We start from the raw sequence: 56,226 nt of genomic DNA on the forward strand, positions 1-56,226 counted from the left end.
CGCACCTCTACGCCATCAACAGCGACTACCAGCCCTCCATGCGCTCCACCGATGCCTGGATGACCATGTGCTGGACGAACGACGGCGCGCAGCTCAACCGCGACATGCCGGAAATCCAGTTCACGCTCGGCACCGACGGCGGCGAGATCTGGTCGGACTTCTACGCCGTGCCGACCAGCGCCACCAACAAGCCGGCCGGCTATGCCCTGCTCAACTTCCTGATGGACCCGCAGAATGCGGTGAAGGAGCACATCGCCAACGGCGCGCCGACCACCGACAGCCGCGTCTTCGCCCTGCTGCCGGCCGAGATCACCAGCAACAGGATCGTCTATCCGGAAGAAGCCGCGCTGACGCCGCTGGAATTCGGCGCAGCGGTGACGCTGACCGACCCGGCTCGCGCGGAACTGATGGCGCGCTTCAAGTCGGCCTGACGGTCAACGCCCCTCATCCGGCTGCCGCCACCTTCTCCCCGCAAGCGGGGAGAAGGGACCCGGAGTATCGTCATCTTTCCCTTTCCAATGGGGCAAGGCGCAGCCACGCATATCCTTCTCCCCGCTTGCGGGGAGAAGGTGGCCGGCAGGCCGGATGAGGGGCGACCCTCACAGTATTCGCAACAGGACCAACGCAATGCCCCTGACGACGACGGCAAAGAAACGGCTGGTGACGGCGGCGCTGCTTGCGCCGGCCTCCGTATGGCTGTTCGTCTTCCTCGTGCTGCCCTTCATCGCCATGATGGTCTTCTCCGTCGGCGAGCGCGGACCGGCGGGCGGCTATCAGGCGGCCTTCACCTTCGCGCAATACGCCAACCTGCCGGCCCGCGCCGCCGCCTACTGGAACACGCTGATGCTCGCGCCGGCCGGCGCCTTCCTCTGCCTGCTGGTGGCCTATCCCACGGCCTATTACCTCGCCGTCAAGGCCGCGCCGCGCCACCGGCTGCTGCTGGTCTCGCTGGTCGTCGTGCCGTTCTGGACGAGCCTTCTCGTGCGTACCTATGCCTGGATGTTCATCCTCGGCTCGCGCGGCATCCCGAGCCTCCTCGACATGATCGGCATCGAAGACGTGCGCCTGCTCAACACGCCGGGCGCGGTTCTGCTCGGCATCGTCTACGGCTATCTGCCGCTGATGATCATGCCGATCTATGTCAGCCTCGAAAAGCTCGACCGCCGCCTGCTGGAAGCCTCGGCCGACCTCGGCGCGAAGCCGGCCTCCACCTTCTTCTCCGTCACCCTGCCGCTCTCCCTGCCGGGGGTCATGACGGGCGTCGCGCTCGTCACGATCCTGCTGCTCGGCGAATATCTCATTCCGCAGCTTCTCGGCGGCGGCAAGGTCTTCTTCATCGGCAACGCGCTGGTCGACCTCTTCCTGCAATCGCGCAACTGGCCCTTCGGCTCGGCCATCGCCGTCACGCTGGTCGCCATCGTCGTCGTGGTGCTGACGGTCGCCATGCGCATCGCCTGGAAAGTCTCCGGCACGAGACAGGTGGACCTCGTCTGATGCGCGCGCTGATAACCTCCGTCTACCTGTTCCTCTATGCGCCCATCGCGCTGGTCGTGCTGTTCTCGTTCAATGCGGGGCGCAGCGCCAGCGAGTTCACCGGCTTCTCGACGCAATGGTACGGCAAGGCGCTCGCCAATCCGTTCCTCGTCACGGCGCTGCAGAACAGCCTGATCATCGCCCTGACCAGCGCCACGCTCGCCGCCGTCTTCGGCACCATGGCCGCCCTCGGCCTCGAACGGCTCGGCAGCCGCGCCCGCCTCCTCTTCGACGGCCTGCTTGCCGCCGCCATCGTCGTGCCGGGCGTCGTCATCGGCATCGCGACGCTGGTGGCGCTGGTCGCCGTCTTCGGTGCGGTCAATCCCGCCATCGCCGCCCTCTGGCCGGGCGACAAGCCGCCGCAGCTCGGCCTCGGCTACGGCTCGATCATCGCCGCGCACGGCCTCTTCACGATGGCGCTCGTGACGATGATCGTGAAGGCGCGCATCGCCACGCTCGGGCGCGATATCGTCGAGGCCTCGGCAGACCTCTACGCCACGCCCCTCACCACCTTCCGCGATATCGTGCTGCCGCAGATATTGCCCTCGGTGCTGGCCGGCTTCCTGCTCGCCTTCACCTTCTCCTTCGACGATTTCATCGTCGCCTTCTTCGTCGCCGGCTCCAAGACGACGCTGCCGATCTACGTCTTCGCCTCGATCCGCCGCGGCGTGACGCCGGAGGTCAACGCCATCGCCACCATGGTTCTGGTCGCCTCGCTCTTCCTCATCCTCGTCGCCCGCATCCTCATGCGGGAAAAGACGAAAAAATCGCCTGCCGGAGAATGAAATGATCCTGAAGAACCGTGTCGCCATCGTCACAGGGGCAGGCTCCGGCATCGGCCGGGCCGGTGCGCGCATCATGGCCCGCGAGGGCGCGACCGTCTGCGTCGCCGACCGCGACGAGGCCCGGGCCGGTGAGACGGTCGATCTCATCCGCGCCGATGGCGGCACCGCCGAGGCAGTCGTCCTCGACGTCACCGACGACGTGGAGCTGAAGGTGGCGATTGCTGGCGTGCTTTCCCGCCACGGCCGCATCGACATCCTGCACAATCATGCGGGCGCGCAGGTCGCCGGCGATCTCGAAGACGTATCCCTCGACGGCCTCGACCTTTCCTGGAACCTCAATGTGCGCGCCCACCTCATGGCCGCACGCCTCGTCATGCCCGCCATGAAGGCGCAGGGAAAAGGCGTCATCCTCAACACCTCCTCCTCCTCCGGCGTGCTCTACGACCGCGAGATGATCGCCTATACGACCACCAAGCACGCCGTCATCGCCATGACGAAGCAGATCGCCGGCGACTACGCCCGCCACGGCATCCGCGTCAACGCACTCTGCCCCGGCTGGGTCGACACGCCCTTCAACGCCCCCTTCATCGACCAGATGGGCGGGCGCGGGGCCATCGAGGGCTATATAAGGGAAAAGGTGCCCATGGGCCGCTGGGCGGATGTGGAGGAGATCGCCGAGCCGATCCTCTTCCTCGTTTCCGACCGGTCAAGCTACATGACCGGCCAGATTCTCGTGGTCGACGGCGGCGAAACCGTCGTCTAGTTCTGCTCAGCGCAATTCCGGCCGCAAAACCGCATTACACTTTTGCTAGAATTGCTCAGACCGACTCCAGCCCGCCCTGATGCACGACGATGCGCGCGTGATAGGGCACGCGCTTGTAGAGATCGAGCACATCCTGGTTGATGAGGCGGACGCAGCCCGACGACGTCGCCTTGCCGATGGACTTCCAGTCCGGCGAGCCGTGCAGGCGATAAAGCGTATCCTTGCCGCCCTGGTGGATATATAGAGCGCGCGCGCCGAGCGGGTTCTTGATGCCCGGCTCCATGCCGCCGTTCTCGACCGAGTATTTCGCAAGGCTCGGCTGGCGCTTGATCATGTCGGCCGGCACCTTCCAGCGCGGCCAGGGCTGACGCCACTGGATCACGCCCTCGCCTTCCCAGGCAAAGCCGTCGCGGCCGATGCCGACGCCGTAGCGCATCGCCGTGCCGCCCGGCTCCACCACATAGAGGAAGCGCGAGGCCGTATCGACGACCACCGTGCCCGCCGGCTCGCCGGTCGGGTCCGTCACGCGCTGGCGGTAATATTTCGGGTCGATCTCCTGATAGGGGATAGCCGGGATGACATGGCCGCCATCCTCGACGGCGGCGTAGCGCGCCGCCAGCTCCTCGACCGTCGCCGGCACGATGGGATAGCTGACCTTCTGAGGGATGGGGGCATTCTTGACCGACGTTTCCGTGGTTGCGCATCCCGCAAGCGTCGCGGCAGCACCGAGGAGGAAAGCTCTGCGCGACAATGTGCACACCGTAGGCATTCTCGAAACATACTCCAGTGAAAGAACGGATTGAGGCCGATGGCTAGCCAAAGCCGGAAGGGGCTGGCAAGAAGCGAGGGCATCACATCTTCGGCATCCACCGCTCGTTCCTTGCGAGCGATGCAAAGCGGCCACGCCCGAACCACATCGAGGAAGGAACACGATGGCGCCTGTGGAAATCGACCTCACCCATGTCCGTGAATTCCCCGATCAGCAAAGCTTCCATCGCTGGCTCTCGGAAAACCACGCCGTGGCGCCGGAGGTCTGGATCAAGGTGCACAAGCGCAGCTCCGGTCTCAAGTCCATCAATCCCGAAGAAGCGATAGAGGTCGTGCTGTGCTGGGGCTGGATCGACGGCATCCGCAAGGGGCTGGACGAGAAGAGCTTTTTCCAGCGCTACAGCCCGCGTGGGCGAAAAAGCGTCTGGAGCAAGAAGAACGTCGAGACGGTCGGCCGGCTGATCGCCGATGGCCGCATGACGGAGCACGGCCTGAAACAGGTGGAGGCCGCAAAGGCGGACGGCCGCTGGGACAAGGCCTATGGCAGCGGCAAGGACCTTAAGATACCGCCGGACCTGCAAGCCGCCATAGACGCGGAGCCGGCCGCCGCCGAAATGCTCGGCAGGCTGACGGAGCAGAACCGCTTCGCCCTCGCCTTCCGCATCCACAATCTGAAGACGGACGCGGCGCGCAGGCGGAAGATCGAGACCTTCGTGGAAATGTTGAAAAAGGGCGAGACGATCTACCCGCAGAAGCGGAAATAGACCGTCTCCCGCCCAATCAGGACTGGCCGTTCAGCCAGTTGTGCCAGTCGTTCACGCTGCCGGAGAAGACGTTGAGGTCGATCCTGCCCTCGACGCCATGCGACAGGCCCGAGCCGGAATACTGCCAGAACAGCCAGCGGCGGTTCGGATAGCGCTTGGAGGGATGCGCGGCGACCGAGCGCAACCAGAAGGGATATTCCTTCAGCTCGCCGGAGAGGTTGTCCTCATAGAAGTCCGGTGCGGTATAGATGATCGGCCGCTTGCCGTAGTGCCGTTCCAGCATCTCGGCGAAGACGCGGATCTTCTCGACGTATTTTTCACGCGACAGGCGCTTCTTGCAGGCGGAATCGCCATTGTATTCGGCATCGATGACCGGCGGCAGCGCGTCGGGATCGCGCGGCACGTTGCGAATGAACCATTCGGCCTGCGAGCTTGCGACGCGGCACCAGTAGAAGAAGTGGTAGGCGCCCCGCTTGATGCCCGCCTCCTTGGCCCGGCGCCAGTTCTTCTGGAACATCGGGTCGAGATGGTCGCCGCCATCGGTGGCCTTGATGAAGGCGAAGTTGGCGCCCTGCGTGCGCAGCTTCATCCAGTCGATATCGCCCTGCCAGCGCGAAACGTCGACGCCATGCACCTGATAGTGCTTCGGCGCGCGCTTGCCGAAATTGATCGGATGGGCATCGCGGAACTGCTGGCTGTAGACGCGCGAGCGCTTGCCGAGGCGCTGGGTCGGCATCTCGGCCATTGTCGCGGCATCGGCGGGACGCTCGGAAGGAACCGCGGACTGCTTCGTCACCGTCTCGAAGACATGACTATCGGGCACCGGCCCGGCCCAGGCGAGCATTTCCTGCGCGCCCTCCGTCCTGACCTGCCCTTCGCCGACCGCCACCTCGGGAACAGGCCCGCCGCCCTTGGCGACGGAACTCGTGGTCTCGCGCGAAGGCTTGACCGCCAACACCGTTTCCGGGGTCGCACTCGACGCGCAGCCAGCCAGGCAGGCGCAGCCGAGAAGGATCGCTGTAAGGACCGAAAGACGCATAGGCACTCGCACGCAAAACAAACCGAAGCCCCGCCCTTTCGACACACGGACGGAATTACTAACGGAAGATTACCGCGAAATGTTAAATACAATCTTTACGGCCGACCGCGACATTTCAGGTACTTAGCCGGAGACCTTCAAGCGTCGCCCGTCCTGACATGGCCAATGCCCTTCTTTGCAATCTCCTCGAAGGACTCCTCGTAGCCCGCATCCGCATAGCGGATCACGCCAAGCGAGGTATCGTTGGTGAGCGCATGTTCCAGCCGCTCCGCCCCCGCTGCCGTGCCATCGGCCACCAGCGTCACGCCGCAACTCGTCATATAGCCCGCATAGCCGCCGCCGCCGGAATGGACGACGACGAGGTCGGCCATCGAGGAGCAAAGCAGCATGGCGTCGAGCAGCGGCCAGTCGGCGATGGCGTCCGAACCGTCCTTCATGCGCTCCGTCATGATGTTGGGATGCGCCATGGCCCCGGCATCGAGATGATCGCGCGAGAAGGCGATCGGCCCTTTCAGCTCGCCCGCCGCGACCAGCGTGTTGACGGCAAGCGCCAGCTCCGTGCGCTCGCCATGGCCGAGCCAGGCGATGCGCGCCGGCAGCCCCTCGAAGGGAATGTTTTCACGTGCGAGGCGGATCCAGTTGGTGACGATCCTATTGTCCGGGAACATCTCCAGCACGAGGTCGTCGATGCGGGCGATATCGCTCTCCTCGCCGGACAGCGCCATCCAGCGGAACGGGCCGATGGCCCGCGAGAAGAGCGGGCGCAGATAGGCCTCGGTGAAGATCGGGATATCGAAGGCATTGCCAACGCCGCCTTCCCGCGCCTGCGTGCGGATGAGGTTGCCGTTGTCGAAGACCTCGGAACCCATCTTCTGGAAGTCCAGCATGGCCGAGACATGCTCGACGATGGAAGCACGGCTTGCCGCCATCAACTGCCCCTGCCCGTCGTCGCGCAGACCCTTCACCTGATCGAGGCTCATGCCCTTCGGCACATAGCCGTAAACGAGGTCGTGCGCCGAGGTCTGGTCGGTGACGATATCCGGCACGATGCCGCGCCGGGCGATCTCCGGGTAGATTTCCGCCGCATTGCCGACGAGGCCGATAGAGGTTGCGCGCTTCTCCTTCACCGCTTCATCGATCATCGCCAGCGCCGTATCGAGGTCAGGCGCGACATGCTCCAGATAGCCGACAGCCTTGCGCTTGGCGGCCCGTTCGGGATCGATATCGACGCAGAGGATCGCCGCGCCCGCCATGCGGCCGGCCAGCGGCTGCGCGCCGCCCATGCCGCCGAGGCCGGCGGTCAGGATGAAGCGGCCCGCAAGGCTGCCGCCGAAGCGCTTTTCCGCGATGCGCATGAAGATTTCATAGGTGCCCTGAATGACCCCCTGGCTGCCGATATACTGCCATGCGCCCGCCGTCAGCCCGCCCCAGCAGATCAGCCCCTTGCGCTGAAGCTCATAAAACACCTCGGACTTCGCCCATTGCCCGACGATATTGCAGTTCGCCATGATAACGAGCGGAGCCTTGGCGTGAGTCTTCAGCAGGCCCACCGGCTTGCCGGACTGGATGACCAGCGTCTGGTCCTCCTCCATTTCCGTCAGCGCCTTGACGATGGCCCTATGCGCCGCCCAGTTGCGCGCCGCCTTCCCGAGCGCGGCATAGACGATCAGGTTGTCCGGGTCCTCGCCGACAGACAGAACGTTCTCCAGAAGACGCAGCAGCGCCTCTTGCCGCCAGCCCTTGGCGCGCAGCACGTCGCCGCTCGGGATCGGATAGTTCGGGTGGCGCGGATTGGGCTTCGGCATGGGGTATCCCTCTTGCAAAAAATCGTTTTACTTCGGCGGCAGCGTATCGACGAAAGCGATGGCCTCGGAAATCAGGCGGCGGCGCAGGGCCTCGTCGGCGCAGGCCTCAGGCGAGGCGCGCACCCAGCCCTCCATGGCCCGCTCGCCCATCACCATCGGCGCGATGCCGTCAATGGCGAGCGCCCAGGCATCGTTGCCCTTGCCGAGGCGCGCCAGCATGCCCTCCCTGCGCGCACCGCAGAGAAGGTGCCCGTCGAGCAGCCAGGCCAACCCGCCGAACATCGGCTTTTCCGAAAGCCCCGCGCGAAGGCCGAGATCGGCGCGGACGATGTCTTCCAGTTCCCTGTCCCGTGCCATCGCCCGCCTCCGGTCATCTGGCCAGGGCGTAGCTGGCGAGATCGATCCCCATCGCCTTCTCCACCGAGGGATAGACGGTCGGATCGAGCACGCTCGACGCCAGCGGAATAATCGTCTTCGGCACATGCAGCACGAAGATCTTCATGCCGACTTCGAGCTGCCCGACGCTGAGCGGCTCGCCCTCGGGCGAGAGCGTGGTGATGACATCCGGGAAGGTGGCGAGACGTTTGCCCTCGGCCGATTCCACCGCCATATATTCATTCATGACGTGCAGCACCGACGCGCCGCCGCCCGTGCCGAGCGTCACCGTGCCGATATCGAAGGCCTCTTTGGTATAAACCACGGACTTGTCCGTGATCGTGCCCTCGGAAAGGATCGCACCGCCCGTCGTCTTGACGATGGCGTCGATGATCGCCGAACCGCCCTTACCCTCCGCCGCGATGATCGCCTCGCCGAGCGTCAAGGCCAGCGAGATGCCACCGAGCGCCGCGTTCCGGCGCACATAGGACGCGCGCAACGGGTTGCGGCAGGAGGCGATGAAGCCGCCGGACATATCCGAAGCCGTGCGCAGGATCGGCGAGACCTTCGCCGTCGCGCCGCGCACGACGAGTTCTATGTAACGGTTCTCGTCACGATTGCCGCCGACCGCCGTCTGGATCATCTGTTCCGGCGAGCCGGCCATGCCGATGGAACCCATGTCGCCGGTCGGGTGCGCGCGCATGTCGCCGACCGCGTCCAGCACCTTCGTGCCGAGGATGGCGGAGGGCAGCCAGCCGTTCAGCGTCGAGGATTTGCCGTTCTGCCCCACCATCAGCGCGGCGACTTTCTCGCCCAGCGCCTCCTGCAGAAGCTCCACCGCCTTCACGTAGTCCACGCCGCGCATCTCCCAGGGCGTGGTCGAGGCCGGCGCGCCGATGGCCGCCGCCGTCGCCACCCAGTCGTCATCGGAAAGCTCGTCGATGGAGACCAGTTCCGGCTTGCCGATGGAGACCGCCGCATAGCCGAGCATGCGCCCGTGATCGGCCCATCCGCCGCCGCCGGCCGCATAGACCGAGCCGCCCTTGACCGCCGCCTCGACGTCTTTTTCCTTTAAAATCCGGCCCATCACGCGCCCTCCTGAATCACATCCTGAAGTTTTTCGTCCAGTTGAATCACTGCATTAAGAAGCACAGCCGCGCCGAGCGCGATATCGTCGATCTCGGCGAATTCCTTCGGCGCATGGCTGCGCCCGCCAAGGCACGGCACAAAGATCATCGCCGCCCGAGTCACCTTGGCCATGAAGGCCGTGTCGTGCCCCGCGCCCGACGCCATGCGCCGATGGCTCGCGCCGGCCGCATCGCAGGCGGCGTCCAGCACGTCCAGCACCAGCGGGTCGCCCGGCGTCGGCATGTTGTCGGAGATGCGGCGCGGCGCGGCGATGTTCGTACCGGTCTCGCGCGAAATTTCCGCCGCAAGCCGCTCGACGGAGGCGGCGAAGACATCCATCGCCGTGCGCTCTTCCGCCCGCGCATCGATCAGCAGGCGCGCCCGCGACGGCACGACATTGGCTGCATTCGGCTCGATGGAGAACTCGCCCACCGTCGCCGTGAAGTGTGCCGGCCCCGCCGAAAGCGATTTCGCCAAAGCCTCGATGCCGCTCACCAGCCGCACGGCGGCGGCGAGCGCATCGGCGCGGCTGCCCATCGGGGTCGTCCCGGCATGGTCCGCCCGGCCCTCGACGATGATCTCGATGCGCGTGATCCCGGCAATCGCCGTCACCACGCCGATATCCAGCCTCTCCGTCTCCAGCACCGGCCCCTGCTCGATATGCAGTTCGAGGAAGGCCGCAATGTCTCTGCGCGCCTCGGCCACGATCCGCGCCGGATCGCCGCCCACATCGCGGATGCCCTGCTCCAGCGTCAGCCCGCCGCTCTGCCGCGACAGCCAGTCCTCCGGCAGCACGCCCGCCATGCCGCGGCTGCCGATGCAGGAGACGCCGAAGATCGAGACTTCCTCGGCGAGGAAGTCCACCACCTCAAGATCATGGTCGAGTTCGATGCCCCGGTCGGCCAGCGCCCGCGCCACTTCCAGCGCCACCGCGACGCCGGCGATGCCGTCATAGCGCCCGCCGTCCGGCACCGTATCGGAATGCGAACCGAGCATGATCGTGCCGAGGCCCGGCTTCCTGCCCGGCCGCCGCGCGACGAGATTGCCGGCGGCGTCCACGCGCGTTTCCAGCCCCGCCGCCTTGAATTTTTCATCGAGAAACGTCCGCCCTGCCGGAAACAAAGCGGTGAAGGCCCGCCGCGTATAGGGCCGGCCGGGTTCGGTGATCCGGGCGAGGCCGTCGATCACATCCGCGATGCGGGCCGGATCGACCGGCAGGTTGGTCTGGCTGCTCATCGGACGGCGCTTCCGGCCACGAGCGTCGGCAGGGGCCGCACGAAAGCGCCGGTGCCCGGCTCGGCAAGCACCGCCCTGCCATCGAAGACGAGCCGGCCGCGCAGATACGTGGCCGAGACACGCCATGGCAGGCGAATGCCGTTATAGGGGGACCAGCCGACGACGTTATGGCCGCTCGCCGTCGCGTCATAGGTATAGGGTTCGGGCGTCAGCACGATGATGTCGGCATCCTTGCCGGCCTCCAGCGCGCCCTTCGCGTGATCCAGCCGGAAATGCCGTGCCGGGTTCAGCGTCATCAGCTCGGCCGCGCGCGTCAGCGGAATGCCGCGCTCCAGCGCGCCCTTGACGAAAAGCGGCACCATGACCTCCAGCCCCGGCACGCCGGAGGCATTGGCCAGCATGTCCGCATTGGTCTTGCGATCCTCCGACCAACTCACATGGTCGGTGGAAACCAGCGTGACATTACCCGCCGCGACATGCCGCCAGAGCTTTTCCACCTCGGCGCGCGGGCGGATCGGCGGGTTGATCTTCGCCTTGCCGCCGAGCCGGGCGACATCGTTCTCCTCGTCCAGCGTCAGGTAATGGATGCAGCACTCGATGGTCGCGCGGTGCCCCTGCGCCCGGTAGGCGGCGGCGATCTCGTAGCCACGGCCGAGCGAGCAATGCACCACATGCGCCGGGCACCCCGTCTCAGCGCCCGTCTCGTAAATCTGGTTGGAGGCCAGCAGCTCCGTCAGCGGCGGCCGCGACAGGCCGTGCGCGCGATAGTCGGTGATACCCGCCGCCTTCACCTTGGCGATGGCAGCCCGCACCGCCTCGTCGTCCTCGTTGTGCGCGCCGGCCGTCAGCCCCGTCGGGGCGATGGCGCGGAAGCAATCTTCCAACAGCGCGGCCGGAATGCGCGGAAAGCGCTTCGGGTCCGTGCCGAAGGTGGAAAACTTGAAGGCCGCGACGCCCGCCTCCACCATCTCGCCGATGCGCGCCGGCCCCTCCTCGGGATCGACGGTGCCATAGAGCGCGAAATCCACCCGCGCCTGCGGCGAGGCGTGATCGACCTTGATTTTCACCGCCTCGGCCGAGCAGACGAGGTTGCCCTCGTCATAGGGCATGTCGACGATGGTCGTGACGCCGCCGGCCGCCGCCGAGCGCGTCGACCAGATGAAATCCTCCTGATTCTTCTGCGAGAGCGAATGGACCTGCGCATCGATGGCGCCGGGCAGGATCAGCGCGCCGGAGAGGTCGTGCCGCTCCTTGGCCGCGGGCATCGCGCCCTGGCCGACATGCGCCACCTTGCCGTCACGCACCGCCACATGCCCGCCCTCCACGATGCGGTCGGCAAGCACCACGGTGCCTTTCAGAACGAGATCGAAATCGGCCATTGCGGCTCTCCGTCAGGGCTTGAGGGCGAAGAAGGCGTCGAAATCCGCCATGGGCGCGGCCTCGACGAAGGCGGCGAGCGCCTCGGGGCTGGCAAGATCGCGGTCGAGCGCCTCGATCTCGGCGGAAAGCGGCCGGTCCTTGCGGTAGAACGGGCTGATCGCCCGCGTGCGCTGATAGGCGATGGCCGCCACGCCCTCGACATTATCGCCGGCAAGGTCGACGGCCTGGGCGGACAGCATGGCCTCCAGCGCGGCCATCTGGCGAAGGTCGCGCACCTGGCTTTCCATGCGCTCGACGATAAGCGGCAGGAAGGTCGCCTCCTCCTCCAGTCCGCCGGCAACGACGATGGACTGCGCCGAGATCGGCACCGCGAGCGACTGGATGCGCATGTAGAGTTCGACGGCAAGCTTCAGCAGCGGTCCGAAACCCGTCGCCGCCTCGCCGGGCGCGACGAGATTGACCGGCAGGTTGCGCCTGACCCCATTGGACAGTAGCACGCAGCGGTTCAGCACATTGCGGGCAAGATGCGCAAACCCCGTCTGCGCCGCCTCCACATAGAGCGTGGTGGAGAGCGGCAGCGACCCGCCCGAAGCCATCACGTGATCGTCCATCACGACCGGATTGTCATCCGACTGCGCCGTCGCCTCGACGATGCGCTCGGCCGCGTTCATCAGCGTATCGAGGCAGGCGCCGAAGACCTGCGCGGTCATGCGCAGGCTCAGCGGATCGTGGATCGCCGAGGGTGTCGGCCAATGGCCGGATTCCGCCTGCGCCTCGAACCAGCGGCCGGCCATCGCCTCGCCATGGGCCGACAGGCGGGAGGCCACTCGCCACGGATCGGCGGACGCGCCGAGCGCCAGCGAGGAGAGAACGCCCGTCACCATCAGGTTGCGGATTGCCTTTGCCGCCTCGCGCACCACATTGGCCGCCGCCGCATGGGAGATGGCGTTGACGCTGAGCGCGGCCAGCGCATCGCGCGGCTGCATCCGGTAGGGCGTCAGGCCGGCGCGCTTCAGCGCCTCCGTCGCCGGCAGGCGCTCGCCGCCGTACCAGGCCTCGCCCTCGCCCGTCAGCACCGCCGCGACCTGTCCCATCAGGCCGATATCGGCGCAGCCCATGGAACCGTGCCGCCGCACGACCGGCACGACGTCCCGCTCCAGCAGCGAAAGGAGGGCGTCGATCAGCTCCGGGCTGCAACCGGAATACCCGCCGAGCGCCGTGTTGACGCGGATCGCGATCGCCTTGCGCACGATGGGCAGCGTGAAGGGTTCGCCGGTGCCGAAGTGATGCGCCCTGACGAGGCTGTTGTTGAACTCGACGAGATCGTCCGCCGTCCAGAGCTTGTCCTTCATCGAACCGACGCCGGTATTGGCGCCGTAGATCGGCAGGCCCGTCGCCAGCCGGTCGGTGACGATACGGCGCGCCGTGCCGACCCGGCCCATGCCCATCTCGCAGGCCACCGGCCGCCGCGCACCGCTGCCGATGGCCTCCAGCGTGGCGAAATCCAGCGGTTGGCCGGTGAGATAGAGCGTATCGGCGGTAGCGAGCATGTTTCGAAAAGCCTGTCTGAAAGCCGTTCCAGGAAAGACGAACGGTCCCGTTCGCATTTGCAGGAAAACCGAGGGCGGATGTTATGCGGAACACGGCGCGAACGTATATCCCAAAATCCATACGGATTATGCTATAAGCCGAACAGACGCCGAAAACCGAAAGCCCCGCCCGTGGATCTATCCACCCTTTGCCTTGTGCATGGCATTCTCGAAGAACGCGGCATCCGCAGGGCGGCAGCGCTGGCGAACCGCCCCGCCTCCAGTGCCAGCGCCGCGCTGCGCCGGGTCGAAGCCGCTCTCTCCGTGCCTCTGGTGCGCCGCGACGGACAGGCGCTCGTCCCCACGCTGGAGGCGGAAGCCCGCCTGCCGCAGCTTGGCGAGATCGCCCGCGCCACCTCCGCTCTCGCCGCGCTCGGTGAAGGCCGGAATGCGACATCCGCCATTTCGCTCGCCGCCCTCGCCCGCTTCGCAGCGGCGGCAAGGACAGGCAGCATCAACGCCGCCGCCAAAAGCCTCGGCCTCGGCCAGCCGCAGCTCACCCGCCAGCTCAGCAAGCTGGAGGCCTCACTCGGCTGCACGCTGCTCGATCGTTCGGCCAAGGGCATAAGCTGCACGGCCGCAGGCCTTGAAGCGCTTGCGCTGGCCGAGCGCATCGCCGCAGCCTGGGATGCCCTCTCGGCCGCCTCCGCCGAGCGTTTCCGCCGCAGCGCCGCCACCTGGCGGCTCGGCACGGTCATACCCTTCGGCCACGAGAGCGAGATCGCGGCGATGCTCGCGCGCCTCGCCGTCGAGTGGCGCGCAGCCCGCCCACGCCAGCCGCTTTTCCTCTCCTCCACCACCGCGGACGAACTCGTCTCGGGCCTCAAGAATCGCCGCTTCGACCTCATTCTACTCGATACGGACCGCTACCCTGCCGAATTCGACGGCCGGCTGATCGGCCGTTCGCAGCTCGCCCTCGCCGGCCCCCGGCATCTGGACAGATCGCAGGATTTCGCCGCGCTCCTGCACAGCCACCCCATCGCCGTGCCCAGCCCCCGCAGTGGCCTTAGGCAGATGACGGATCGATTTCTGGAGGCGACACTGTCATCGGCGGAGCGCGCCCGCCTGACGCTGGTCGAGGTGGACTCAATCCCCGTCATCATCAATCTCGTGCTGGATCACGGCCATCTTTCGATCCTGCCGGAACACTCGGTCGCCAATATCAGCCCGCCGCCGACCCTGCTGCCGCTCGATGCCGCCTACCAGCAATCCCTGAGCCTCGTCTGGCCGCGCGACGCCCTCTCCCGGCAGGCGGCGGACACCATCATCGCCCTCCTTTCGAGACCTTAGCCCTTCGCCCCGGCCCGCAGCCGCCGCCGGGTCTCCGTCGGGCTTTCATGGTAATGCGCACGGTAACTGCGGGAGAAGGCGGAAGAAGAGTTGAAGCCTGTGAGCGCGGCGATGTCGGCGAACTCCGCCTTGGTCTCGATCACCTTGCGCCGGGCGGCATTGAGGCGCAGCGCCAGATAATGATGGTGCGGCGCGACGCCCATCGATTCCTGGAAGAGATCCTGGAGGTGGCGCGCGCTGATGCCGACGCGACGGGCGAGCCGCGCCAGCGTCAAAGGCGCGTCCACCGTCTCCTCCATCAGCCGCACCGCCTGGCTGACGCGCTGGTCGGCGACGCGCATGTTGCCGAGCGCCGGCACCTGCAGCAGGCCGCCGGTGCGCTCGTGCTCGTAGATGAAGAGCCGTGAGACCTCCAGCGCCAGCGAATAGCCCTGCCGGCGGCGGATGATCTCCAGCATCAGGTCGAGTGTCGGCAGGGAACCGCCGGTCGTGATGCGCTTGCCGTCGATGACATAGCGCTCACGCATCACCGTGATCTGCGGATAGCGGGAAGCGAATTCCTCCATGTCCTCCCAGTGAATCGTCACGGAATGGCCGTCGAGCAGGCTCGCCTCGGCGAGCAGCCAGCTTCCCGATTCGATGCCGGCCATCATGCTGCGATGGCGCGCCGTCTGCGAAAGCTGGCGCCGCAACAGAGGCGTCGCACTCATCTGCCATTGATAGCTGGACAAGACGAAGAGCGGCGCGGTCTCCCGCTCCGGCAGGAACACACCGTCGACGGGCACCGGAATGCGGCTGCGCGTCTCGATGGGCGCACCGTCCGGCGAGAAGATGCGCCAGCGATAGAGGTCCTGGCCGGAGATGCGATTGGCGGCGCGAAGCGGCTCGATGACCGAGGCGACGAGGATGAGGTTCGTCTCGGGCAGCACCAGAATATCGATGTCGAGCGTATCGGCGGAAGGGTCCAGCATGGCGGGAGCATGGCCGCCCATTTCTCGAATTGTCAAGAATGGATCCGAAAAGTGAAAGCATTACGCCTTCTCTTGGCTCGTAATGGTCCCAACGAGAATACCGGGAGAACGACAATGCCCTTAGCCATGAATCGTGACGTCTTCATCACCTGCGCCGTCACCGGCTCCGGCGACACCGCCGGCAAATCCCCCCACGTTCCGCGCTCGCCCAAGCAGATCGCCGAATCGGCCATCGAGGCGGCGAAGGCCGGCGCGGCCGTCGTGCATTGCCATGTGCGCGATCCGGAAACCGGCGCGCCGAGCCGCCGCAACGATCTTTACCGCGAAGTGACCGAGCGCATCCGCGACGCCGAAGTGGACGTCGTGCTGAACCTCACCGCCGGCATGGGCGGCGACATGATCTTCGGCAACACCGAGCAGCCGCTTCCGCTCAATCCCGTCGGCACCGACATGGTGGGCGCCACCGAGCGCGTTTCCCACGTCGCCGAATGTCTGCCGGAAATCTGCACGCTCGATTGCGGCACGATGAACTTCTCGCTCGGCGACTACGTGATGACCAACACGCCCTCCATGCTGCGCGCCATGGGCCGGATGATGACGGACCTCGGCGTTCGCCCCGAGATCGAAGCCTTCGACACCGGCCATCTCTGGTTCGCCAAGCAGCTTGTCGAGGAAGGCGTCATCGAGGATCCGGTGCTCATCCAGCTCTGCATGGGCATTCCGTGGGGCGCGCCGGACGACCTCAACACCTTCATGGCGATGGTCAACAACGTGCCCGCCAACTGGACCTTCTCGGCCTTCTCCATCGGCCGCAACGCCATGGCCTATCCGGCAGCAGCCGTGCTTGCCGGCGGCAATGTCCGCGTCGGCCTGGAAGACAACCTCTATGTCGGCAAGGGCCAGCTCGCCACCAACGCGCAGCTCGTCGACAAGGCCGTCACCATCATCGAAAGCATGGGCGCCCGCGTCATCGGCCCGGCCGAAGTGCGCGAGAAGCTGAAGCTGACGAAGCGCGCACCGCGCGGCTGATCATTTGAGGTTGCCCCTCCCTAACCCTCTCCCCGCAAGCGGGGAGAGGGTCGCAGCAGCCGGATCAGGGCAGCGACACCCGCATAAAAACGATTGAGGGAACACATGAGCACCATCAACAAGGCAGCCTGCGTCGGCGGCGGCGTCATCGGCGGGGCATGGGTCGCGCGCTTCGCGCTGGCCGGCATCGACGTCAAGGTCTTCGACCCGCATCCGGAAGCCGAGCGCATCATCGGCGAAGTCATGGCCAATGCCGAGCGCGCCTATGGCATGCTCACCATGGCTCCCCTGCCGCCGAAGGGCAAGGTCACCTTCTGCAAGAGCATCGAAGACGCCGTACAAGACGCTGACTGGATTCAGGAAAGCGTGCCCGAGCGCCTCGAACTGAAGCGCGGCGTCCTCACCCAGATTGACGCGGCCGCAAAGCCCGACGCCCTGATCGGCTCCTCCACGTCGGGCCTCATGCCGACCGATCTGCAGCGCGACATGAAACACCCCGAACGCCTGTTCGTCGCGCATCCCTACAACCCCGTCTACCTGCTACCGCTCGCCGAACTCGTCGGCGGCCAGAAGACGTCGCGCGCCGTTCTCGAAGACGCCAAGGCAAAGCTCGCCCCCATCGGCATGAAGGGCGTGATCATCAACAAGGAGATCGAGGCTTTCGTCGGCGACCGCCTGCTCGAAGCCGTCTGGCGCGAAGGCCTCTGGCTGATCAAGGACGACATCTGCGATACCGAAACGCTCGACGACGTGATCCGCTATTCCTTCGGCATGCGCTGGGCGCAGATGGGCATGTTCGAGACCTACCGCATCGCCGGGGGCGAAGCGGGCATGCGCCACTTCCTCGCCCAGTTCGGCCCCTGCCTCTCCTGGCCCTGGACCAAGCTCACCGATGTCGTCGATCTCAACGACGAACTGGTGGAGAAGATCGCGAACCAGTCCGACGCCCAGTCGGGTGCGCGCGGCATTCGCGAACTGGAGCGCATCCGCGACCAGAACCTCGTCGGCATCATGCATGCGCTGAAGGCCGGCGACGAGGGTCGCGGCTGGGGTTCGGGCAAGCTGCTCGCCGAATTCGAGGCGCATCTTTGGGCCAAGGCCGGCAAGGCGAAGGTCGAAGTCTCCTCGAGCGAACCGCTCCGCCTCGTCGACACCAAGGTCAACGCCGCCTGGGTCGATTATAACGGCCACATGACCGAGCACCGCTACCTCCAGCTCTTCGGCGATACGTCCGACGCGCTGCTGCGTCTCATCGGCGTCGATTTCGCCTATGTCGAGGCCGGCCACAGCTACTACACGGTGGAAACCCACATCCGCCATCTCGGCGAAGGCAAGCTCGGACAGGCGCTCTACACGACGCTCCAGCTCCTCTCCTCCGACAAGAAGCGGCTCCACTTCTTCACCCGCATTCACGATGCGGCGACCGGCGACGTCATCGCGACGGCGGAACAGATGATGGTGCATGTGGACAGCAAGGCCGGCAAGAGCGTCGACGCGCCGGCCGAGGTGCTGGCGAAGATCGCGCCGATTGCCGAAGCCCATGCCAAGCTGGCAACGCCGGAAGGCGCGGGTCGCAGCGTCGGGCAGCGGAAAGCGAACTGAGGCCCCCTCACCCTGGCCCTCTCCCCGCAAGCGGGGAGAGGGAACCTGCCCAAAGCAGGCTTGGAAATGGAGGAAATCGGCGCGGCATATCCCTTCTCCCCGTTCACGGGGAGAAGGTGGCGGCAGCCGGATGAGGGGCAAACCGAAACGAGGGGAATACCATGAATTTCGCACTCACCGACGAACAGCAGATGATCGTGGACACGGTCCGCTCCTTCGTCGAAACGGAAATCTATCCGCATGAAAACGAAGTCGAGCGCACCGGCCATGTGCCGCCGGAACTCGGCCAGGAAATCGCGCGCAAGTGCAAGGAGATCGGTTTCTTCGGCTGCAATATGCCGGAAGAGGTCGGCGGCGCGGGCCTCGACCACACGTCCTTCACACTGGTCGAGCGCGAGCTTGGTCGCGGCTCGATGGCGCTGACGGTCTTCTTCGGCCGCCCCTCCGGCATCCTGATGGCCTGCAACGACGAGCAGCGCGAACGCTACCTGCTGCCCGCCGTCAGCGGTGAAAAATTCGACGCGCTCGCCATGACCGAACCGGACGCCGGCTCGGACGTGCGCGGCATGAAGTGCTTCGCCCGCAAGGATGGCGACGACTGGGTCGTCAACGGCACCAAGCATTTCATCAGCCACGCCAACATCGCCGATTTCGTCATCGTCTTCATCGCGACCGGCGAGGAGGACACGCCGCGCGGCAAGAAGAAGCTCATCACCTGCTTCCTTGTCGACCGCGGCACGCCGGGCTTCGAAATCCGCGAGGGCTACAACTCGGTCTCCCATCGCGGCTACAAGAACTGCATCCTCAATTTCGACGAATGCCGCCTGCCCTCCGCCCAGATTCTCGGCGAAGTCCACAAGGGCTTCGACATCGCCAACGACTGGCTCTACGCAACGCGCCTCACCGTCGCCGCCACCTCCGTCGGCCGCGCCCGCCGCGCCTTCGACTATGCGCTGAACTATGCCGCCGAGCGCAAACAGTTCGGCAAGCCCATCGGCGCGAACCAGGGCGTCTCCTTCAAGCTCGCCGACATGATCACCGAGATCGACGCCGCCGACCTCCTGACGCTCTCGGCCGCCTGGCGGCTCGACCAGGGCCTGCCGTCGAACCGCGAGATCGCCTCGGCAAAAGTCTACGCCACGGAAATGCTCTCCCGCGTCACCGACGAGGCGATCCAGATCTTCGGCGGCATGGGTCTGATGGACGACCTGCCGCTCGCCCGCTTCTGGCGCGACGCCCGCGTCGAGCGCATCTGGGACGGCACGTCGGAAATCCAGCGGCACATCATCAGCCGCGACCTGCTCAGGCCGCTGGGAGCGTAACCGGAATGGTGCGCTCCCTCGACCGCCTCATCCGCCCGAAATCCATCGCCGTCTTCGGCGGCAAGGAAGCCCGGCGGGTCATCTACCAATGCGACAAGATGGGCTTTTCCGGCGATATCTGGCCGGTGCATCCGCGCGAGGACGAAATCCTCGGCCGCAAATGCTACCGCTCGGTCGCCGACCTTCCCGGCGCGCCGGACGCCTCCTTCGTCGGCGTCAACCGTGAACTGACCATCGGCATCATCCGCGACCTTGCCGCGCGCGGCGCGGGCGGGGCCGTCTGCTACGCCTCCGGCTTCCGCGAGGCCGTCAGCGAGCTTGCCGATGGCGACGACCTGCAGAGGGCGCTGGTGGAGGCCGCCGGCGACATGCCGATCCTCGGCCCCAATTGCTACGGCTTCATCAACATGCTGGACGGCGCGCTGCTCTGGCCCGACCAGCACGGCATGCTGCGCATCGAGAAGGGCGTCGCCGTCCTCACGCAGTCCTCCAACATCGCCTGCAACGTCTCGATGCAGCAGCGCGGCCTGCCGCTCGCCTATATCCTGACGGCCGGCAACCAGGCGCAGACCGGCCTTGCCGATCTCGCCTGCGCCGTGCTGGAAGACCCGCGCGTCACCGCCGTCGGCCTGCATATCGAGGGCTTCGACAGCCTCGCCTCACTGGAACGCCTCGGCCTTCGCGCCCGCGAGTTGAAGAAGCCGGTCGTCACGCTGAAGGTCGGCAAGTCGGAGCAGGCGCAGCTTGCCACCGTCTCGCACACCGCCTCGCTCGCCGGCAACGACGCCGTCTCCTCGGCGCTGCTTTCCCGCCTCGGCATCGGCCGCGTCGAGACCCTGCCGGAGCTGCTCGAAACCCTGAAGCTGCTGCATGTCGCCGGCCCCCTGCCGAACCACGACATCTCCTCCATGTCCTGTTCGGGCGGCGAGGCCTCGCTGATGGCCGATGCCGGGGTGAAGCGGAAGATCGTCTACCGCGACCTGAAGCCGGAACAGCGCCAGCCGCTGCGCGAAACGCTCGGCCAGATGGTGACGATCTCCAACCCGCTCGACTACCACACCTTCGTCTGGGGCAACCGCGAGAAGCAGACCGCCGCCTTCACCACCATGCTGCAGGGTGGCTACGGCCTCAACCTCGTCGTGCTCGACTTCCCCCGCCTCGACCGCTGCGACGCGGCAGACTGGATCACCACCTGCGAGGCCCTGATCGACGCCGCGCGGGCAACGGGAGAAAATGCCGGCATCGTCGCCAGCATGGGCGAGAACCTGCCGGAAGAAACCGCCGAAATGCTGGTGCGAAACGGCGTCGTGCCCTTCTACGGCATCGAGGAGGCTTTGGCTGCGGCAGATGCGGCCGCCGGCATCGGCGAGGCATGGTCGAAGCCGCTTTCCGCCCCGCTGCTGAAAGCCGCGACCAGCGACGGCGAAGCGATCACGCTCACCGAGCACGAGGCCAAGCAGGCGCTCGCCGCCCATGGCCTGCCCGTTCCCAAGGGCCTCACCGCCGCAACGGCGGAGGCCGCCGCGGACGCCGCCGAAACGCTCGGCTTCCCCGTCGTGCTCAAGGGCCTCGGCGTGGCGCACAAGACGGAAGCCGGCGCGGTGAAGCTCAACCTTGCCGGCCGCGAGGCCGTGCTTGACGCGGCGAAAGCCATGGCCGGCGTCGCCTCCGGCTTCCTCGTGGAAAAGATGGTGGGCAAACCGGTCGCCGAACTCATCGTCGGCGCGATGCGCGATCCCGTCGCCGGTCCGGTGCTGACCATCGGCGCGGGCGGCATCCTCGTCGAACTGCTTGAGGATTCGGCGATCCTGACCCTGCCGACCGACGAGGCCACGATCCGCGAAGCCATCTCCGGCCTCAAGATCGCCAAGCTGCTCGCCGGCTATCGCGGCGCGGCGAAGGGCGATATCGACGCCCTCGTCGCCGCCGTCGCATCGGCGGCATCCTATGTCGTTTCAAACGCTTCAATAATCGAAGAACTGGACGTTAATCCCATAATGGTGCTCCCCGCCGGTGACGGTGTCGTGGCGGCCGACGCACTGATCCGTCTGAGGAAACAATCATGACCGGACCGATACGCCAGCGCCGCGAAGGCGGCATCCTCGAAGTCACGATCGATCGCCCCAAGGCGAACGCCATCGACCTTGCGACCAGCCGCATCATGGGCGAGGTCTTCCGGGACTTCCGCGACGACGACACGTTGCGTGTCGCCATCATCACCGGCGCGGGGGAGAAATTCTTCTGTCCGGGATGGGACCTGAAGGCGGCAGCCGCCGGCGATGCCGTGGACGGCGATTATGGCGTCGGCGGCTTCGGCGGCATGCAGGAACTGCGCGACCTCAACAAGCCGATCATCGCCGCCATCAACGGCATCTGCTGCGGCGGCGGCTTCGAGATCGCGCTGTCCACCGACCTCATCCTCGCCGCCGAGCACGCGACCTTCGCCCTGCCGGAAATCCGCTCCGGCACGGTGGCGGACGCCGCCTCGATCAAGCTGCCGAAGCGCATCCCCTATCACATCGCCATGGACATGCTGCTCACCGGCCGCTGGCTGGACGTTCAGGAGGCGCACCGCTGGGGCTTCGTCAACGAGATCCTGCCGGCCGATAAGCTGATGGACCGCGCCTGGGAGCTGGCGCGCCTGCTCGAAAGCGGCCCGCCGCTCGTCTACGCCGCCATCAAGGAAGTGGTGCGCGCCGCCGAGGGCGACACCTTCCAGGGCACCATGAACAGGATCACCAAGCGGCAGTTCCGCACGGTGGATATTCTCTATTCCAGCGAGGACCAGCTCGAAGGCGCGCGCGCCTTCGCGGAGAAGCGCGATCCCGTCTGGAAGGGGAAATGATACGGCATTGCCGGGGCGGAACGGGAAGGAGAATGCGTCGGCAGCGGCATAAAAACCGGTCGTAAGGTTGCCTTAGGGGCGAAAAACAGAAATTCTGCCAATCATAACGACAAAAGCCCAGAACGGGTCAGCGAAAGGGAACAGGGGAATGACTGATTACACCAAGTACCTCACCAGCCAGGTCACGCTCGGCAAGATGAACCGCCGTGAATTCATGGGCCGCGCCGCCGCCTTCGGCATCACGCTCGCCGCCGCCGGCACCATGTTCGACACCGCCGCGAAGGCGCAGGAGCCCAAGCGCGGCGGCAACCTGAAGCTCGGCCTCGAAGGCGCGGCCGCCACGGACTCCAGGGACCCCGCCAAGGCGCTCTCGCAGTTCATGTTCGTCGCCAACCGCAACTGGGGCGACATGCTGGTGGAATCCGAGCCGCTGACCGGCCAGCCCGTCCCGGCGCTTGCCGAATCCTGGGAACCCTCAGCCGACGCCTCGACCTGGACCTTCAACATCCGCAAGGGCGTGAAATTCCACGACGGCAAGGAACTGACCATCGACGACGTCATCAAGACCCTGCAGCGCCATACCGACGAGAAGTCGGAATCCGGCGCGCTCGGCGTCATGAAGTCGATCAAGGAGATCAAGGCCGACGGCGACAAGCTCGTGCTGGTGCTGACCGAAGGCAACGCCGACATGCCGCTGCTTCTCAGCGACTACCACCTCGTCATCCAGCCGAATGGCGGCCTCGACGATCCGAATGCGCAGATCGGCACCGGCCCCTACAAGGTGACGAGCTTCGAGGCCGGCGTGCGCGCCACCTTCGAGCGCAACAAGGACGACTGGCGCCAGGACCGCGGCTTCGTCGACACGATCGAGATGATCGCGATGAACGATGCGACCGCCCGCATCGCCGCCCTCTCCTCCGGCCAGGTTCACTACATCAACCGCGTCGATCCGAAGACGGTCGACCTGCTCAAGCGCGCGCCGAACGTGGAAATCCTCTCCACCTCCGGCCGTGGCCATTACGTGTTCATCATGCATTGCGACACGGCGCCCTTCGACAACAACGACCTGCGCATGGCGCTGAAATACGCCATGGACCGCGAGTCGATGCTGGAGAAGGTGCTCAACGGCTACGGCAAGATCGGCAACGACTTCCCGATCAACGAGACCTATGCGCTCTACCCGGAAGGCATCGAGCAGCGCGCCTACGACCCGGACAAGGCCGCCTTCCACTACAAGAAGTCGGGCCATAGCGGCTCGGTGCTGCTGCGCACCTCCGACGTCGCCTTCCCGGGCGCGGTCGACGCCGCCGTTCTCTACCAGGAGAGCGCCAAGAAGGCCGGCATCGAGATCGAGGTGAAGCGCGAGCCGGGCGACGGCTACTGGTCGAACGTCTGGAACGTGCAGCCCTTCTCCACCTCCTACTGGGGCGGCCGCCCGACGCAGGACCAGATGTATTCCACCGCCTATCTCTCGACGGCGGACTGGAACGACACCCGCTTCAAGCGTGAGGACTTCGACAAGCTGCTGCTCCAGGCCCGCTCGGAACTGGACGAAGCCAAGCGCAAGGACATGTACCGCACCATGGCCATGATGGTGCGCGACGAAGGCGGCCTGATCCTGCCGATGTTCAACGATTTCGTGAACGCCGCCTCCAAGAACGTGAAGGGCTATGTCCACGACATCGGCAACGACATGTCGAACGGCTTTGTCGCAACCCGCGTCTGGCTCGACGCCTGATGACCGGCAACGGACCGGCGCACGGTCCGGAGCTGACAGCGACGACGGCTGCGGGCGAAGCCCCGCAGCCGGCCGGAGTTGCCGGGTCGGTTGCGTCCACTGGAACCCCAGCCGTGGAGGGCACGCCCTCCGCCTGGGCTAGACTCAGCAAGAGCAGCCCGCTCGCTGCGCTCATCCTGCAACGCCTCGCGCTCAGCGTGGCCTTGCTCTTCGCCGTGTCGCTGATGATCTTCGGCGGCGTGGAAGCCCTGCCCGGCGACTTCGCGACGACCTATCTCGGCCAGTCCGCAACGCCGCAGGCCGTGGAGAACATCCGCAAGGACCTCGGCCTCGACCAGCCCGCCACCACCCGCTACTTCAAGTGGCTCGGCGGGGCGGTGAAGGGCGACTTCGGCAATTCCTGGGCCTCGAAGAACTCCGTCAGCGAGCAGATCGGCAAACGCCTCGGCAATTCGCTGTTCCTCGCCTTCTTCGCGGCCATCATATCGGTGCCGCTCGCCATCGGCCTCGGCATGCTGGCGGTGCAGTATCGCAACCGACTGCCGGACAAGATCATCAATGTCGTGTCTCTGGCGGCCATCTCCCTGCCGGAGTTCTTCGTCGGTTACCTGCTGATCCTGTTCTTCGCCGTGAAAATGGGCATCGCGACCTTCCCTGCGACGGTCTACGACTCCATGACAATCGGCCAGCGGCTGTCGGCCATCGCGCTGCCGACCGCAACCCTCGTCCTCGTCGTGCTCGCCCATATGATGCGCATGACGCGGGCCGCGATCCTCAACGTCATGTCGTCCGCCTATGTCGAGACGGCAGAGTTGAAGGGCCTTTCGGGCCTGCGCATCATCGCAAAGCACGCCGCGCCGAACGCGGTGGCCCCGGTCATCAACGTCATCGCGCTGAACCTTGCCTATCTCGTGGTCGGCGTCGTCGTCGTGGAGGTAGTCTTCGTCTATCCCGGCATGGGCCAGTACATGGTCGACGCCGTGACGGTGCGCGACATGCCGGTGGTGCAGGCCTGCGGCCTGATCTTCGCCGCCTTCTACATCTTCCTCAACATGTTCGCCGACATCCTCGCGATCGTCGCGAACCCCAGATTGAGGCACCCGCGATGAGACTTTCCACCATTCCCGTCAGCGCATGGATCGGCATTCTGGGCATCGCCCTAGCCCTCTTCTGCGCCCTCTTCGCCCCCTTCATCGCGCCGCATGGCGAAAGCGAGATCGTCGGCTCCGTCTGGCAGCCGATGGGCGGCGATTTCCTGCTCGGCACGGACAATCTCGGCCGCGACCTCTTCTCGCGGCTGATCTTCGGCGCCCGCACCACGGTCTTCGTGGCGCTGGCGGCGACCGTGCTCTCCTTCTCGCTCGGCATGCTGCTGTCCTTCACGGCGGCGGTGACGGGCGGGTTCATCGACCAGATCTTCTCGCGCTTCAACGACCTGATGATGGCGATCCCGACGCTGATCTTCGCCCTCGTCGTGCTGGCCGTGCTGCCGCAGCAGCTCTGGATCCTCATCCTCGTGATGGCGGTGCTCGACTCCACGCGCGTCTACCGCATCGGCCGGGCCGTCGCGCTCGACGTCGCGGTCATGGAATTCGTGGAGGCCGCGCGGCTGCGCGGCGAAGGCACAGGCTGGATCATCTTCCGGGAAATCCTGCCCAACACGCTCTCGCCGCTGCTCGCCGAATTCGGCCTGCGCTTCGCCTTCTCGATCCTGTTCCTCTCCACCCTCTCCTTCCTCGGCCTCGGCATCCAGCCGCCGGCCGCCGACTGGGGCGGCATGGTGAAGGACAACAAGGACGGCATCATCTTCGGCATTTCGGCCGCCCTCATTCCGGGCGGGGCGATCGCGGGGCTGGCCATCTGCGTCAATCTCGTCGTCGACTGGCTGATGAAACGCACCTCGAGCCTGAAGGGGGGACGCGGCGATGCCTGATCTTCTTTCCGTCCGCAATCTCAAGATCGAGGCGACGAGCTACCCGCCCGGCGAGCCGCCGAAAACCGTGACGCTCGTCGAGGGCGTAAACTTCGACGTGCAGAAGGGCAAGGTACTCGGTCTCATCGGCGAATCCGGCGCCGGCAAATCCACCATCGGCCTCACCGCGCTCGCCTATGGACGCGGCGGGGTGCGCATCACCGGCGGCGAGGTGAAGCTGAACGGCGAGGACCTGCTGAAGCTTTCGCCTGCCGGCATCCGCAAGGTGCGCGGCTGCAAGGTCTGCTACGTCGCCCAGTCTGCGGCCGCCGCCTTCAACCCCGCGCACCGGCTTGGCGAACAGGTAATCGAAGCCTCGCTGAAACACGGCGTCATGAGCCGTGCGGAAGCGGAAAAGCGTGCGCTCTACCTCTTCAGGGTGCTCGGCCTGCCCAACCCGGAAACCTTCGGCCAGCGCTATCCGCACCAGGTCTCCGGCGGCCAGCTCCAGCGCGCCATGACCGCCATGGCGCTCTGCCCCAATCCCGAGCTGATCATCTTCGACGAGCCGACCACCGCGCTCGACGTGACGACGCAGATCGACGTGCTCGCCGCCATCAAGCACGCCATCGAGGAAACCCACACGGCCGCGCTCTACATCACCCATGACCTCGCCGTCGTGGCGCAGATCACGGACGATATCCTCGTGCTCCGCCACGGCAAGATGGTGGAATACGGCTCGGTGAAGCAGATCATCGAGGAACCGACGCAGGACTATACCCGCGCCCTCGTCAATGTGCGTGGCGCCGGCCGAGACGAAGCAGTCGACCAGACGGACACGCTCCTGAAGGTGGAGAACGTCACCGCCGGCTATTCCAACGGCTTCAAGGTGTTGCAGAACGTATCTCTGCATCTGCCGAAGGGCCAGACGCTGGCGGTGGTGGGCGAATCTGGCTCGGGCAAATCCACCCTCGCCCGCGTCATCACCGGCCTTCTGCCGCCGCAGGAGGGCACGATCAGCTTCGACGGCAAGCCCTTGCCGCGAGCGCTGAAGGGCCGGTCGAACGACGAGCTTCGCCGCGTCCAGATGATCTACCAGATGGCTGACACCGCGATGAACCCGCGCCAGACGGTGCGCGACATCATCGGCCGCCCCCTCACCTTCTATTATGGCCTGCGCGGCCGGGAGAAGACGGAGCGGGTCAAGGAGCTGCTGGACCAGATCGAGATGGGCGGCCGCTTCGCCGACCGTTACCCGGCCGAGCTTTCCGGCGGCCAGAAGCAGCGCGTCGCCATCGCAAGGGCGCTCGCGGCAAAACCCGAACTCATCCTCTGCGACGAGCCGACCTCCGCGCTCGACCCGCTGGTGGCCGAGGGCATCCTGAAGCTTCTCCTGAAGCTGCAGGAGGAAACGCATGTCTCCTACATGTTCATTACCCACGACATCGCCATCGTCCGCGCGATCGCCGACAGCGTGGCCGTGATGCACCGGGGACGCCTCGTGCGCTTCGGGCCGAAATCGAAGGTGCTCACGCCGCCCTTCGACGACTATACGGACCTCTTGCTGAAATCCGTTCCCGAAATGGAGATCGGCTGGCTGGAACGGGTGCTCAAGACGCGGCGCATGGAGAGCGCCGGGAATTAATGGAAGCGGGCGGCCTCGGCCGCCCGCGAGACTGCTGACAAACCCGAAAACCTCTCCTTCGTCATGCTCGGGCCTGTCCCGAGCATCTGCAACGCTTCTATTCTTCAATACGTTCGCAGATCCTCGGCACAAGGCCGAGGATGACGCCAGTGGGTGGGGAGAGGTCGGCTTGCCTCTCATCCGGCGGCTTGCCCCTCATCCGGCCTGCCGGCCACCTTCTCCCCGCAGGCGGGGAGAAGGAATATGCCGCACCGGTTTCCTCATTCCTCAACGCCGCATGGGGCACGTCCCCTCTCCCCGCTTGCGGGGAGAGGGTTAGGGTGAGGGGCAAAGCCTCACGCGCAAAGGCCCACAAGAGGCCGCACGCCCCCCCCCTCAATTCTGCCTGCAGGTCACATCCCCGAGCCGGCTGGCCGATTCCCCCTCGACACTCACCGTCTCCTCGCCGCGCGCCGTGCAATTGCCCTTCTCGCCGACGCCGCTGCGGAACTTCACCATGGGCTGGCCCTCGATCATCACGCTCGGCACGATCTCGTAAAGCTCCGGCGGGCAGTTCACCACGTCGGAAAGGCGTAGCGCCGGCGCGCCGCCGATGAAGACGCTCTTGGAGCCGGACATGGCGCAGGAGGGGATCGGCGCGGGTGCACCCTCGGCGCGGGAGAGCGACGGCGTGGCCGCCGCAAGACCGAGAGCCAGAACGACGACTGAAAACGGCTGGAATTTCATCATGCTTCTCCCTTGTCGCGCGCCGTGCGGGACAGCGCCCGCAGCGTTTCGAGCGCCCGTTCGGCGTCCCGCTCAGGCACGAATATATGGTCGTGATGGAAGCCGGCAACCACATTGGCGCTGATGCCCGCCTTGGTCAAAGCCGTGGCGAAGGCCGCCGTCAGCCCCACCGCCTCCAGCGAGGAATGCACGGTGAGCGTGATCATGCGCATCGGCCCGCTGGCGGAAAGCCCTTCCGCAGCCTCGGCCGGCAGGATCAGCGTCACGCCCTCCTCCTCCCGGAAGAGGCCGATGGGGCCGCGCGCAAGATACGCCGCGATCTGAGAGGCCGGCACGCTCGCATAGACGAAACGGCCCGCCACCAGCGCCGGCTCCATTGTCGCCAGCAGTTCATCGAGATCGGTGACGCCGCTCATGGATTGGCCATCCGGCGCACGGCGTCGCAGAGCGCCGCAAAGCCTGCCTTCGCTCCCTCGCTCATGAAGCGGGCGCGCAACCAAGCATGGATCATCTGCTTTTCCTCGCGATATTCCACCGGCACGCCGGCCAGCACCAGCCGCGCCGCATAGGCCCGGGCATCGTCGCGCAGCGGATCGAAAAAGGCGCCGCTGATGAAGGCCGGCGGCAGGCCGGCGAGATTTTCCGCACGCAGCGGAAAGGCATGGACCGCCGCCTCGGGCGCCTTGTAGACTTCACGATAATAGGCGACGTCGGCGGTCGAAAGGCCAAGGGCCTCGGCCATCTCCACATAGGAACCGGACACGAGATCGCCGCCGAGGCCGGGATAGACCAGCGCCTGCCCCGTAATCCCCTTCAGCCCCTCGTCGCGCGCCTTCAGCGCAAGACCGGCCGCAAGGTTGCCGCCGGCGCTGTCGCCGATCACCACGATCGGGTGGCTTTCCAGCAGAAGCTCCACCAGCACCGCCCAGCAATCGTCGAAAGCGGCGGGCCAGACATGCTCCGGCGAAAGCCGATAATCGACCGAAACGAGTTCCGCCCCGGCCGCTTCGGAAATCTCGGCGCAGATGGCGTCGTGGCTCTCCAGCGAGCCGACGACGAAGCCGCCGCCGTGGATATAGAAGAGCCGCGTTTCGCTCGTCACCCGCGCCGGGCGATAGCGGCGCACGGGAATACGCCCCGCCACCAGCCCGTCCCGCTTGACCATGCCGGCTGGCGGGGGCGCATCGAAGGCAGCGCAGAGCGCATCGTACCAGGCGCGCTGCTGCACGATATCGGCATCAACGGCGTCGGCGGGATAGAAGTCCTCGCAGCGCTTGTGAAAGGCAAGAATGCCCGGCTCGGTCGGCATGGGGCGTTCGGTCATGGCGGCTCCTTGTCGTTCAGGGCATCATAGCAGGAGGGCGCGGGGCGGGTTTGCGGCCTTACGTCTTTTCCCGGTCTTTTTCCGCGGCTTGCCTCCCCGCCGCCCGTCCTATTAAGTGCCGCCATGGCTTTCACCTTCCGGCAATTGCAATATTTCGTCGCCGTCGCGGAACAAGGCTCCGTGACGCGGGCGGCGCAGAACCTGTCGATCTCGCAATCCTCGATCACCGAGGCGATCAAGGAACTCGAATCCGATCTCGGCGTCGAGCTTTTCGAGCGCCATCCGCGCGGGCTGACGACGACGCATAACGGCCATCAGTTCCTGCGCCACGCGACCAAAATCCTCGCCAATGTCTCGGACGCCCGCAGCTCCTTCTCCGACAACCGCGCGCCGGAAAAGGGCCAGCTCAATCTCGGCGTTACCTCGCTGGTCGCCGGCTACGTGCTGTCGGACCTGCTTTCGCGTTACCGCCGCGCCTTTCCCGGCATCGATGTCAGCGCCATCGAGGACAACGGCTCCTATCTGGAGCACCTGCTCGTCGGCGGGGAGTTGGATGTCGCGGTCATGGTCATCTCCAACCTGCGCGACCGCATGGCGCTGCAGGCGGAGATCATCGAAACCTCGCCCTACCGGCTGTGGCTTCCCATCGGGCATCCGCTCGTCTCGGCCGACATCATCTCCGTCAGCGATATCGCCAAGGAGCCGCTGATCATGCTGACGGTGGACGAAATCGAGGAGAACACCGGCAAGCTGCTGAGCGCCCTTGGCGCACGGCCGCATGTCGCCTTCCGCACCCGTTCCGTGGAAGCGGTGCGCAGCCTCGTGGCGACGGGCGCGGGCATCGCGCTCCTGCCCGACCTCGTCTACCGCCCCTGGTCGCTGGAAGGCGACCGCATCGAAAGCCGCGACGTCTCCGGCGCGCTGCCGGTGGTGCAGATTGGCATGGTCTGGCGAAAAGGCTCCGGCCTGCCGCAGGCCGCGCGCGATTTCGTGGGGCTGGCGGAAGCGCTCAGAAGCGGCCGGGGACGGTAGTTTCCAGGCATTTGCGGATGCGAAACCGCCCGGTATGTTTGCGGGGAGTACTTTAGCTTTCGGAATTTCCGATAGCGACATTCTGATTAATGAATTTGCGAAAGCGGCGAAATCGCGGCACCTTTCCTTTCGGGAACAATACCGCTCAAAGCGGATCAAACCGGGAGACTGTCATGAAGCGACTTCTGCATTCCTGCACCGCGCTTACCCTTTCGCTCGCCTTCGCCACCGCCGCCATCGCCCAGGAGCCGCTGAAGGAACTCGGCCCCGGTGAGGGCGAGGTCTCCATCGTCGCCTGGGCCGGCTATATCGAGCGCGGCGAGACGGACAAGGCCTATGACTGGGTCACCGATTTCGAAAAGAAGACGAGCTGCAAGGTGACGGTGAAGACCGCCGCGACCTCGGACGAAATGGTCGCGCTGATGAACGAAGGCGGCTTCGACCTCGTCACCGCCTCGGGCGATGCCTCGCTCCGCCTCGTCGCCGGCAAGCGCGTGCAGCCGATCAACACCGACCTCATCCCGAGCTGGAAGACCATCGACGAGCGCCTGCAGAGCGCGCCCTGGCATACGGTGAACGGCGTTCACTACGGCACGCCCTATCTCTGGGGCCCCAATATCCTGATGTACAACACGGAAGCCTTCAAGGGTGAGGCGCCGAAGAGCTGGAAGGTCGTCTTCGAGGAGATGACGCTGCCGGACGGCAAGTCCAACAAGGGCCGCGTGCAGGCCTATGACGGCCCGATCCACATCGCGGACGCCGCCCAGTACCTGATGGCGCACAAGCCGGAACTCGGCATCAAGAACCCCTACGAACTCAACGAAGACCAGTACAAGGCCGCGCTCGACCTCCTGCGCGTCCAGCGCACGCTCGTCGGCCGCTACTGGCACGACGCCATGATCCAGATCGACGACTTCAAGAACGAAGGCGTCGTCGCCTCCGGCTCCTGGCCGTTCCAGGTCAACCTGATGCAGGCGGAAAAGCAGCCGATCGCCTCGACCTTCCCGGAAGAGGGCGTGACGGGCTGGTCGGACACGACCATGCTGCATGCCGAAAGCCAGCATCCGAACTGCGCCTATATGTGGATGGAGCACTCGCTATCCGCCAAGGTACAGGGTGACGCAGCCGCCTGGTTCGGCGCGGTTCCCTCCGTCCCGGCCGCCTGCAAGGGCAACGCGCTCCTGACCGACGAAGGCTGCAAGACCAACGGCTACGAGAATTTCGACAAGATCGCCTTCTGGCGCACGCCGACGAGCAAGTGCGAAAGCCAGGGCGAGTGCGTGCCGTATCACCGCTGGGTCTCCGATTATATCGGCGTCATCGGCGGGCGCTGAGAACAGCCCCTCACCCTAGCCCTCTCCCCGTGAACGGGGAGAGGGAACGTGCCCCACGACAAGTTTCGCTTCGACGGCAGAAGGCCGCAGCGGAAAACGCTTCTTTGTGCCTCCTTCTCCCCGCCTGCGGGGAGAAGGTGCCGGCAGGCGGATGAGGGGCGGAACACAACACACCGGGAGCCCCCATGACCGCCGTCCTGTTCCAGCAAGTATCCCGCCACTTCGGGGCCGTGCGCGCCGTCGACAGCGTGGATCTCGCCATCGCCGAGGGCGAGTTCTTCGCCATGCTCGGCCCGTCCGGCTCCGGCAAGACGACCTGCCTGCGCCTCATGGCCGGCTTCGAGCAGCCGACCTCCGGCCATATCGAGATCTTCGGCGAGACGGCCGAGGGCGTGCCGCCCTACCGGCGCGCCGTCAACACGGTGTTCCAGGACTACGCCCTCTTCCCGCATCTCTCGATCCTCGAAAACGTCGCCTATGGCCTGATGGTCAAGGGCGTCGGCAAGGCGGAGCGCCTGAAGGCTGCGGAAGAGGCACTGGCCATGGTGAAGCTGCCTGGCTACGGCACGCGCCGCCCCGGCCAGCTCTCCGGCGGCCAGCGCCAGCGCGTGGCGCTCGCCCGCGCCCTCGTCAACCGCCCCCGCGTTCTCCTCCTCGACGAACCGCTCGGCGCGCTCGACCTCAAGCTGCGCGAGCAGATGCAGGAAGAGCTGAAATCGCTGCAAAAGTCCCTCGGCATCACCTTCGTCTTCGTCACGCACGACCAGGGCGAGGCGCTGTCGATGGCCGACCGCATCGCCGTCTTCAGCGACGGCAAGATCCAGCAGCTCGGCACGCCGGAAGAGGTCTACAAGCGGCCGAAGACGCGCTTCGTGGCCGATTTCGTCGGCTCCTCCAACGTGCTGCCGCCGGATTTCGTGGATGGTCTCGGCTATGGCAGGCACTATGCCAGCCTGCGCCCCGAGGATATCGCACTCGGCGAAGCGCCCGGCCGCAAGCAATTCTCCGGCCGCGTGACGGCCGCAAGCTTCCTCGGTGCGGCAAACCGCGTGACGGTGGAGGCGAACGGCGCGCGCGTCGCCGCCATGCTGCCGGCCTCCATAACCGTTCCCGCCGAGGGCGAGACCGTCACCCTCTCCTTCCTGCCGCAAGACCTGCACACCATGGACGGCGCCCAATGAGCACCGTCACCGACACCTCCATCCTCGCGCGCCGCCAAGGCGTCTTCGGACGGCTTTCGGATTTCTTCTGGCGCAATCCGGGCATCATGCTGCTGCTCATGCTGACGCCGCCACTGCTCTGGCTCGGCGTCATCTATCTCGGCTCGCTCTTCGCCCTGCTCCTGCAGAGCTTCTTCTCGATCGACGACTTTTCCGGGCTGATCAACTACGAGTTCACGCTCGCCACCTACCGCCAGCTCCTCATCCCGTCGAACTTCGACATCATCCTGCGCACCGTCGTCATGGCATTGCTGGTGACGCTCGCCTCGGCGGCCATCGCCTTTCCCATCGCCTATTACGCGGCGCGCTACGCCAAGGGAAAATGGAAGGTCATCTTCTATCTCGGCGTCATGCTGCCGCTCTGGTCGAGCTACCTCGTCAAAATCTATGCCTGGAAGCTGATCCTCGCCAAGGAAGGCATCCTCACCTGGTTCTTCGCCAAGCTGCACCTCCTGTGGCTGCTCGATGCATGGCTTGCTTTGCCGGTCGTCGGCGGCTCCTCGCTCTCCATCAGCTACACCGGCACCTTCATCGTCTTCATCTATGTCTGGATGCCCTTCATGATCCTGCCAATCCAGGCCTCGCTGGAGCGCGTCCCGGGCAATCTGATCGAGGCATCCGCCGACCTTGGCGGCAATCCCGGCCAGACCTTCCGCTACGTGCTGTTCCCACTCGCCCTGCCCGGCATCATCGCCGGCTCCATCTTCACCTTCTCGCTGACGCTGGGCGACTACATAATTCCGCAGATCATCGGCTCGTCGCGGCTGTTCATCGGCCAGGCGGTCTATGCCCAGCAGGGCACGGCCGGCAACATCCCGCTCGCCGCCGCCTTCTCCGTCGTGCCGATCGTCATCATGGGCCTCTATCTCTGGATGGCCAAGCGACAGGGAGCCTTCGATGCGCTCTGACAAGAACACTTCCGCCCCGCTCGGCCTGAAGATCGCCGCAGGCGCCGGCCTTGCCTTCCTGCACCTGCCGATCCTGCTCATCTTCCTCTACGCCTTCACCACGGAGGAGAAGAGCTACCAGTTCCCGCCGCCGGGCTATACGCTGCAATGGTTCGCCGTTGCCTGGAACCGGCCGGACGTCTGGGAGGCGATGGGGCTTTCCGTCCGTGTCGCGTCGATCTCGACGGCTATCGCCCTCGTGCTCGGCACGCTCTGCGCCGCCGCCGTCAGCCGCACGAAGTTCTTCGGCCGCGAGACGATCTCGCTGCTGGTGATCCTGCCCATCGCGCTGCCCGGCATCATCACCGGCATCGCGCTGCGCTCGGCCTTCTCCTTCGCGGAAATCCCGTTCTCCTTCTGGACCATCGTGCTCGGCCATGCGACCTTCTGCGTCGTGGTCGTCTACAACAATGCCGTCGCCCGCTTCCGTCGCATCTCCGGCTCGCTGATCGAAGCCTCGATGGACCTCGGCGCCGACAGCTTCCAGACATTCCGCTACGTGATCCTGCCGAATATCGGAACCGCGCTGCTTGCCGGCGGCATGCTCGCCTTCGCGCTGTCTTTCGACGAGGTGATCGTGACTACCTTCACCGCCGGCCAGCAATCGACCCTGCCGATCTGGATGCTGGAAGAACTCGTGCGCCCCCGCCAGCGGCCGGTGACCAATGTCGTCGCCATGGTCGTCGTGCTCGTCACCTTCCTGCCGATCCTCGGCGCCTACTACCTCACCCGCGACGGCGACCAGGTCGCCGGCAGCGGCAAATAACCTGACACAAGGGAGAACATCATGGACACCCAGATGCTGATCGGCTCGCGCTTCGAGGCCGGCACCGAGGCGGAAGAGCACATCCTGAACCCCAAGACCGGCGGCAAGATCGTCGACCTGCCGGAAGCCTCCCACGCGCAGATCGACGCCGCCGTCGACGCCGCCGAAAAGGCCTTCGTCTCCTGGGCGACGACCACGCCCGCCGAACGCTCCGGCTATCTGCTGCGCATCGCCGATGCCATCGAGAAGGACGCCGACGCCTTCGCCGCGCTCGAATCCCTCAATTGCGGCAAGCCGATCAACGCCGCCCGCAATGACGAACTGCCCGCCATCGTCGATTGCTGGCGCTTCTTCGCCGGCGCGATCCGCTCGCTGCACGCCCCCGTCGCCGCCGAATACCTGCCCGGCTTCACCTCCATGGTGCGCCGCGACCCGGTCGGTATCGTCGGCTCGATTGCGCCGTGGAACTATCCGCTGATGATGATGGCCTGGAAGCTCGCGCCCGCCATTGCCGGCGGCAACACGGTGGTCTTCAAGCCCTCCGAGCAGACGCCGCTGACGGCGCTGAAGATGGCCAAGCTCCTTGCCGATATCCTGCCGGAAGGCGTCGTCAACATCGTGCTCGGCCGTGGCGAGACGGTCGGCAACGCGCTGATCAACCATCCGAAGATCAGCATGGTCTCCATCACCGGCGACGTCGCGACCGGCAAGAAGGTGCTGGCGGCAGCGGCCAAGACCGTCAAGCGCACCCATCTGGAACTCGGCGGCAAGGCCCCCGTCGTCGTCTTCGACGATGCCGACCTCGAAGCCGTCGTCTCCGGCATCCGCGCCTTCGGCTACTACAATGCCGGCCAGGACTGCACCGCCGCCTGCCGCATCTACGCGCAGGACGGCATCTACGAGAAGCTGGTCGCCGACCTCTCCGCCGCCGTCTCGACCATCAAGTACAACGACCCGGACGACACCCAGAACGAGATCGGCCCGCTGATCTCCAAGCGCCAGCGCGACCGCGTGGCGAGTTTCGTCGAGCGCGCCGCCGAGGTGAAGCATATCGAGATCACCGCGGGCGGCCGCACCGGCAGCGACGAAGGCTACTTCTTCCAGCCGACGGTGGTGGCCGGCGCGACGCAGGACGACGAGATCGTGCGCCGCGAGGTCTTCGGCCCGGTCGTCTCCGTCACCCGCTTCTCCGACGCCGATGAGGCCATCGGCTGGGCGAACGACAGCGATTACGGCCTCGCCTCCTCCGTCTGGACGAAGGATATCGGCAAGGCCATGAAGGCGGCCTCCCGCCTGCAATACGGCTGCACCTGGATCAACACGCACTTCATGTTGACGACCGAAATGCCCCATGGCGGCGTCAAGCAGTCGGGCTACGGCAAGGACATGTCGATCTATGCGCTGGAGGACTACACGGCGGTCCGCCATGTGATGATCAATCACGGGTGATCCTCCCCGCCGCCCTCGTGCGCGGCTACCTGCCGGGGCGTCTCCAACGCCCCGGATTTTTTGTCTGCACTTTCCCGTTGAAACCGCTTCGCACTTTTCCGGGAACTGCTTTATACCTTGTCCAGGAGTATCTGAATGATCTGGGCATTTGCGGTCGCGGCGGCGGCCACTCTCTATCTCGCATTGCGTTTCCGGCAGTTTCGAAGCTGGGTCGAACCCGTTCTCACCATCACGGTGGCCATTGGCCTTGCCATCGCGATCCTGCTCTGGTTCGTCGATGAGCGCCCAGCCTCTCCCGAGGCCGGAGACGAGACCACCCCGGCACCGGCCCTCACCGAGGAGACCGTCGCGCTTTCGGACATGCAGGCGAGCCTCGGCCAGACACGCACGAGCTACCGCATCACGGGCAGCGTGACCAACAAGGGCGACGTGCCGATGCAGTCCTTCCGTCTCGATGTCGTGCTATCCGATTGCCCGAACGACACCTGCCGGGAGGCAGGCCGTGACAGTGCGCTGATCGTTCTGCGCGTGCTGCCGGGCGAAAGCCTGCCCTTCAGCACCTTCGCCGTCTTCCCCGGCATAGACCTCAACCCCGTGACGACGCCGAAATTCGACTTCGGCGCAAGGGATGTTCGCGCCGCGCGGCGCTAGGTCAGCCCGCGCCGGCCAGAAGCAGGCGATTGATGGCATCGCCCGAGGCGGCGCTGGAAAGCTTGGCGAAACTGCCGTCCTTGACGATGGCGTCCATCTGCTCGGCAATGGCGGCGTGGGTGACGCGGGCGATGGTCGAGCCGAGCGAGATGCGGCGCACGCCGAGGTCCGAAAATTGCGGCACCGTGAGCTGGCGCAGCGGCCCGGCGGCAAGCGCATTGACGGGCTTCGAGACGGAGGCAAGCACGCGCTTCAGCTCCTCGACGCCCGGGGGCACCGGGACATAAAGCAGATCCGCCCCGGCCTTCTCGAAGGCCTGGATGCGGCGGATGGCTTCCCCAAGGTCATAAACGCCGTTCATCACGCCGTCCGCGCGGGCGCAGAGAATGAAGGGCCGACCGAGCGAGCGGGCGGCATCAGCGGCGGCGCGGATGCGCTCGACGGCAAGGTCGAAGGCATAGGCCGGGTTGCCGTCCACCATCTGCGTGTCTTCGATGGAGCAGCCGGAAAGGCCGACTTCGGCGGCAAGGCGGATAGTCTCGGCCACATCGTCGGGCGCATCGGCAAAGCCGTTCTCGAAATCGCCCGAGACGGGAAGCGGCGTGGCGCGCACGATATCCTCGGCGTGTTTCAGCGACTCCTCGCGCGTCACCCGGCCCATATCGGGCCGACCGAGCGTGAAGGCGAAGCCGGCGGAGGTGGTGGCGAGCGCAACGGCCCCGGCCGCCGCCATCATGCGGGCCGAGCCCATGTCCCACGGGTTCGGGATGACGAAGCAGCCCGACTGGTGCAGGTCGTGGAACCGCTGATGGCGTTCGGCAAGGTTCATCAGGCGCGCACCCTCTTGGCTTTCGGATCGTACATCGGCGCGAGCGAGGCTTCCGCCTTCACCCGCACGCCGGCGATCTCGATCTCGTAATTCGAGGCGAGGATATCGGCCTCGCTCTCGCCTTCCGAGGGAACGTAGCCCATGCCGATGGCCCCGCCAAGGGCGTGGCCGTAGTTGCCCGAAGTGATGGTCGAGACGATCCTGCCGTCGCGCACCAGCGCCTCGTTGTGGAAGAGCAGCGGCTCGGGATCGGTGAGGCGGAACTGCACCATGCGGCGCTTCAGCCCCTCCTCCTGCTTGCCCAGCACCGCGTCGCGGCCGATGAAGTCGCCCTTCTTGGTGCGCACGGCAAAGCCGAGGCCGGCTTCCAGCACATGATCCTCGTCGGTGATATCATGGCCGAAATGGCGGTAGGCCTTTTCGATGCGGCAGCTATCGAGCGTGTGCAGGCCGCAGAGTTTGAGGCCGACATCGGCCCCGGCTGCCTCCAGCGCCTCGAAGACATGGGCGGTCTGGTCGGTGGAGACGTAAAGCTCCCAGCCGAGTTCGCCGACATAGGTGACGCGATGGGCGCGGGCGAGGCCCATGCCGACCTCGATTTCCCGCGCCGTGGCAAAGGGATGGTGCGCGTTGGAGAAGTCGTTGGGGCTGACCTTCTGCATGAGGTCGCGCGCCTTCGGCCCCATGACGCAGAGCACGCTTTCGGCCGCCGTGACATCGGTGATGACGACGAACTCGTCCGCAAGATGCCTACGCAGCCAGGCAAGGTCGCGCTGGAGCGTCGCGCCGGGCACGACGAGGAAGAAGGCGGTCTCGGAGAGGCGCGTCACCGTCAGGTCGCTCTCGATGCCGCCGCGGGCGTTGAGCATCTGGGTATAGACGATCTTGCCGGGCGCGACGTCCATCTGGTTGGCGCAGAGCTTCTGGAGGAAGGCGAGCGCATCGCGGCCCTCCACACGGATCTTGCCGAAGGAAGTCATGTCGAAGAGGCCGACGCCGTTGCGAACGGCAAGGTGCTCCGCTTTCTGGTTCTCGAACCAGTTCTGCCGCTTCCACGAATAGCGGTATTCCCGCTCCTGTCCTTCCTTCGCGAACCAGTTGGCGCGCTCCCAGCCGGCGACCTCGCCGAACACCGCGCCACGTGCCTTCAGGTGCTCGTGCAGCGGCGAGCGGCGCACGCCACGCGCCGTCGCCATCTGGCGGTAAGGGAAATGGTCGGCGTAGAGCAGGCCGAGCGTTTCGGAGACGCGATCCTTGAGATAGGCACGGTTCTTCTGGAACGGCTGGGCGCGGCGGATATCCACCTCCCAGAGATCGAAGGGCGCTTCGCCATCGTTCATCCATTGGGCAAGCGCCATGCCCGCGCCGCCAGAAGAAACGATGCCGATGGAATTGTAGCCGGCGGCGACCCAGTAGCCCTTCAATTGCGGGGCTTCGCCGAGATAGTAGCGGTCGTCGGGCGTGAAGCTCTCGGGGCCGTTGAAGAAGGTGTGGATGCCGGCGGTTTCCAGCATCGGCATGCGGTTGATAGCGTTTTCGAGGATCGGCTGGAAGTGGTCGAAATCCTCCGGCAACTGGTCGAAGCAGAAGTCCTCCGAAATGCCGTCCATGCCCCAGGGCTTGGCCTTCAGCTCGAAGGCGCCGATCAGCATCTTGCCGGCGTCCTCCTTGTAATAGGTGCATTCGTCCGGCACGCGCAGCACCGGCAGGCGCTGGAGGTTCGGGATCGGCTCGGTGACGATGTAGAAATGCTCGCAGGCATGCAGCGGCAGCGTGACGCCCGACATGTCGGCGAGCGTGCGCCCCCACATGCCGGCGGCGTTGACGACATTGTCGGTCTCAATGGTGAAGGTCTCGCCGTTCTGCTCGCAGGTGACGCCCGTCACGCGGCCGTCCTTCGTCAGAACCGACGTCACCTTGACGCCCTCGATGACCGTCGCCCCGTTCTGCCGCGCGCCCTTGGCAAGCGCCATGGCGATGTTCGCCGGGTCGCACTGGCCATCGAGCGGCAGATGCACGGCAGCCCTCACATCCGCCGTATTGAGGTGCGGATACATCGCCTTCACCTCGTCCAAGGTGATTTCGCGCACATCGATATCGAAGGCGCGGGCGAGCGAGGCCTGACGGTAGATCTCCTCCTTGCGCTCCTCGGTGAGCGCCACGGTCATCGAGCCGCATTGGCGCATGCCGGTGCCGATGCCGGTCTCGGCCTCGAGCTTGACGTAGAGATCGGCGGAATATTTGGCGAGGCGCGTCATGTTCTGCGAGGCGCGGAGCTGGCCGATAAGGCCGGCGGCGTGCCATGTGGTGCCGGACGTGAGCTGCTTGCGCTCCAGCAGCACCACATCCGTCCAGCCGAGCTTGGCGAGATGATAGGCGACCGAGCAGCCGGAAACGCCGCCGCCGATGATGACGGCTCTCGCCTTGGAGGGAATGGGCTTCGTCATGCGCGCAGTCTTTCATTGTTGGGGTCGAAGAGCGGGCCGTCCGGCTGGACGGTCGCCTTGAAGCGGTCGCCGTAGATTTCCACCTCGATTTCCGTGCCCGGCACGGCGAGATCGGCACGCAGCATGCCAAGCGCGATGGATTTGCCGACGCGGTAGCCCCAGTTGCCGGAGGTCGTCTCGCCGACGACCTTGCCGCCGTGCCAGAGCGTCGACATGTAGGGCGCATCGCATTCGCCGGCTTCCACCGTCAGCGTCACGAAACGCTTGGTGACGCCCTGCTGCTTCTCGCGCTCCAGCGCCGGCTTGCCCTTGAAATCGGGCTTGGTCCAGTCGACGAAACGGTCGAGGCCGCCTTGCAGGATCGTGTAGTCCGTCGAAAGGTCGCCCTTCCAGGCGCGATAGCCCTTCTCGATGCGCAGGCTGTCCAGCGCCTCCATGCCGAAAGGCTTCAGGCCATGCTTCTGCCCCGCCGCCCACACGGCGTCGAAGATGGCGGCGGTGTCCTCGATCTTCGTGTGGATTTCCCAGCCGAGTTCGCCGGCGAAGGAGACGCGCACGAGCTGGCACCAGCGGCCGGCGATCTGGCAGCTCTGATGCGTCAGCCAGCCCTTGGAAAGGTCGGCGTCGGACACGTCCGCGAGGATGGCGCGGGAGTTGGGGCCGGAGAGAATCTGGCAGGAGAAATTGTCCGTCACGTCATCGATGGTGAAGGCGGCATCCTTCGGCAGATGCTTCGTCAGCCATTCGAAATCGTGCCACTGGGCGGTCGCGGCGGTGATGAGGAAGAAGAAGTCCTCGTCCAGCATCATGACGGACATTTCCGTGACGATGCGGCCCTTGTCGTCGGAGAAATAGGCAAGGCCGATGCGGCCGGGCTTCGGCACCTTGCCGGTGACGAGCGAGGAAAGCCAAGCCGTCGCGCCCTCCCCCTTCACGCGGAAGCGCGAGAAGCCGGGAAGGTCGAGGATGCCGGCGGCCTCGGTGACGGCGCGGCACTCCTCCTCGATGCGCGGGCGCCACGGCCCCTCGCGGTTCCAGGTCTGGGTGGATTCTTCCGAAAGATCGTCGCCGGGTCTGGCGTACCAGTTGGCGCGCTCCCAGCCGTTATAGGGTTTGAACTGCGCGCCGAGCGCCTTGATGCGGTCGTGGATCGGCGAGAGCTTCCTGTCCCGGCCCGCCGGCCATGCGTGTTTGGGGAAGTGCATCGCATATTCGTGGCCGTAGATTTCCATGCCCTTGGCGATGCAATAGTCCTTGTCGGCGGCAAAGCTGGTGTAGCGGCGCGGATCGCAGGACCACATGTCCCACTCGGTCTCACCTTCCGTAACCCATTCCGCCAGCACCTTGCCGGCCCCGCCGGCCTGACAGATGCCAAAGGTGAAGACACAGGCCTCGAAGGCGTTCGGCACGCCCGGCATCGGGCCGATCAGCGGATTGCCGTCCGGCGCATAGGGGATGGGACCGTTGATCATGCGCGACAGGCCCGCCGTGCCGAGGATCGGCACGCGCTCGACGGCGTCGTTGAGATACCATTCGAGGCGGTCGAGATCGTCGGGGAAGAGCTGGAAGGAGAAATCGTCCGGCATCGGATCGTCCGGCGTCACCCAATGCGCCTTGCAATTGCGCTCATAGGGGCCGAGATTCATGCCCGTCTTCTCCTGACGGAGATAATAGGACGAGTCCACGTCGCGCAGCAGCGGCAGCTTGTGGCCGGCCTCCCTCGACCATGCGGCAAGCTCGGGAATTTCCTCGAAGAGAATGTACTGATGGCTCATCACCATCATCGGCACCTCGCGGCCGAACCATTTGCCGACCTCGCGCGCATAATAGCCGGCGGCGTTCACCACCTTCTCGCAGCGGATTTCGCCCTGCGGCGTGGAGATCACCCACTCCTCGCCCTCGCGCCGCGCGCCGGTGGCGGGACAGAAGCGGAAGATTTTCGCGCCCATGTCGCGCGCGCCCTTGGCAAGCGCCTGTGTGAGCTGCGCAGGGTCGATATCGCCGTCATAAGGGTCGTAGAGCGCGCCGGTAAGATCGTGGGTTTCGAGGAAGGGATATCTGCCGCGCATCTCGTCGGGCGTCAGGATGTCGAGGTCCATGCCCTGATAGCGCCCCATGCCGACGACGCGCTTGAACTCCTGCAGCCGCTCCTTCGAATGGCCGAGGCGGATGGAGCCGGTGACGTGGTAGTTCATGGGGTAATCGACCAGTTCGCCAAGCTCCCGGTAGAGCGAGGCGGAATAGCGCTGCATGTTCATGATCGACCAGGACGAGGAGAAGGTCGGCACGTTGCCAGCGGCATGCCATGTCGAGCCGGCGGTCAGCTCGTTCTTTTCGAGCAGCACGCAATCCGTCCATCCGGCCTTCGCCAGATGATAGAGCGCGGATGCGCCGACAGCGCCTCCACCGATGATAACGACACGGGCATGGCTTGGCAGTGCGGACATTCTCGCTCCCCTTCTTCGACGGGGATTTGTGGCAACCAAAGCGCCGGGGGACAAGCGGAGGATTTCGCTTTATTAATCGAGGATGCCGATTAGACTATTGTCAAATATTGAGAAAATACGGCGCGTTCATGCAAATTGCCCTGATTGAGACATTCCTCGACCTGATGGAAACGCGCAATTTCAACCGCACGGCGGAGCGGCTGAACATCACGCAATCGACGGTCACGCACCGCATCAACGCGCTGGAGGCGCTGTTCGCGCGAAAGCTCTTTTCGCGCAACAAGGGCGGCACCCAGCCGACGGCCGCGGGCCTGCGCTTTCTCGATCATGCGAAAGCACTGCAGCACCAATGGCACGAGGCCTCGCGCGCGGTGGAAACGGCGGGCGCCTATGAGCGCTCCATGCGCCTCGGCCTGCAGCACGACCTTGCCGCCCACTATGCCGGCGAGTGGCTCGCGGAGGTGCGCAGGGAACTGCCGGGCACCTCGATCTATCTGGAGGTCGACTATTCCAACCAGATGAACCGGGACCTCGGGGCCGGCGACCTCGACCTCGCCATCCTCTTCACGCCGCACTACCTGCCCGATCTCTATTACGAGCGCATCGGCGAGGTGCGCTACGAGATGGTGAGCAACAAGGTAAGCCACATCGACGAGGTGAAGCCGGAGGACTACATCCAGGCCGTCTATTCCCCCGCCTTCGACCGGCTGCACCGCCAAGCCTATCCCGGCCTTTCCACCGCCCCCATCGCCAGCGGCGAGACGACCGCGATCCTCGCGCTCATGCAGAAGCTCGGCGGATCGGCCTTCGTAACAGTGGCGGATGCCGCGCGGCTGGCGGAGAGCGGCGCGGCGAACCGGGTGGAAGGCGCGGAGCCGATCGCCCAGCCGGTCTATGCCGCCGTCAACGTACGCACGCGCCACGCCCACCAGCATCGCCGCATCATCGCCGCCCTTCAAGCGCTGCTGGCCGCATCGAATCCTTGAAACCGGCCGGGCCGGTGCCTATTAACGGCGAACCCGAATCCGACGAAGGAGCACCCCATGGCCGCCCGCGACCGCTACTCGCGCAAACTCGAATGCGCCATGTGCGGCAATGCCGGCTATGCGGAAGTCTCCGAGGACGACATGCCGACCCGCGCGCACCCGGATTTCACGGTGGACAGCCTGCCACGCGGCTTCCTCACCGAACGCCCGTCAAAATATCCCGACAGGCACATGATCCGCTGCCGCTGCGGGCATATCTTCAAGTTCCAGCAGAAGACGGTCTATGCGCAAGGCGGCGAGCCGCGGCGGTAAGGCCTACCCCCGCCCGACAAGCGGCATCGTCGTCGCCATCACCGTCATGTTGAGCACATTGGCGTCGAGCGGCAGGCTGGCCATGTAGACCACGGCATCGGCGACGTGCTTGACCGACATGGTCGGCTCCGGTGCAATCTCGCCATTGGCCTGCAGCACGCCGGCATTCATCCTGGCCGTCATGTCCGTCGCCGCGTTGCCGATATCGATCTGGCCGCAGGCGATATCGTATTTGCGCCCGTCGAGGGCGGTCGACTTGGTGAGGCCGGTGATGGCGTGTTTCGTCGCGGTATAGGGGGCGGAGTTGGGGCGCGGCGTCGTGGCGGAAATCGAGCCGTTGTTGATGATGCGCCCGCCGCGCGGGGTCTGGTCCTTCATGATGCGGAAGGCCTGCTGGGTGCAGAGGAACGCGCCGGTGAGGTTCGCCGCAAGGATACTGGACCATTCCTCGAAGGGGATATCCTCCAAGAGCGCCGGCGAGACATTGGAGCCGGCATTATTGACGAGCACGTCGAGACGGCCGAACTGCCGCTTCACCTCGGCGAAGGCTTCCGCGACCTGCGCCGGATCGCCCACATCGCAGGCTATGCCGCGGACGGGATTGCCCGTCTCGGCCGAAATCTCCGCCGCCGCCTTTTCCAGAACGGCAAGCCGCCGCCCGGTGATGACGACGCTATAGCCTTCCGCGCTCAAACCGCGCGCGACCGCAAGCCCGATGCCGGTTCCCCCGCCCGTCACCAGTGCGATCTTGCCCTTGCCGGTCCTGCCCCAGTCCGCCATGTCAGGTTCCTCCCAGAATCGATGCGTTAGGTCCTGATCAGGGCCTAACGCGCCGAGCCGGCAAAGTCACCTGCGAGACAGGATTAGACCGCCCGAAGCCAGGATACGCGGCTTCGGGCGGCAGCTCCGTGATCATGACATGTCGTTGACGCTAACGCAGTACAAACCCGCGCCACAAGCTTATGATCAGGAATGCAGAAGGATGAGTTCACGGCGCTCGTTCATCGCCGCAAGCTCCTGCTGGACATGAACTTTCCGGGCATCGGCCATCGCGATCGTCAAGGTCTCGGTGATCACGCGAAGGCTGTCGTCAGACACCAGTGGCGAAGCCCCCCGGATTTCCGCCGAATGCAACTTGCAAAGCGCGCTGGCCAAAAGCCGCGCGTATTCTTCCGGTTTGCGACCCATGTTCCCCACCATTTTTGATTATATCCACATAAAACCACAAAATGCGGCATATTGCCACACATTTCTCACATGAACGCCGAAAAAGATGGCCCTCTCCCCGGCCGAAAGCCGCGAAGAAACGCCGGAAAACCGGGCTATTCAGGGAAAATGCAGGCGGGACCGATAGTTAGCCGGCTGCGGCCGGAAACACGATCTCCGCCTGGAAGCCATCGGCCTGTCCGGGCACGGGAGATGTGAGCACGAGGCTCGCCCGCATCTGCGCCAGCAGGCGGTCGGCGATGGAGAGGCCGAGGCCCGAACCGGGCGCGGCGGTGCGCCCCCGGGAGAAGCGTTTGCGCACCGCCGAAAGCTCCGCCTCGCTCATCGGCGGCGCGGCGTTGCGGATGGTGAGGTTGCCCGCCGGCGTGAGCGCGATATCCACCGGCTCCCCTGCCTGCCCGTGCAGAAGCGCATTCTCGACCAGATTGCGCAGCACGATGGCGAAGGCATCCGCCGTCCCCTCGCGCAGCGAAGGGCCGGCAAGGTCGTTGCGCAGGCGGATGCGCCCGGCATCGTCGGAGGCGCGCTGGAAATCGGTCACCACCACGCCGACGACATCGGCAAGGTCGAATGTGGTTTCGGTCACGCCGATGCCCGCCTCGGCGCGGGCGAGCTGAAGCAGCTTTTCCGTCAGCCGGGTCAGCTTTTGCAGGGAAGCTTCAACCTGCTGGGCGCGGGCGCGCACCGGCGCCTCGCGCAATTCGGCCAGCAGAAGCTGGGTCTGCGCCAGCGCGCCGGCAATGGGCGTGCGCAGTTCATGGGCGCTGTTGGAGGTGAATTCCCGCTCGGCGGCCAGCACGGCGCGCAGGCGCGCGAGCAGCAGGTTGACCGAGCGCAGGATCGGCCGCAGCTCCAGCGGCAGGTCCGCCGCCTCGATGGCGGCAAGGTTGCCGCCATCCTTCTCGCCGATCGCCGCACGCAGCGTTTCCACCGGCGCGAGCACGCGGCGCACGACGAACCAGACGGCCGCAATGGTGACGGGAACGATGAGCAGCACCGGCAGCAGCAGGGCGAGCGAGCCTTCCACCGTCGCCTCCCGGCGCTCGGCGGCGGAATCCTTCACCTGCACGAAGATCTCGCCATCCTCCGTCGCGGCCGTATAGATGCGGCCGGTCGCGCTCTGCCAGAAGCCCACCTTCAGCGGCGCGTCGAAGGGGTCGGCCACCGCCGTATGCGAGTGCAGCAGCACCCGGCCCGTCGCATCGCGCACCTGATAGGTCAGATACTCCTCCTCGGAGGGCGCGCGCATGGCCTCGACGCGGCGCGGGGTGGTGAGGTCGCTGCGCCGCAGGAGATCGTCGGCGACGAGCGGCACCAGGCGCTCGGCCGTCTCCTGCAGGGCGCTGTCGAAGATTTCGCCGAATTCGTCATGCATGACGAAGGCGCCGAAGGCGACCGCGAGCAGCCAGAGCAGGGTGATGGTCGCCGTGATCCACAGCATGAGCTGGCCGGCAAGGCTTCGGAACGCTCTCATCGGCCGAGCCTGTAGCCGATGCCGCGCAGGGTCTCCACGCAGTCCTTGCCGAGCTTCTTGCGCAGCCGGCTGACATAGACCTCCACGGTGTTGCTCTCGATCTCCGAGCCGAAGGCGTAAAGCGCCTCCTCGATCTGCCCCTTGGAAACGATGGCCTCGGGCCGCGCCGCAAGCCGCGCCAGAACCGCCCATTCGCGGCTGGAAAGGTCCACGGCCTCGCCCTCGCGCAGCACCCGCCGGTCGGCGAGCTGAATGGTCAGCGGCCCGGCCTCCAGAACGGGAAGCGCCGCGCCCGCATAGCGCCGGGCGACGGCCAGCATGCGCGCGCCGAGCTCGCCGAGGTTGAACGGCTTGACGAGATAATCGTCCGCCCCGCTGTTCAGCCCCTCGATGCGGTCGGAAATCTGGTCGTGCGCCGTCAGGATGATGATGGGCGTGGCGACACCCGCCCGGCGCAGTTCCGTCAGCAGTGAAAGGCCGCTGCCGTCCGGCAGGCGCAGGTCGAGCAGCACGAGGTCATAGTCCACCGTGCCGGACGCCGCGCGGGCGTCGCCCAGCGTCTGCATCCAGTCGACGGCGTGGCCGAGGCCGGCCACATAGTCGCGCACCGCCTCGCCCAGAACGGCGTCGTCCTCGATCAGCAGAACTCTCAAATGCCCGGCGCTCCCTGTGCCGGCGGCCTATCCGCCGCCGCCCTTCGATCCCGGACAATACATGGCGCGCGCGCGCGTTGCCACCCGTGCCTTTCACTCAGGAGATCGCGCCCAGCCGGCAGGGAGAGAGGAGGTCGAGCGCCGGATCGCGCACGTTGGTCTGCACCCGCATCATGCCAAGCACGCTATGGAAGAGATTGTCGTGCGACTGCGGCGCCTTCGTCTCGTCGGCAAGGCAGGAAGCCGAATAGGCTGCCTTGGCATCCTTGCCGAGCCAGAGCACGAACGGAACATGGGTCTGCTCGGACGGGGCGATCATATAGGGCGCGCCGTGCAGGTAGAGGCCGAGCTCGCCGAGGGATTCGCCGTGGTCCGACATATAGAGCATCGACACGTCGAGGCGGTCCTGCTGCTTTTCCAGCCGGTCGATGACGCTGGCAAGGATGTGGTCGGTATAGGCGATGGTGTTGTCATAGGCGTTGACGATCTCCTCCTTGGTGCAGTCGGAGAATTCGGCGCTGCGGCATTCCGGCGTGAAGCGGCGATATTCCTCGGGATAGCGCTCGTAATAGGCCGGGCCATGGCTGCCGATCTGGTGCAGCACCAGCACGGTATCCTTGTCGATAGAGCCGATCCGGGCATCCAGCGCGTCGAGCAGAACCTGGTCGCGGCATTCGCCCTTCGCGCAATAGGCCGGGTTGCCGTCCTTGATCAGCGACTGCGCCTTCACGCGCTTGGCGATCTCCTTGTCGCCGGTGTTGTTGTCCCACCATTCGACATCGACGCCGGCATGGGACAGCACGTCGAGCAGGTTTTCCGTCGAAAGGCCCTTGCGGTGGGTATATTCGGAGCGGGTATAGACCGAGAACATGCAGGGCAGCGAGACGGCCGTCGCGGTGCCGCAGCTCGTCGTGTCGGGGAAGTAGAGAATGTCCTTCTTCGCCAGTTCCGGGTTGGTATCCCGCCCGTAGCCGCCGAGCGAGAAATTGTCGGCGCGCGCCGTCTCACCGGCGACCACGATCATCAGACGCGGCTTGCGCTCGCCGAGCGGCGCGTCGGCCACCTTCGCATCCGTGCCGAGCGGCGCGGCCACCACATTCGCATCCACCGACTGGCCGGCGGCGAACTGCACGGCGGTGACGAGCGGCACGAAGGGGTTCAGCGTCTCGAACCAGTCGTGATGCGCCCGGGCGGCCGAGGCATAGACGCGGGCATGCGACAGGCCGGCGACCAGCGCAAGGACGAGCGCGGGCGCGATGACGGCGAGATTGCCGCGCACCTTGCCGAAGAACGGGCGATGACGGACCTTCACCCAGACGAGGAGGAGGCAGGGCAGAAGGCCATAGGCCAGCATGTGCAGCACGAAGCCGGGCGTGATGAGGTGTCCCGCCTCGGCGCTGTTCGTCTCGGCCGCGTTGCGGATCATCTCGATATCGATGATGACGCCGAAGCGGTCCATGAACCACGCGCCGGACGCGCTCGCCAGAATGAGCGCCATGAAGAGCGGCTTCATCACATATTTCAGCGAGACGGCGACGCAGAGCGCGACATAGAGGCAGGCGACGCCGATGGCGATGGACGCGAAGGTGGTCGGCCTTCCCTCCAGATAGCGCCAGCCCTTCGACCAGAAGCTCCAGTTGGTGAGGGCGAGGAGATAGAACGCCGTCAGCACGCTGACGGTGACGCTGCTGAGTTCTGGCCGCCACAGGGAGATGCGGCCGGTTCCTTCGCGCATGGAATAGTCCTTTCACGGCATGGGGCGATGCCGCCGCAGCGGTTCGCCATCTTGCCCCCTCCCTGCCGGGGCAAACTGACAGCCGCCTGAACGAAGCCGCCGAGACGTTCAGCACAGAGTCAGCTTCGCCGTTCATGAAGGATGCGCGAGACGATGAGGTGATGCGTGAAAGTAAGGCTTTTCAACCCGGGCACGCTGTTCGTGACCGCCCTGGTTCTGCTGGTCCTGGCGATCCCGCTCGCCCAGAACCAGTTTGCCAGGGCGCATAACGAGGACCTGCAACGGGCGTTCATGAAGCGGGCCGGCTGACAACGGCTCGCCTCAAAATCCGATTGCATTTCGCAAGCAGATTTGCGACCAATGGACATTCGTCACGGAGGTCGCCATGAAACCGGTTCTCTATGCCCATCCCTTTTCGAGCTACTGCCAGAAGGCGCTAACGGCGCTTTACGAGAACGGCACCGATTTCGAATACCGCGTTCTCGATCACACCGATCCCGAAACCCTGGCCGATTTCGCGGCCCGCTGGCCGATCAAGCGTTTCCCGATCCTCGTCGACGGCGACCGCACCATCGTCGAGGCGAGCATCGTCATCGAATATCTCGGCCTCCACTATCCGGGTCCGGTAAAACTGATCCCCGACGATCCGGCGGCGGCCCTCGAGGTGCGCATGCTCGACCGCTTCTTCGACAACTATATCTCGACGCCGCAGCAGAAGATCGTCTTCAACGCCATCCGGCAGGAGACGGACCGCGACCCCTACGGCGACAACGAGGCCCGGCAGATGCTGGAACGCGCCTACGCCTGGCTGGACCGGCACATGGCCGGCAAGGAATGGGCGACGGGCGATGCCTTCACGCTGGCCGATTGCGGCGCGGGTCCGTTCCTCTTCTATGCGGACTGGACGCATGCCATCGACCCGGCCTTCGCCAATGTGCATGCCTATCGCAAGCGCCTGCTCGCCCGCCCGTCCTTCGCCCGCGCCGTCGATGAAGGCCGGCCCTTCCGGAAATTCTTCCCGCTCGGCGCACCCGACCGCGATTAACCCCTGGGGCAGTGCCGGCGCTCCGCCGGCTTCGCCTTGCGCTCGATGCCGGTCACGACAAGCGCGGAAGGGCCGTTTGCCTGCTTTTCGATATGGCCGCGCAGAACGAGACGACCGAAATAAAGCGCATCCGTCTCGCGGATACGCTGCTGGTCGACCTCCGAAAGCCGGCTGATGTCGGGAGAGGTCCCCTTCCACAGCTTGCCGGTCGCGACATCGCGCACGGTGGTGGAGGGGCATGGCGCGACGAGGCAGCGCAAGCCGTTGTCGCAGGCGACATAGGCGGCGTCCCGCGCGGCGGACTGCGATGTCGCAACAAGAAGCAGACAGGCGGCGAGAGCAGGAATCGTTGAGCGCATGACGGAAGCTTACGCCGATCCCCCAAAACGACAAAACCCCGGCACCTTGCGATGCCGGGGTCGTTGCTGCAAGCGCGACGCTTACTTCAGCTTCGCGCTGACGGCTTCGATGCCGGCGCGTGCGCATTCGTCATCGATGTCGCCGCTCGGCGCGCCGCCGACGCCGATGGCGCCGATCGTTTCTTCACCGGCCTTGACCGGAACACCACCGGCCAGAACCAGCAGGCGGTCGATTGCGACGAGCTGGGCGGCAGCCGGGTTCTTGCCGACGTTTTCAGCGATCTTCTGGGTCGGCGTGCGGAAGGAAGCGGCCGTGTAGGCCTTGCGGACGGCGCTGTCGAGGGTGTGCGGGCCGGCGCGGTCGGCGCGCAGCACGACGCGGGTGATGCCGGCGCGGTCGACGACGGCAACCGTCACATTGAACTTCTTGGCGGCGCAGGCCTTCACGGCGGCGTCAGCGGCTTCGACGGCGATGTCGAGCGGCATGTTGCGCTCGGTCAGGATTTCGGCATTGGCGGCGCCGGCAAGGGTAAGAGCAGCGAAAGCGGTGGCAACGAACGTCTTCATGTTGATCTCCATCTGAGGGCCGCTCGATCTCGTTTGCGGCGACGCCCTTCTTTTCGGAGATTTTCGCTTTTCGCGGTATCGGTGGACGGACGGAGCGGGGTCCGTAGGATTACGGAGCCTGCCCGATCAGGGCGAGGCGCGCGAACTCCGCGACCGAGGTCGTGCCGAGTTTTTGGGCGATATTGGCGCGGTGCGTATCGACCGTGCGGGGCGACAGTTGCAGGCTGTCGGCGATCTCCTTGGTCGACCAGCCGCGCCCGACCATGTCCAGCACCTCACGCTCGCGGTCGGTAAGCTGCGCCACCAGCTTCACCGCCTCGGCCTTCTCCGCATGCACATCCAGTGCGCCGGAGGCCTGTTGCAGGGCCTCGATCAAGACCTGCTCGTCGATGGGCTTGGTGAGGAAATCGACGACACCCGCCTTGAAGGCCCGGCGGCAGGCATGCACGTCGCCATGGCCGGTGCAGATGATGGTGGGCCAGTCGCAGCCGATGGCGGCGAGCTTTTCATGCAGTTGCAGGCCGGTGATAGCGGGCATGCGCAGATCCAGCAACAGCACGCCCGGCTTCAGTTTCGGCGCACGCGCGAGGAAGGCGGTGGGATCGCCAAAAGTCTCGATGCGGATGCCATAGGTGCCGAGCAAAAGCGACAGGGCGCTGCGCACCCCTTCGTCGTCATCGACCAGATAGACCGGCGCCATCGTCATTCCGCTGCTTCCTCTTGTTCCTGCATATCCCGCGCCGCCGGCAGGCGCACGGTGAAGACCGCGCCGCCCCCCGCCCCGTTCTGCGCCGAAATGCTGCCGTCGAAGCGCTCGACGATGCTTTCGCACAGGCTGAGGCCGAGGCCCATGCCATCCGGCTTGCTGGAGAAGAACGGCTCGAAGAGGCGGGGCAGGATATCCGGCGGGATCCCCGCGCCATTGTCGGAAACGGCGATCTCGTAGCTCTGCCCCGCCGGTTTCAGCGAGACCAGCACCCGGCCATCCGCCCTCCCCGACTGCTCGACCGCATCGGCGGCATTGCGGATAAGATTGTGGATGACCTGCTCAATCTCCACGGGATCGATCCGCGCCAGCGCCGGGGCCTCGGGCATCCCGATTTCAAGCGCGATGCCGCGCCGGTCGAGATCGATGCGCGAGAGGGCGACGATATCGGCGACGTGGCGGCCAAGATCATGCACGCCGGCCTCCAGCGCGCTCTTGCCGACATAGGCGCGCAGGCGCACGAGGATATCGGCGGCGCGCTTGGCCTGCAGCACATTGGCGGCGAGCACGGCGTCGATGGGCGTGTCCGTCAGGCCGTTCGCGGCGGCGATGCGCCGTCCCGCCTGGCTCTGGCTGAGCAGCGCCGTCAAGGGCTGGGTGAGTTCATGGGCGATGCCGGAGGCCATCTCGCCCATGCTGTTGATGCGCAGCGCATGGGCGAGCTTCGTTTCATGCTGGCGCAGCGCCTCGCGCCGGGACGCGGCCTCCGCCGCCTCACGCGCCAGTGCGGCATCCTGCCGGTGCTTCATCAGCGAGCGCACGAGGACGAGGCCGGCCAGCGAAATGGCGGCAAAGAGCGCGAAGGGCAGCGGCGGCAGGAGTTGCGCCAGCGTGACATGGCGTTGCAGGGAGAGCCGCAACGGCTGTGTGGCGCTGGCGATAGGCGCGTCGAAGCTGACCGTCCGGGCGAAAAAGCCTTCGGATGCGGGCGGCTTCGCGCCGGTTTCCAGCAGCAGCCCTTCGGCGGTCGACAGGCGCAGCGTCGCCCAGCGCGGCAGCTCCTCGCCCTCGACCAGCTTCGCGCCGTCGATATCGAGGCTGACGGCCATCGTCTCGTTCATGCGCTTCATCACCCGGTAGTGGCCGCGCTTGGCATCCGCGCCATAGGCCGCCTTGCCGGGGGTGAGCATGTCCACGGCCCGGGAGACCTGCGAGGGGTCGGCGGTCGAGCCATCGCCCGACGTGGCGGAGCTGACGACCTCCGCCGGCAGGCGGATAAGATCGATGGCGACGATGCGCGGATAGAAGCGCAGGATGGATCTGGCGACGAGGTCGAAATCCTCCGACGGCTGCGCCTGCGCGAGACCGAGGGCGCTGAGGCCCGTCAGGTGCGCATCGTGCTGGGCGACGCGCTGGGAAATCGCCCGCTGCAGGGCGCGGCCGCTTTCCGACACCTCCTGTTCGAAGGCCTGCCGGTGGCTCGTAACGGAATAGAGGCCGAAGGCTGCCAGCATCAGCAGCCAGCCGCCGGCAAGGGCGGCCGAGGAACGGAGAAAGGTCAGGCGTCGATGCATGGGCGGTGCGGCCGGGTCGGGGGTCGGGAAGCGCATCATAGGACGTCCCTCACCCCTTGGCGATCCGCAGCATCACGGATGCGGCAGGACCGGCAGAGAAAGCGGGGCGAGCGCGGCGGCGGAGCGGCCACGCGGATCGTTCGCCTGGAAATGGCGCACCGCGAAATCCTGCACCGCCTGCAACTCGGCAAGCGCGCCGTCATAATCGACCCGCGTCGGCCGGTCGTTTTCCATCACGCAGGCGCCATCGACATAGACGGCGGCGACCGCGCGCTCGGCGGCGCAATGCAGCAGGTTGCGCAGCGGGTCGTAGACCGGCTGCATGCCGGGATGCTTCAGGTCGATCAGCGAAAAGTCCGCCTTCGCGCCCTGGGCGATGCGACCGATATCGCTGCGGCCGAGCGCCTTCGCGCCAGCCAGCGTGGCGACATCGAGAATATCGGCGGTCGAGACGTCGAAGACCGTGCCGGCGGCGATGCGGGCGTTGATCAGCGCCGTGCGCATCTCCTCCAGCATATTGAAGGGATAGCTGTCCGTGCCGAGCGCGACATTCACGCCGCTGCGGCGGTAGCGACCGACCGATTGCAGGATCATGCCGCTGCGCGCGAAGGTGACGGGGCAATGGGCGACGCTCGTGCCGCTTGCCGCAAGGCGCGCAAGATCGTCCGCCGTGCGTTGGCGCGTCCAGCCATGGCTGTCGATGAAGATGCAATGGCCGAGGATGAGGTCCGGGCCGAGCACACCGAGTTTTTCGAGATACTGTATGGCGGTGAGGCCGTGGCGGCGCAATAGCTCCTCATGCTCTGCCATGGTCTGCGCGGCGTGGATGGTGATCGGCACCTTGCGGCTGCGCGCGGCCTCCGCCGCTTCCTGCAACAGTTCGGGCGTTGAGGTCTCGACCTGCGCCGGGGCGACGATGCCGCCGAGGCGGCCGGAGGGGTGGGCCTGCGCCGCATCGACGGTTTCGAGCGCCCGGGCGAAGGCCTCGCGGCCACGGGCGGAGTTCCAGCGGAAATCGAGGCGATGACTATCCTCCACATGCCACGCCGCCTCGCGGAAACCGGGGGCGACATAGGCGCGCGCGCCGCTTTGCGCCAGCGTCGGCAGCCAGCATTCATGCGGGCCGGCAATATCGACGAAGGTGGTGACGCCGCTACGCAGCAGGTCGCCGAGCATGACGGTGAGCGCGGCCTGCACCGCATCGTCGCCGATCTCGATGAGCGTCGAATATTCGTACATCGCCTGCCCCCAGAGGGCGGCGGTGCCCTGATCCTCGAAGAAGCTCTTCGAGATCGGCTCCTCGCCGGAATGGCAATGCACGTTGACGAGACCGGGCAGGACCATGCGGTCGCGGCCGGAAATCTCCTGCGCGAACGGTCCCTCGTAGCGGCCGCCGATATGGAGGAAGCCGGTTTCGTCGAAGGCGACGTCCGCGTCCTGCATATAGGCGTGGCCGCCGGTCGCCTCGTCATAGGCGACGACGGTATGGGCATTGCGGATGACGCTGACGTTAGGCATGGGTCGTCCTGAAATGCGCTTCGAGGAAGCGGCTATAGGCGCCCATCAGGGCACTGAAGGTGAAATAGACGGCGGCGGCGACGAGGTAGCCTTCCAGCACCGCGATGCCCTGCCATTCCGGGTCGCGGATGGCCGAGCGAACGGTATCGAGGAAATCGACGAGGCCGACGATGGTGACGAGCGTCGTATCCTGGAAGAAGCCGATGAAGAGGCCGACCATCGGCGGAATGACCTTCTTCAGCGCCTGCGGCAGCACGATCTTGCGCATGACCTGCCAGTAATGCAGGCCGAGCGACTTGCCCGCCTCGTATTGCCCGGCCGGCACGTCCTGCAAGCCGCCGCGCACGATCTCGGCGATATAGGCAGAGGCGAAGAGGATGATGGCGACCTGCGCGCGCAGCAGTTTGTCGATGGTCGTGCCCTCGGGCATGAAGAGCGGCAACATGACCGTCGCCATGAAGAGGATGCTGATCAGCGGCACGCCGCGCACGATCTCGATGAAGCCGACCGCAAGCACGCGGATCGCCGGCAGGTTCGAGGCGCGAGCGAGCGCCAGCACGATGCCGAGCGGCAAGGCGAGCGTCAGCCCGACGAAGGAAAGCGTGAAGGAGAGCGGCAGGCCGCCCCAGCTCGTCGTCGGCACCGGCGTCAGGCCGAAAATGCCGCCGGCCATGAGGATATAGAGCGCGGGCAGGATGGCGACGATCCAGGCGATCAGCAGCTTGCGGCTCCAGAAACGCGGCATCATGGAGAAGAGGCAGGCACCGAAGAAGAGGAGCAGCGCCAGCATCGGCCGCCATTGCTCGTCATAGGGATAGAAGCCGAAGAGCATGTAGCGCAGCTTCTGCGCCACGAAGGGCCAGCAGGCCCCGCTTGCCGCCTTGCACACCGCGCCGTCGCCGGAATAGACCGCATCGACCACCAGCCAGCCGAAGGCGAGCTTGGCGATGAAGACGATGGCGGCGATGGAGGCAAGACTGATCAGCGTATTGCCGGGCGTGCCGAAATAGGCGGAGAACTTTCCGCCGCGCGCGGCGGCGGGGGCCGGCTGCGGCGGGGCGAGAACGAGAGCCTGAACGTCGGTCATATCAACGCTCCTTCAGCGCGACATGCGCGTTGTACCAGTTCATCAAGAGCGAGATGGCGATCGAAAGGGCAAGATAGACGCCCATGAAGATCGCGATCGTCTCCATGGCCTGGCCCGTCTGGTTCATCACGATGTTGGAGACGGTGACGAGGTCCGGATAGCCGATGGCGATCGCCAGCGAACTGTTCTTGAAGACGGTGAGATAGGTGTTGGTGAGCGGCGGGATGATGATGCGCAGCGCCTGCGGCAACACGACGAGCCTCATAGTCTTACCGCGTGGAAGCCCGAGCGC

Annotated in this window: 53 protein-coding genes (2 of these 53 cut by a window edge); 26 read left to right on the top strand and 27 right to left on the bottom strand. The window is 65.8% G+C overall.

What is annotated here, in order from left to right; all coding sequences use genetic code 11:
- The 4 genes from K8M09_RS10750 to K8M09_RS10765 all read left to right on the top strand — a co-directional run.
- Positions 1-431, top strand: partial view of a polyamine ABC transporter substrate-binding protein gene (locus tag K8M09_RS10750; protein WP_160786075.1) — the final stretch only. Its footprint begins 736 nt before the window's first position; only the last 431 of its 1,167 coding nucleotides appear in the window; the start codon falls outside the window, past its left edge; it ends in the stop codon at positions 429-431.
- A 196-nt stretch (positions 432-627) separates the two neighbouring features.
- A complete protein-coding gene (locus K8M09_RS10755; protein ID WP_160786076.1) occupies positions 628-1,494 on the top strand; it encodes an ABC transporter permease in 867 nt (288 codons plus the stop codon).
- Complete coding sequence (locus K8M09_RS10760) at positions 1,494-2,318, top strand: ABC transporter permease (protein WP_160786077.1); 825 nt, start codon at positions 1,494-1,496, stop codon at positions 2,316-2,318. Before K8M09_RS10755 ends, K8M09_RS10760 begins: the two co-directional genes overlap by 1 nt.
- Position 2,319: 1 nt before the next feature.
- Complete coding sequence (locus tag K8M09_RS10765; protein ID WP_160786078.1) at positions 2,320-3,081, top strand: SDR family NAD(P)-dependent oxidoreductase; 762 nt, start codon at positions 2,320-2,322, stop codon at positions 3,079-3,081.
- Between the two features lie 55 nt (positions 3,082-3,136).
- On the opposite strand, the gene K8M09_RS10770 is transcribed toward K8M09_RS10765, so the two are convergent.
- Positions 3,137-3,850, bottom strand: a complete 714-nt coding sequence (locus tag K8M09_RS10770) for a L,D-transpeptidase (RefSeq protein WP_160786079.1) — start codon at positions 3,848-3,850, stop codon at positions 3,137-3,139.
- A 163-nt stretch (positions 3,851-4,013) separates the two neighbouring features.
- On the opposite strand from K8M09_RS10770, the gene K8M09_RS10775 reads away from it, so the two are divergent.
- The gene (locus K8M09_RS10775; protein WP_160786080.1) at positions 4,014-4,613 is read left to right on the top strand and encodes a YdeI/OmpD-associated family protein; all 600 of its coding nucleotides are present in this window, start codon (positions 4,014-4,016) and stop codon (positions 4,611-4,613) included.
- A gap of 16 nt (positions 4,614-4,629) precedes the next feature.
- Here K8M09_RS10775 and K8M09_RS10780 read toward each other — a convergent pair whose 3' ends face one another.
- From K8M09_RS10780 to K8M09_RS10810, 7 genes are all read right to left on the bottom strand, one after another.
- Entirely contained in the window at positions 4,630-5,652 is a 1,023-nt protein-coding gene (locus K8M09_RS10780) for a glycoside hydrolase family 25 protein (protein WP_160786081.1), read from the bottom strand.
- 137 nt (positions 5,653-5,789) lie between these two features.
- Positions 5,790-7,457: a urocanate hydratase gene (locus K8M09_RS10785; protein ID WP_160786082.1), complete on the bottom strand. Its 1,668-nt coding sequence runs from the start codon at positions 7,455-7,457 to the stop codon at positions 5,790-5,792.
- A 27-nt stretch (positions 7,458-7,484) separates the two neighbouring features.
- Positions 7,485-7,814 (bottom strand): TfoX/Sxy family protein, encoded by a 330-nt coding sequence (locus K8M09_RS10790; RefSeq protein ID WP_160786083.1) that lies wholly within the window; start codon positions 7,812-7,814, stop codon positions 7,485-7,487.
- 13 nt (positions 7,815-7,827) lie between these two features.
- Positions 7,828-8,919: a DUF917 domain-containing protein gene (locus tag K8M09_RS10795; protein WP_160786084.1), complete on the bottom strand. Its 1,092-nt coding sequence runs from the start codon at positions 8,917-8,919 to the stop codon at positions 7,828-7,830.
- Positions 8,919-10,196, bottom strand: a complete 1,278-nt coding sequence (locus K8M09_RS10800) for a Zn-dependent hydrolase (RefSeq protein ID WP_160786085.1) — start codon at positions 10,194-10,196, stop codon at positions 8,919-8,921. The genes K8M09_RS10795 and K8M09_RS10800 overlap by 1 nt, the downstream gene beginning before the upstream one ends.
- On the bottom strand, positions 10,193-11,575 hold the full coding sequence (locus K8M09_RS10805; RefSeq protein ID WP_160786086.1) for a dihydroorotase: 1,383 nt from the start codon (positions 11,573-11,575) through the stop codon (positions 10,193-10,195). The genes K8M09_RS10800 and K8M09_RS10805 overlap by 4 nt, the downstream gene beginning before the upstream one ends.
- A gap of 12 nt (positions 11,576-11,587) precedes the next feature.
- Complete coding sequence (locus K8M09_RS10810; RefSeq protein WP_160786087.1) at positions 11,588-13,126, bottom strand: aromatic amino acid lyase; 1,539 nt, start codon at positions 13,124-13,126, stop codon at positions 11,588-11,590.
- A gap of 171 nt (positions 13,127-13,297) precedes the next feature.
- Here K8M09_RS10810 and K8M09_RS10815 point away from each other — a divergent pair, with 171 nt between their 5' ends.
- Positions 13,298-14,455, top strand: coding sequence for a LysR family transcriptional regulator (locus K8M09_RS10815; protein WP_160786088.1), 1,158 nt, complete (start codon positions 13,298-13,300; stop codon positions 14,453-14,455).
- Here K8M09_RS10815 and K8M09_RS10820 read toward each other — a convergent pair.
- Positions 14,452-15,426, bottom strand: coding sequence for a GlxA family transcriptional regulator (locus K8M09_RS10820; RefSeq protein ID WP_160786104.1), 975 nt, complete (start codon positions 15,424-15,426; stop codon positions 14,452-14,454). The two genes, K8M09_RS10815 and K8M09_RS10820, sit on opposite strands and share 4 nt — an antisense overlap.
- Before the next feature lie 114 nt (positions 15,427-15,540).
- Between K8M09_RS10820 and K8M09_RS10825 the strand changes: the two genes are divergently transcribed.
- From K8M09_RS10825 to K8M09_RS10865, 9 genes are all read left to right on the top strand, one after another.
- On the top strand, positions 15,541-16,455 hold the full coding sequence (locus tag K8M09_RS10825) for a BKACE family enzyme (RefSeq protein WP_160786089.1): 915 nt from the start codon (positions 15,541-15,543) through the stop codon (positions 16,453-16,455).
- Between the two features lie 105 nt (positions 16,456-16,560).
- A complete protein-coding gene (locus K8M09_RS10830; RefSeq protein WP_160786090.1) occupies positions 16,561-18,057 on the top strand; it encodes a carnitine 3-dehydrogenase in 1,497 nt (498 codons plus the stop codon).
- Between the two features lie 161 nt (positions 18,058-18,218).
- Complete coding sequence (locus K8M09_RS10835) at positions 18,219-19,379, top strand: acyl-CoA dehydrogenase family protein (protein ID WP_160786091.1); 1,161 nt, start codon at positions 18,219-18,221, stop codon at positions 19,377-19,379.
- 5 nt (positions 19,380-19,384) lie between these two features.
- Positions 19,385-21,445, top strand: a complete 2,061-nt coding sequence (locus K8M09_RS10840; RefSeq protein WP_160786092.1) for an acetate--CoA ligase family protein — start codon at positions 19,385-19,387, stop codon at positions 21,443-21,445.
- The gene (locus K8M09_RS10845) at positions 21,442-22,224 is read left to right on the top strand and encodes a carnitinyl-CoA dehydratase (RefSeq protein WP_160786093.1); all 783 of its coding nucleotides are present in this window, start codon (positions 21,442-21,444) and stop codon (positions 22,222-22,224) included. The genes K8M09_RS10840 and K8M09_RS10845 overlap by 4 nt, the downstream gene beginning before the upstream one ends.
- Before the next feature lie 148 nt (positions 22,225-22,372).
- A complete protein-coding gene (locus K8M09_RS10850) occupies positions 22,373-23,962 on the top strand; it encodes an ABC transporter substrate-binding protein (RefSeq protein WP_160786094.1) in 1,590 nt (529 codons plus the stop codon).
- On the top strand, positions 23,962-25,071 hold the full coding sequence (locus K8M09_RS10855) for an ABC transporter permease (RefSeq protein WP_380734776.1): 1,110 nt from the start codon (positions 23,962-23,964) through the stop codon (positions 25,069-25,071). Before K8M09_RS10850 ends, K8M09_RS10855 begins: the two co-directional genes overlap by 1 nt.
- Positions 25,068-25,895: an ABC transporter permease gene (locus tag K8M09_RS10860; RefSeq protein WP_160786095.1), complete on the top strand. Its 828-nt coding sequence runs from the start codon at positions 25,068-25,070 to the stop codon at positions 25,893-25,895. Before K8M09_RS10855 ends, K8M09_RS10860 begins: the two co-directional genes overlap by 4 nt.
- Entirely contained in the window at positions 25,888-27,519 is a 1,632-nt protein-coding gene (locus K8M09_RS10865; RefSeq protein ID WP_160786096.1) for an ABC transporter ATP-binding protein, read from the top strand. The genes K8M09_RS10860 and K8M09_RS10865 overlap by 8 nt, the downstream gene beginning before the upstream one ends.
- 375 nt (positions 27,520-27,894) lie before the next feature.
- On the opposite strand, the gene K8M09_RS10870 is transcribed toward K8M09_RS10865, so the two are convergent.
- Genes K8M09_RS10870 through K8M09_RS10880 form a run of 3 tightly spaced genes read right to left on the bottom strand, consistent with a single transcriptional unit; the run spans position 27,895 to position 29,569 of the window.
- Positions 27,895-28,248, bottom strand: a complete 354-nt coding sequence (locus tag K8M09_RS10870; RefSeq protein WP_160787854.1) for a PAAR domain-containing protein — start codon at positions 28,246-28,248, stop codon at positions 27,895-27,897.
- Positions 28,245-28,661: an ACT domain-containing protein gene (locus K8M09_RS10875; RefSeq protein WP_160787855.1), complete on the bottom strand. Its 417-nt coding sequence runs from the start codon at positions 28,659-28,661 to the stop codon at positions 28,245-28,247. The genes K8M09_RS10870 and K8M09_RS10875 overlap by 4 nt, the downstream gene beginning before the upstream one ends.
- Entirely contained in the window at positions 28,658-29,569 is a 912-nt protein-coding gene (locus tag K8M09_RS10880) for an alpha/beta hydrolase (RefSeq protein WP_229341821.1), read from the bottom strand. Before K8M09_RS10880 ends, K8M09_RS10875 begins: the two co-directional genes overlap by 4 nt.
- A 123-nt stretch (positions 29,570-29,692) precedes the next feature.
- Here K8M09_RS10880 and K8M09_RS10885 point away from each other — a divergent pair, with 123 nt between their 5' ends.
- The 7 genes from K8M09_RS10885 to K8M09_RS10915 all read left to right on the top strand — a co-directional run bounded on the left by K8M09_RS10885 (position 29,693) and on the right by K8M09_RS10915 (position 36,968).
- Positions 29,693-30,601 (top strand): LysR family transcriptional regulator, encoded by a 909-nt coding sequence (locus K8M09_RS10885; protein WP_160787856.1) that lies wholly within the window; start codon positions 29,693-29,695, stop codon positions 30,599-30,601.
- A 173-nt stretch (positions 30,602-30,774) separates the two neighbouring features.
- Complete coding sequence (locus K8M09_RS10890; RefSeq protein ID WP_160787857.1) at positions 30,775-31,935, top strand: ABC transporter substrate-binding protein; 1,161 nt, start codon at positions 30,775-30,777, stop codon at positions 31,933-31,935.
- Between the two features lie 185 nt (positions 31,936-32,120).
- Complete coding sequence (locus tag K8M09_RS10895) at positions 32,121-33,116, top strand: ABC transporter ATP-binding protein (protein ID WP_160787858.1); 996 nt, start codon at positions 32,121-32,123, stop codon at positions 33,114-33,116.
- Entirely contained in the window at positions 33,113-34,063 is a 951-nt protein-coding gene (locus K8M09_RS10900) for an ABC transporter permease (protein WP_160787859.1), read from the top strand. The genes K8M09_RS10895 and K8M09_RS10900 overlap by 4 nt, the downstream gene beginning before the upstream one ends.
- Positions 34,053-34,868, top strand: a complete 816-nt coding sequence (locus K8M09_RS10905; RefSeq protein ID WP_160787860.1) for an ABC transporter permease — start codon at positions 34,053-34,055, stop codon at positions 34,866-34,868. Before K8M09_RS10900 ends, K8M09_RS10905 begins: the two co-directional genes overlap by 11 nt.
- 21 nt (positions 34,869-34,889) lie before the next feature.
- Positions 34,890-36,317 carry a gamma-aminobutyraldehyde dehydrogenase gene (locus tag K8M09_RS10910; protein WP_160787861.1) on the top strand — a complete coding sequence of 476 codons (1,428 nt, stop codon included), beginning with the start codon at positions 34,890-34,892 and terminating at the stop codon, positions 36,315-36,317.
- Between the two features lie 135 nt (positions 36,318-36,452).
- On the top strand, positions 36,453-36,968 hold the full coding sequence (locus tag K8M09_RS10915; RefSeq protein ID WP_160787862.1) for a hypothetical protein: 516 nt from the start codon (positions 36,453-36,455) through the stop codon (positions 36,966-36,968).
- Position 36,969: 1 nt separating this feature from the next.
- Here K8M09_RS10915 and K8M09_RS10920 read toward each other — a convergent pair whose 3' ends face one another.
- From K8M09_RS10920 to K8M09_RS10930, 3 genes are read right to left on the bottom strand one after another with little or no spacing between them, the layout of a single operon-like run.
- On the bottom strand, positions 36,970-37,797 hold the full coding sequence (locus K8M09_RS10920) for an isocitrate lyase/PEP mutase family protein (RefSeq protein WP_160787863.1): 828 nt from the start codon (positions 37,795-37,797) through the stop codon (positions 36,970-36,972).
- Positions 37,797-40,244, bottom strand: coding sequence for a GcvT family protein (locus K8M09_RS10925; protein ID WP_160787864.1), 2,448 nt, complete (start codon positions 40,242-40,244; stop codon positions 37,797-37,799). The genes K8M09_RS10920 and K8M09_RS10925 overlap by 1 nt, the downstream gene beginning before the upstream one ends.
- A complete protein-coding gene (locus K8M09_RS10930) occupies positions 40,241-42,691 on the bottom strand; it encodes a GcvT family protein (protein WP_160787865.1) in 2,451 nt (816 codons plus the stop codon). Before K8M09_RS10930 ends, K8M09_RS10925 begins: the two co-directional genes overlap by 4 nt.
- 128 nt (positions 42,692-42,819) lie before the next feature.
- Here K8M09_RS10930 and K8M09_RS10935 point away from each other — a divergent pair, with 128 nt between their 5' ends.
- Entirely contained in the window at positions 42,820-43,677 is an 858-nt protein-coding gene (locus K8M09_RS10935; RefSeq protein ID WP_160787866.1) for a LysR family transcriptional regulator, read from the top strand.
- Between the two features lie 57 nt (positions 43,678-43,734).
- A complete protein-coding gene (locus K8M09_RS10940) occupies positions 43,735-43,989 on the top strand; it encodes a hypothetical protein (protein WP_160787867.1) in 255 nt (84 codons plus the stop codon).
- 3 nt (positions 43,990-43,992) lie between these two features.
- Here the strand turns inward: K8M09_RS10940 and K8M09_RS10945 are convergent, their stop codons facing one another.
- The 5 genes from K8M09_RS10945 to K8M09_RS10965 all read right to left on the bottom strand — a co-directional run bounded on the left by K8M09_RS10945 (position 43,993) and on the right by K8M09_RS10965 (position 49,078).
- Positions 43,993-44,769 carry an SDR family oxidoreductase gene (locus K8M09_RS10945; protein ID WP_160787868.1) on the bottom strand — a complete coding sequence of 259 codons (777 nt, stop codon included), beginning with the start codon at positions 44,767-44,769 and terminating at the stop codon, positions 43,993-43,995.
- 186 nt (positions 44,770-44,955) lie between these two features.
- The gene (locus K8M09_RS10950) at positions 44,956-45,177 is read right to left on the bottom strand and encodes a hypothetical protein (protein ID WP_160787869.1); all 222 of its coding nucleotides are present in this window, start codon (positions 45,175-45,177) and stop codon (positions 44,956-44,958) included.
- Between the two features lie 166 nt (positions 45,178-45,343).
- Entirely contained in the window at positions 45,344-46,690 is a 1,347-nt protein-coding gene (locus tag K8M09_RS10955) for a sensor histidine kinase (RefSeq protein WP_160787870.1), read from the bottom strand.
- On the bottom strand, positions 46,687-47,343 hold the full coding sequence (locus K8M09_RS10960; protein WP_160787871.1) for a response regulator: 657 nt from the start codon (positions 47,341-47,343) through the stop codon (positions 46,687-46,689). The genes K8M09_RS10955 and K8M09_RS10960 overlap by 4 nt, the downstream gene beginning before the upstream one ends.
- Positions 47,344-47,440: 97 nt before the next feature.
- A complete protein-coding gene (locus tag K8M09_RS10965; RefSeq protein ID WP_160787872.1) occupies positions 47,441-49,078 on the bottom strand; it encodes a phosphoethanolamine transferase in 1,638 nt (545 codons plus the stop codon).
- 165 nt (positions 49,079-49,243) lie between these two features.
- On the opposite strand from K8M09_RS10965, the gene K8M09_RS10970 reads away from it, so the two are divergent.
- A complete protein-coding gene (locus K8M09_RS10970; protein WP_160787873.1) occupies positions 49,244-49,387 on the top strand; it encodes a hypothetical protein in 144 nt (47 codons plus the stop codon).
- Positions 49,388-49,463: 76 nt separating this feature from the next.
- Positions 49,464-50,123 carry a glutathione S-transferase family protein gene (locus K8M09_RS10975; RefSeq protein WP_160787874.1) on the top strand — a complete coding sequence of 220 codons (660 nt, stop codon included), beginning with the start codon at positions 49,464-49,466 and terminating at the stop codon, positions 50,121-50,123.
- On the opposite strand, the gene K8M09_RS10980 is transcribed toward K8M09_RS10975, so the two are convergent.
- The 7 genes from K8M09_RS10980 to K8M09_RS11010 all read right to left on the bottom strand — a co-directional run.
- Positions 50,120-50,482 carry a hypothetical protein gene (locus K8M09_RS10980; RefSeq protein ID WP_160787875.1) on the bottom strand — a complete coding sequence of 121 codons (363 nt, stop codon included), beginning with the start codon at positions 50,480-50,482 and terminating at the stop codon, positions 50,120-50,122. The genes K8M09_RS10975 and K8M09_RS10980 overlap by 4 nt on opposite strands.
- An 81-nt stretch (positions 50,483-50,563) precedes the next feature.
- Complete coding sequence (locus K8M09_RS10985; RefSeq protein WP_160787876.1) at positions 50,564-51,049, bottom strand: GlcG/HbpS family heme-binding protein; 486 nt, start codon at positions 51,047-51,049, stop codon at positions 50,564-50,566.
- A gap of 109 nt (positions 51,050-51,158) precedes the next feature.
- Entirely contained in the window at positions 51,159-51,755 is a 597-nt protein-coding gene (locus tag K8M09_RS10990) for a response regulator transcription factor (protein WP_160787877.1), read from the bottom strand.
- Complete coding sequence (locus tag K8M09_RS10995) at positions 51,752-53,368, bottom strand: sensor histidine kinase (RefSeq protein WP_229341823.1); 1,617 nt, start codon at positions 53,366-53,368, stop codon at positions 51,752-51,754. Before K8M09_RS10995 ends, K8M09_RS10990 begins: the two co-directional genes overlap by 4 nt.
- Positions 53,369-53,401: 33 nt before the next feature.
- Positions 53,402-54,847 carry an amidohydrolase family protein gene (locus K8M09_RS11000; protein WP_160787879.1) on the bottom strand — a complete coding sequence of 482 codons (1,446 nt, stop codon included), beginning with the start codon at positions 54,845-54,847 and terminating at the stop codon, positions 53,402-53,404.
- Positions 54,840-55,934 (bottom strand): amino acid ABC transporter permease, encoded by a 1,095-nt coding sequence (locus K8M09_RS11005; protein ID WP_160787880.1) that lies wholly within the window; start codon positions 55,932-55,934, stop codon positions 54,840-54,842. The genes K8M09_RS11000 and K8M09_RS11005 overlap by 8 nt, the downstream gene beginning before the upstream one ends.
- A 1-nt stretch (position 55,935) precedes the next feature.
- On the bottom strand, positions 55,936-56,226 hold the 3' portion of the coding sequence (locus K8M09_RS11010; protein WP_160787881.1) for an amino acid ABC transporter permease. Its footprint extends 858 nt past the window's final position; the window shows 291 of its 1,149 coding nt (coding positions 859-1,149); its start codon lies beyond the right edge, outside the window; the stop codon is at positions 55,936-55,938.

Source organism: Shinella zoogloeoides (genome assembly GCF_020883495.1).
GTDB classification, from domain to species: domain Bacteria; phylum Pseudomonadota; class Alphaproteobacteria; order Rhizobiales; family Rhizobiaceae; genus Shinella; species Shinella zoogloeoides.

Coding starts and splice junctions, on each gene's coding strand:
- K8M09_RS10755 (WP_160786076.1), top strand. CDS start 628: ATGCCCCTGACGACGACGGCAAAGAAACGGCTGGTGACGGCGGCGCTG.
- K8M09_RS10760 (WP_160786077.1), top strand. CDS start 1,494: ATGCGCGCGCTGATAACCTCCGTCTACCTGTTCCTCTATGCGCCCATC.
- K8M09_RS10765 (WP_160786078.1), top strand. CDS start 2,320: ATGATCCTGAAGAACCGTGTCGCCATCGTCACAGGGGCAGGCTCCGGC.
- K8M09_RS10770 (WP_160786079.1), bottom strand. CDS start 3,850: ATGCCTACGGTGTGCACATTGTCGCGCAGAGCTTTCCTCCTCGGTGCT.
- K8M09_RS10775 (WP_160786080.1), top strand. CDS start 4,014: ATGGCGCCTGTGGAAATCGACCTCACCCATGTCCGTGAATTCCCCGAT.
- K8M09_RS10780 (WP_160786081.1), bottom strand. CDS start 5,652: ATGCGTCTTTCGGTCCTTACAGCGATCCTTCTCGGCTGCGCCTGCCTG.
- K8M09_RS10785 (WP_160786082.1), bottom strand. CDS start 7,457: ATGCCGAAGCCCAATCCGCGCCACCCGAACTATCCGATCCCGAGCGGC.
- K8M09_RS10790 (WP_160786083.1), bottom strand. CDS start 7,814: ATGGCACGGGACAGGGAACTGGAAGACATCGTCCGCGCCGATCTCGGC.
- K8M09_RS10795 (WP_160786084.1), bottom strand. CDS start 8,919: ATGGGCCGGATTTTAAAGGAAAAAGACGTCGAGGCGGCGGTCAAGGGC.
- K8M09_RS10800 (WP_160786085.1), bottom strand. CDS start 10,196: ATGAGCAGCCAGACCAACCTGCCGGTCGATCCGGCCCGCATCGCGGAT.
- K8M09_RS10805 (WP_160786086.1), bottom strand. CDS start 11,575: ATGGCCGATTTCGATCTCGTTCTGAAAGGCACCGTGGTGCTTGCCGAC.
- K8M09_RS10810 (WP_160786087.1), bottom strand. CDS start 13,126: ATGCTCGCTACCGCCGATACGCTCTATCTCACCGGCCAACCGCTGGAT.
- K8M09_RS10820 (WP_160786104.1), bottom strand. CDS start 15,426: ATGCTGGACCCTTCCGCCGATACGCTCGACATCGATATTCTGGTGCTG.
- K8M09_RS10825 (WP_160786089.1), top strand. CDS start 15,541: ATGCCCTTAGCCATGAATCGTGACGTCTTCATCACCTGCGCCGTCACC.
- K8M09_RS10830 (WP_160786090.1), top strand. CDS start 16,561: ATGAGCACCATCAACAAGGCAGCCTGCGTCGGCGGCGGCGTCATCGGC.
- K8M09_RS10835 (WP_160786091.1), top strand. CDS start 18,219: ATGAATTTCGCACTCACCGACGAACAGCAGATGATCGTGGACACGGTC.
- K8M09_RS10840 (WP_160786092.1), top strand. CDS start 19,385: ATGGTGCGCTCCCTCGACCGCCTCATCCGCCCGAAATCCATCGCCGTC.
- K8M09_RS10845 (WP_160786093.1), top strand. CDS start 21,442: ATGACCGGACCGATACGCCAGCGCCGCGAAGGCGGCATCCTCGAAGTC.
- K8M09_RS10850 (WP_160786094.1), top strand. CDS start 22,373: ATGACTGATTACACCAAGTACCTCACCAGCCAGGTCACGCTCGGCAAG.
- K8M09_RS10855 (WP_380734776.1), top strand. CDS start 23,962: ATGACCGGCAACGGACCGGCGCACGGTCCGGAGCTGACAGCGACGACG.
- K8M09_RS10860 (WP_160786095.1), top strand. CDS start 25,068: ATGAGACTTTCCACCATTCCCGTCAGCGCATGGATCGGCATTCTGGGC.
- K8M09_RS10865 (WP_160786096.1), top strand. CDS start 25,888: ATGCCTGATCTTCTTTCCGTCCGCAATCTCAAGATCGAGGCGACGAGC.
- K8M09_RS10870 (WP_160787854.1), bottom strand. CDS start 28,248: ATGATGAAATTCCAGCCGTTTTCAGTCGTCGTTCTGGCTCTCGGTCTT.
- K8M09_RS10875 (WP_160787855.1), bottom strand. CDS start 28,661: ATGAGCGGCGTCACCGATCTCGATGAACTGCTGGCGACAATGGAGCCG.
- K8M09_RS10880 (WP_229341821.1), bottom strand. CDS start 29,569: ATGACCGAACGCCCCATGCCGACCGAGCCGGGCATTCTTGCCTTTCAC.
- K8M09_RS10885 (WP_160787856.1), top strand. CDS start 29,693: ATGGCTTTCACCTTCCGGCAATTGCAATATTTCGTCGCCGTCGCGGAA.
- K8M09_RS10890 (WP_160787857.1), top strand. CDS start 30,775: ATGAAGCGACTTCTGCATTCCTGCACCGCGCTTACCCTTTCGCTCGCC.
- K8M09_RS10895 (WP_160787858.1), top strand. CDS start 32,121: ATGACCGCCGTCCTGTTCCAGCAAGTATCCCGCCACTTCGGGGCCGTG.
- K8M09_RS10900 (WP_160787859.1), top strand. CDS start 33,113: ATGAGCACCGTCACCGACACCTCCATCCTCGCGCGCCGCCAAGGCGTC.
- K8M09_RS10905 (WP_160787860.1), top strand. CDS start 34,053: ATGCGCTCTGACAAGAACACTTCCGCCCCGCTCGGCCTGAAGATCGCC.
- K8M09_RS10910 (WP_160787861.1), top strand. CDS start 34,890: ATGGACACCCAGATGCTGATCGGCTCGCGCTTCGAGGCCGGCACCGAG.
- K8M09_RS10915 (WP_160787862.1), top strand. CDS start 36,453: ATGATCTGGGCATTTGCGGTCGCGGCGGCGGCCACTCTCTATCTCGCA.
- K8M09_RS10920 (WP_160787863.1), bottom strand. CDS start 37,797: ATGAACCTTGCCGAACGCCATCAGCGGTTCCACGACCTGCACCAGTCG.
- K8M09_RS10925 (WP_160787864.1), bottom strand. CDS start 40,244: ATGACGAAGCCCATTCCCTCCAAGGCGAGAGCCGTCATCATCGGCGGC.
- K8M09_RS10930 (WP_160787865.1), bottom strand. CDS start 42,691: ATGTCCGCACTGCCAAGCCATGCCCGTGTCGTTATCATCGGTGGAGGC.
- K8M09_RS10935 (WP_160787866.1), top strand. CDS start 42,820: ATGCAAATTGCCCTGATTGAGACATTCCTCGACCTGATGGAAACGCGC.
- K8M09_RS10940 (WP_160787867.1), top strand. CDS start 43,735: ATGGCCGCCCGCGACCGCTACTCGCGCAAACTCGAATGCGCCATGTGC.
- K8M09_RS10945 (WP_160787868.1), bottom strand. CDS start 44,769: ATGGCGGACTGGGGCAGGACCGGCAAGGGCAAGATCGCACTGGTGACG.
- K8M09_RS10950 (WP_160787869.1), bottom strand. CDS start 45,177: ATGGGTCGCAAACCGGAAGAATACGCGCGGCTTTTGGCCAGCGCGCTT.
- K8M09_RS10955 (WP_160787870.1), bottom strand. CDS start 46,690: ATGAGAGCGTTCCGAAGCCTTGCCGGCCAGCTCATGCTGTGGATCACG.
- K8M09_RS10965 (WP_160787872.1), bottom strand. CDS start 49,078: ATGCGCGAAGGAACCGGCCGCATCTCCCTGTGGCGGCCAGAACTCAGC.
- K8M09_RS10975 (WP_160787874.1), top strand. CDS start 49,464: ATGAAACCGGTTCTCTATGCCCATCCCTTTTCGAGCTACTGCCAGAAG.
- K8M09_RS10980 (WP_160787875.1), bottom strand. CDS start 50,482: ATGCGCTCAACGATTCCTGCTCTCGCCGCCTGTCTGCTTCTTGTTGCG.
- K8M09_RS10985 (WP_160787876.1), bottom strand. CDS start 51,049: ATGAAGACGTTCGTTGCCACCGCTTTCGCTGCTCTTACCCTTGCCGGC.
- K8M09_RS10990 (WP_160787877.1), bottom strand. CDS start 51,755: ATGACGATGGCGCCGGTCTATCTGGTCGATGACGACGAAGGGGTGCGC.
- K8M09_RS10995 (WP_229341823.1), bottom strand. CDS start 53,368: ATGATGCGCTTCCCGACCCCCGACCCGGCCGCACCGCCCATGCATCGA.
- K8M09_RS11000 (WP_160787879.1), bottom strand. CDS start 54,847: ATGCCTAACGTCAGCGTCATCCGCAATGCCCATACCGTCGTCGCCTAT.
- K8M09_RS11005 (WP_160787880.1), bottom strand. CDS start 55,934: ATGACCGACGTTCAGGCTCTCGTTCTCGCCCCGCCGCAGCCGGCCCCC.